The sequence below is a fragment of the Burkholderia sp. Ac-20365 genome, assembly GCF_017104715.1.
GTDB lineage: Bacteria > Pseudomonadota > Gammaproteobacteria > Burkholderiales > Burkholderiaceae > Paraburkholderia.
On record NZ_JAAGPI010000032.1, the window covers coordinates 1 to 57671 of the forward strand.

Consider the following 57671-nt stretch of genomic DNA (forward strand, 5'->3'; position numbering starts at 1 on the left):
TGCCCGGCACGAAGAAACCGCGCGAGTTCACCCGCGCCGATCTGGATCAGGCCATCGGGCAGCTCGTGCAGCCGCCAGCGGCACCTTCCACACCTGGCCAGCGGTCTGCACGCACTCACTGATCGCACTGACACGCCCTGCCCGTTCAGCCGGCCTCCTTCGACACCGTGTGTGAGTTAACCCCTGAAAGACAGCCCCCAACCCAAACGTCAGAAACACGACATCTGTAAATAGCCAGCGCTACGACATTTGAATCTGGCTTTGACATGGTTGTAGGTCCCAAATAGTAATGTCCGGTTTGAGCCAAGTTCAGATGTCCGCTTTACGGACCGTCGTAAGCTGATGTGACGAGCCATGACGCGTCAGTGCTCGCAGCCTGTCCGCTCCGTATCTACCGGATCGGTCGCCGACACCGCAATCCCGCCTGCGAACTCGATATGAAGCGCAACAAGCCAGCGTCTCGGGCAGTTCCGCCTGATCCAGACCGTGCGACCGACACGGATGTGCAAAATCTGGTTGACGAGGACGACGAGAATCGCAACCTTGAACAACGCCCTTGCACGTGGGGTCTGTCGATGTCTCACAGACTTAGCCTCATGAGATGTTCCTGTTTTGGGTCAATAGCATCGCCGGTCGACACCGCCAGTCCTATGAGACTGGCGGCATGTGATCAGGTCAAGTGCGCAAACGCGATCAACGTCGCTTCATCTTGATCACGCGAGAGATTTGCCCGAGCGTAAATCCGCTGTTCTTCACAAACTCTGCGTATTCGGCTGGGGCTGTCACCGAAGTTGCGGCCACGTAGTCACCCACATACCGGAATCGATCGGATGCCGTACGCAGGAAGATCGGCACAGGTTCCAGTTGTCGGGCAAGCGTGCGCCCCGCGGCCCGCGCCGATGCGCTGCCGTCGCACACAATGACGTCTGGCGCATGAGGATTCAGATCCTGTCGCAAGCGGGCCGCGACAACCTTCCCTCCCTTGACGGGAAGAAATGCCTGCTTACTCCCCCCCGTGACCCTGTGAATGTCTTCACGAGAATATTCTTTTCCGATTTCAAACATGGTTGACTCCGCGATATGGCGTCATGCAGCGGCGCTGCGACGCCAGGCGCGGCAATCGTAGCGAGCCGTTTCTAAAATTGGTGTATAGACGCTGGCGAAGTTGATAAATGCGCCGTGTCGAAGCGCGAATCTTTTTCTAAGAATGACCGAATCTTTACGCCTTGTTTATTCCCTTCGGTCTACGCTTGGTCCATCTCAACGACCCTGCCAAGGGTACAAAAACGAAGACATGGGCTACGCACAAGTTCTGACCATTCACGAAACCGTCCCGGACGCTCTCCCCCGCTATCGATCAAACGTCGTTCCTTTGCGCTCGCCGCGCGCGCAGGTTGAAGTCTTTCTCACAGGCACCAACTCCGACGTGTTACGCACCCATCTCGCCACGCTGCTTCATTCGTCGCTCGGCGTTTATGTGTCGCGCACAAACGTGTTGCGCGACAAGATATGCGTGCATCTCAACATTGCTCCCGACGATCTCGACTTCACACTCCACACGCTGATAACAACACTGCCTGAAGCGACGATCGGCACGCTCACGCGCGCGCATGTGCGCGAGGAGTGCTGACATGTATTCGGGAATCTGGCTTCCGCTTGTCACGCCATTCTGTTCGGGCGAAGTTGATGTGGAAGCGCTTCAGGCGTTAACGGAGCACTACGCGCGTTCGGGTATCGCGGGAATCGTCGCGTTGGGCACCACGGGCGAGGCCGCACTTCTGTCCGACATCGAGCGCGTCACCGTTTTGCAGGCGATCACGGATGTTGTCGATGGACGGTTGCCCGTGCTGGTCGGCGTCGGAGGTTTCAACACCCAGGCGTTCGTACATGAGATCCGGCGTTTCGAGCGTTGGGACGTCGCCGGCTTTCTCGTCTCGGCGCCCGCGTATGTGTGCCCAGACCAGCTTGGCATCGCGGGCCATTTCGAACGGGTCGCGCGAGAGACGGAGCGGTCAATCGTGCTCTACGACGTGCCGCATCGAACAGGCGTGCCGATCGAGCCTGACACCGTGCGCCGGCTCGCGGAAAGCGAGAATATCGTCGCCATCAAGGCATGCGTAAGCCGTCACTTTGACGCACTGTGTGAGATGCCCGTCAACGTGCTGTGCGGCACTGACACAGACTTCCTCGAGTGCCTCACGGCCGGCGGACATGGCGGCATTCTGGCAAGCGCGCATGTCTGTCCGGATCTGTTGATCACGATTCAATCGCTCATGCAGGCGGGCGACGTAGACACGGCACATCGAATCTTCGACCGTCTCAGGCCCCTGCTCCGATTACTGTTCGCGGCGCCCAATCCTTCCGCGATCAAGGCGATGCTGTCCATCGAGGGACGAATTTCGGATGAAGTGCGCATGCCGCTCACGCCGGCCTCTGTCGCGCTCGTCGAACAATTGGCGCAATCGCACGCTGTCCTCGATGAACTGCGCGCGGAGTTTGCATTGGCTGTGCAATAGCACCGCAAATAAAACGACCGCGGCTTCCGCTGCGTGTTTGAATTATCCTGCTGCGCCGTTGGCATACGGCGCATTAACGCAGAGCGCGTGTTGTTTTATAAATTCGTTATACGGCGAATGACACAATCTCGGCGTTAAGGAAAGCGAGGTTGTCCATGCTTCGGTTGCGATTCTTTCGATATAAAAGCACAGCAGAAACCGTAACAAAAGCAAACCAGCACAGCAGCGTCATTGCAGCGCGCCAGATCCTGCACCGCTGGTGCGTCGGACTGGCAGTTACCGCTGGCGTCGTCGGGTTATTGGCGATCAGCCTGGGCTTTGCGACGTTCGGCATCTCCATCTATATTGCCGCGATTTTGCCCTTCGCATTCTTTTCGTAGCAGGTCGTGACAAGCGATTGCGTCAGCGTCGCGCATCGACTTCTGCGATCACCCGCAGCTAACGAGAAAACCCGACATGATTAACCCATTAGCGTTCCTTAATTGAAGTTAGCTAAATTAGCTTTTCTCGTTTTGGTAATCGCTGCACACTGACGCCATTCAACTCGTCACGTCCCCGACCCGACAGCCGCAGTTCAACTGATCCAGTGGACGATTCCGTCGACCCGTCTTTGCACCTATGCAAGGTCAGGAGGCAGTCATGGCTATTCATACCGGGAAGCTCGCCAGTTTCTATAGCGCAATTCAGCATCGTCGTGAACCGGTCGTCTATGCGTCCACGATAGTTGCCAGCAACAGACTGGCGCTCTATGCAGCGCTTGCGGACAATCCGTCGACAGCAGATGAACTTGCACACGCAACCACAACAGAGTTGCACTGCGTGCGCGAGTGGCTGGTCGATCTCGCCGCGTCTGGCTATCTCCAGTACGACGCAGCGCGCCAGCGTTACTGGATGACCGAGCAGCAAGCATATGCGCTCGCCGATACGGCTGGCAATGCGTTCATCAAAGGCGCATTTGCAACCTGGCGCAAAGCGAAGCTATTCGGAAGATGACGCAAAACGATCGATGCGCTGTCGCGCGCTCATCCGTTTTCAAACCCTCAAGCCAGAGCTCTAACGAGAACCACGTACTGCTGCGTCAAACCGCTGCATCGTCAAACCATGAAATGCCCGGGCAGCGGGACTAAGCGTCTGTGCGCGCCTCCATAGCATGTTCAGCTGCCGGACCACTCGAATGTCGGCAACGGGCAATTCAATCAGACTGCCCGCTTCGAGTTCATCGCTCACGGACAGGCGCGACACCCACGACACCGCGCGTCCGATACGCAACACCCGCTTGATCGCCTCCGGGCTACCGACGACCAGCCCCGGCTCGAGCACTAGCCCGTGAGCCGCGTAAGCCTGTGCAACGACTTCGCGCGTACCCGAGCCCTCCTCCCGCATGACCAGTTCGACATCCGACAAAGCCGCCGCGCTGAGCTTGCGTTTTCGGGCAAGTGGATGATTCGGACCCGCGACGGCAATGATTTCGTCGTCGCCAAGCGACATAACGTCGAACGCATCGTCGTCGTACGGACCTTCGATCAACCCAAGCTGACAGTGCTGCCCGAGCACGGCGCTCTTGACCTGTTCGGTGTTGGAGATCACGAGTTCGATGGTCACGCCCGGATGCAGATCGCGATAGGCGTCCATCAAGGCGGGCATCAGATACGTGCCGATCGTGCGGCTCGATGCAATCACCAGATGCCCTCTTTTAAGACCCGCGAATTCGCCGACAGCAGCCTCCGCTGCGTCGGCCAGACGGAATATCTGGCCCGCGTATTCAGCCAGCAGACGGCCGGCTTCCGTCAGTTGCATGCCGCGCGGCAAACGGTCGAACAGCGCCACGCCGAGTCGCTCTTCGAGTTCGCGTATCTCCCGGGTCAGCGCGGGTTGGCTCACATGCAGCCGCTCGGCCGCTGCCGTCACGCTGCCTGTCTGCGCGACGGCATCGAACGCTGCCAGATGGGTGAAGTTCATGAGATAACAGGATGATATGGGAACTATCATAAATATGTATTTTTAGTATATATCGCGGCGGCCTAGAGTTCACTCATCGACCACCTCCACTGGAGATAGTGATGAGCCGAACAACAACCGCCCAGCGCTCCCACAAGGCCCATCACGAGGGCTTGCTGGAAAACATCCGCCAGCTCACACCGAACTGGTTCGCCGTCACGATGGGGACGGGTGCCGCGTATCTCGTGCTGAACGCACTGCCGGTTTCGTTTGCCGGAAAGGCGTTGCTTGCGCAATCGTTGTGGATCGGGGATGTCGGCCTCTACGCGATCTTCTTTCTGATGTTTGCCGGCAGATTTATCCTGTTTCGCGAGACGATCGGCCCGTTGGTGCGTCATCCGTTGCAGTCGATGTTCCTCGGCGCGTTGCCGATGGGTCTTGCACCGATCGTCAATGGCTTCGTCGCCTTTGCCGCGCCGCGCTTAGGTGAATCCGCGTATCAGATCGCATTGAACCTGTGGGTGTTCGACGCGGTGCTGTCGGTGGTGATTGCAGTCGGCGTGCCGTATGCGATGTTCACGCGTCAGGAACACAGTCTGGAGCGCCTCACGGCCGCCTTGCTGTTGCCCATCGTCGCGCCCGAAGTCGCTGCATCCAGCGCGGGTGTGCTGGCGCCTCATTTGCCGGCATCAGTCGCGCAACTGGTGGTCGGAGCGGGTTATGTGCTGTGGGCGATCTCCGTGCCGCTGGCATTCGCGATTCTGACCATCGTCCTGTTTCGGCTGATCATTCACAAATTGCCGCATCGCGAACTGGGCGTGACCAGCTGGCTCACGCTGGGTCCCATCGGTACGGGCGCGCTTGGCCTCGTCACGCTCGGCGATGCCGCCAGCAAGGCATTCGCTCATACTGCCTTGCACGACGTCGCGTCGCTCGCGAGCAGCTTCGGTATCTTCGGTGCGCTTCTTCTGTGGGGCGCGGGCCTGTGGTGGCTTGCCTGCGCCGTGCTCTTCATGTGGCGCTATCGCCTCGAAGGATTGCCGTTCAATCTCGGCTGGTGGGGTTTCACTTTCCCGATCGGCGTCTACACGCTCGCGACGTTTGCTCTTGGACGCGCGACGGGATTCGATTGCTTCATGCACATCGGTGTCGTGCTCGCCATTGCACTCGGCGCGCTGTGGATCTTCGTGAGCTGCCGTACCGCTAACGCGCTGCTACACAAGGAAGTGCGATTTCGTGCGCCGTGTCTTGCGCAGGCTCATGCGTGATTGGCCGCTCTGATTGCGCAAACGAACTTCCGGCATGCCAGACACCATTCAATCCATCAAGGGAATATTCCGGGCAACGACCTGTTTGCGTGATGGCACGCGCCTGCTCGCTCTCCCCTCCACTCCCACACAAAGGGAATATCGTGTTCAAGCCATTCAAAAAGCCGCTTCTCGCGTCGTTGATGTTCGCAACGCTCGCCGTCAATGCGTTCGCTCATGAAGTACCCGACCCAACCATTAAACACGACGCGCACGACGGTGTAGTTCGCCTGTATGGCGCAGGCGGACCCGACACCGCATTTATGAAAGTCGCCAAAGTATTCACGCAGGAAACGGGTATCAAAGTCGAAGTGACGGGCGGCCCTGAGCCCACGTGGACGAAACAAGCGCAAGCCGATGCCGACATCCTTTGGGGCACGTCAGAAGAAGACATGACTGCATTGCTGGAGACGTATACGACGTTCCACCGGAATGATGTCATGCCGATCTATATTCGCCCCGCTGTTATTGCAGTGAAGAAGGGAAATCCGAAGAACATCCATAGCTTCGACGATCTGCTCAAGGATGGCGTGCGCATCGTCGTCACGGAAGGTGCTGGCGTCGCGAATACATCGGGTACGGGTACATGGGAGGATGTAGCGGGCCGCACGGGCAGTCTCGAAGACGTCAGGCGTTTCAGGAAGAACATCGTAGGATTCGGCAAGGGCAGCGGCCCGAGCTTCAAGATGTTCGTCGAGAAGGACGCGGATGCGTGGATCACCTGGCCTGACTGGCCGATCACGCACCCCGACAAGGCGGACTACATCAACCTCCCGAAAGATCGAACGATCTGGCGCGACGTCAATGTGGCGCTCGCTCCCGATGCCGATCCCGAAGCGAAGCAGTTTCTTGATTTCCTGAATAGCGACCGCGGCGCCGCGATCATGAAGACTGAGGGATGGGTTCGCTAGCGGGTTCTGCGTATTGACGCGCTATCCGTAGCGTGACTCGTGGGCGGTCGCACTTGCGTTGGCTACGGGACTACGCGTCCCGAGCTGCCCGACACTCGAATCGCGTGCTTAATCATCCCCTAAGCCTACGACCACTAACATTGGCCTGCTACTTCGGTAGACCGACCACGCAGGTGGTTGCATTGCGGGCATCGAAGGTACTTCGATACTCCAGATCGTCCGCCACGACCGCCTTTTACGAGGCCCGGCCATCATGCCGGGCCCGCTTTTTATGTGCGACGGCAATCGACGTCACACTACTTTCGGCGCTACGCGATTACTGATAGAAGTTGAGCGTCAGCATCGCGGAGCGGCCCGGTGCCCACGTCGCGTAGATCGGATAGGCCGTCGAGTAGTACTCGCGATCGAAGATGTTGTTAACGTTCAATTGCAGGTCAATAGATTTGGTCACGTGATACGCGGCCACCGCGTCGAATCGCGCATAGCCCGGCGTCCATTTGCGTACCGTCGATGACACCGACGCGTACGTCTTGCTCGCAACCGTCGCGCCACCGCCAATAGAGAACTTCGGCGTCACGTTGTAGTAGGTCCACAGCGTGAAGTTGTGCTTGGGCACCATCACCATCGGCAGTCCCGATGCTGATGCGTTCGCTGCGCCGGCATCGACCGTGATCGCGTCGAGATACGAGTAGCCACCGAAAACGCTCCAGTTTCCCGTCAGATTGCCTGCGGCACCGACTTCGACACCGCGCACACGCTGATGGCCCGCGTTCACTGTACCGCCTAGCCCATCGCTCACGCGTGCGTTCGTTTTGTCCGTCTGGAACAACGCGGCATTCAGCGACAGGCGGTCCATCGCATCCCACTTCACACCAACTTCGATATTGCGGCTACGTTCGGGCGACAGATCCTGATTGGCTACAGTGATCTGATCCGTGCCGCCGCCGAGCCCCGAGTTCGCACCGGGCGGATTCGCCGACGTGCCGTACGACGTGTATAGACTCACCGAGCGAACCGGCTTGTAGACGAGACCGACCTGATAGCTGAACAGGTTCGAGTCGTTGGTGAGATCGGGCACACCCGCCTGAGTCGCGGTCACGTCGAAGCGATCGAAACGCACGCCTGCGTTGAAAAGCCACTGGTCGGTAATCTTCACGGTATCGAACAGATACGCCGATGCCACGTTGGTCTGCGTATGTGTCGCCGGCCCCGGAAAGCTCTTGTCGCCGTTCAGCAGGACATGCCCTGACCATGGATTATCCGGATTCCAGTTGTTGACCGGCGTGCAATTGAATGCGACCGAGCATGGACCACCCGAGCGGATGTTATTACCCGCACTGTCGGTGACGAGATAGCCCTCGTACAGGCTCTTTTCGTGGCTGAATTCGACACCGCCCGTCATCGTGTGCTGCATGCCGAGGAGCGTCGCCTTTCCGGTCAACTCGGTCTGGTTGGTAATACTGTTGGTCGCGTATTTGCCGCTCTTCGCCTGCAGGCTGAGGATATTCGACGTGGCGTTCAACAGTTGCGGATTGGTCGCGATGTAGTCGAGTGTCGAACGTCCGAACATCGTCGTGTTCTTCAGCTTGAGGTTATCGTTGAAGCGATGTTCGACGCGGATTTCGCCGGTATCGGTCTGCCCATAGCGGTAATCGCGCGTATTCAGACCATAGAACTGCCCGCGATTGCTGCTGATCGGTGTGCCGCCCGTAGAACGGAATGGCACGCTGAAGTCCGGCATGTCATAGGTGTTCAGGTGGTAGTAGCTCAACGTGACGGTCGTCGGGCTGTTCAGTCCAAACGCGACAGAAGGCGCCACGCCCCATCGTTTGCTGTAGACATCGGTGCGACCCGCCTGGTCCGCGTCATGTCCCATCACGTTCAGGCGCACGGCGGCGTTGTCGCCCAGCTTCCGGTTCGCGTCCAGTGTGATGCGCTTGTAGCTGTCCGTGCCGATGCCAACGCTGCCATTGATGAAGTCCTCGTACTTCGGCATCTTCGTTTCGATGTCGATGCTGCCGCCAACGGCGCCGCGCCCCGCGTAGACCGAGTCCGGGCCCTTGATCACCGTAATGCTTTCGACGTCGAACGTTTCGCGGTTCTGCACACCGGAGTCGCGAATGCCATCGACAAAGATCGAGTTGCGCGATTCGAAGCCACGAATAACAGGGCGATCCGCCGACGGGTTCGCGGCCGCGTCGCCGCCCAGGAACGTGATGCCGGGCACCGTCTTCAGTGCGTCGGCGAAAGTCGTCGCGTTGGTCTGCTTGATCAGTTCTTCCGGAATCACCGTGATCGAGCGCGGTGTGTCGAGTAACGGCGCAGTGAATTTGTACGAGGGCGCGGTCTTTGTCTGCATGTCGGACGGCGAACTCGCCTCTACCGTCACAACGGGAAGCGTCGGGCCGTCACTGGCGGTCGCTTTTTCCGCCGAACCCGTTTGTGCTAATGACGGTGAAGAGGCAATAAAGCTGGCGCAATAAACGGCACCGACGGACGCGAGCAGACGCGCCCGCGTCTTGAACAGAGCGGACATAGATGATTAACACGAGGTGGATGTGGCGCCAGACGCACAGGCGCAATTGACTGCACTGGATCGCAGCACAGACCCGTAAATGCGAACGAGTCGCGTTTACCAAGGCGAAGCGAAGTGTAATATTTCTTTAGTAATGTGTAAACATGTATTTACTTTTCTTACTGCGGGCTCACAGCGTACGGTGTTGCACCCACTGGCATGTCCGCCCCGCGTCGCCGGCCTGCCGCAGCTAAACCATTGCCCCACCTGCTCTTCGCGAATATTGATTCCGAGCGCGCGTGTCCCGTGTCATGCAATAATAGGAATAATTCTCATTTACCAGCTTTAATTTTCGCTTACCGCTTCAGGCGGAAGGTCGCACATGTCGGCAGACAATCTCTCCTTGCGTCTCGAAGTCGGGGACCTGTACGTTGCCCATCATGGCTGGCTGCACGCGTGGCTGCGTCGCAAGCTGGGTTGTGCGCATCGTGCCGCCGATCTCGCGCACGACACCTTCATGCGCCTCCTCGCGCGTGACGAACCGCTTGAATTGCTCGAACCGCGCGCCTTCCTGACCACAGTCGCACAACGCGTTCTCGCCAATCACTGGCGACATGAACAGATCGAACGCGCGTACCTCGAGGCCCTCGCACAAGTACCGGAATCGCTAGCGCCATCGCCCGAAGAACGGGCCGTGCTACTCGAGACGCTGTGTGAGATCGACGCGCTGCTCGATGGTCTGCCCGTGCCGGTCAAACGCGCATTCCTGATGTCGCAACTTGACGGAGCAACGCATTTGGAAATTGCGGAGGCACTGCATATATCCATCGCCACAGTGAAGCGTTATCTGCTCAAGGCGGCGGGTCAGTGCTTCTTCGCGATGCGGCTGGATTGATGCCGTGAATGTCAGCACGCCCCCCAGTATCGAACCCGATGTCGCGCGCCGCGTGGTCGAGTGGTGGCTCGACTTTCAGTCCGGTGCCGTAAGCGAGTCACAGCGACAGGCGTTCGAACAATGGCGCACGCAACATGTCGATCACGATCGCGCGTGGTCGCACATCCAGTCCGTCAGCCAACGCCTGCAGACGCTCGGCGGCGGTGCCGGCGCGGGTGCCGCTCGTGCCGCACTGACGCGGCCGCGCTCCCGGACGCGGCGCGCGGCTGTCAAGACGCTGGTACTTCTTTTCTTTGCAGGCAGCACCGCCTGGATAACGCGCGAGCAAATCGCGAGGCGCGGCTGGAAGGCCGATTTGCGCACGAGCACAGGCGAGCAGCGGGACGTTACGCTCACCGACGGAACCCGGCTCACGCTCAATACGGCAAGCGCCGTCAACATCCGCTTTTCCGACACAGAGCGCCGCATCGTGCTAGTGCGTGGCGAAATCATGGTCACGACGGGACATAACGATGGCCCCTCCCCGCGTCCCTTCATTGCGCAAACCGCACAGGGTGTGTCGATACCGCTCGGCACCCGTTTTTCGCTCCGGCAGGAAGATGTGACGACACGGCTCGACGTGTTCGAGGGCTCAGTCAAGGTCGAACCAGCGCGAGACACGAGTGCGTTCAAAGTGGTCCATGCCGGAGAGCGGATCCGTTTCACGGCAACTCAGACGATGGCCGTCGAGCCAGTAAGCAGCGATGCGGCCGCATGGGCGCAGGGCATGCTCGTCGCGAGCAACATGCGGCTCGCCGATTTCCTGTCGGAGCTGGAGCGCTATCGCGACGGCTATCTCCACTGCGATCCGTCGATCGCCGATATCCGCATCTCGGGAACGTACCCGCTCGCCGACACCGATCGTGTACTCATGGCGCTAGCCGGCTCGCTGCCAGTCAGACTGGACTACGTCACGCGCTATTGGGTCACGGTAAAACCAGCGCGTGCCTAGCGTTGCGCTCCGGTTCATTAAAAAAATTCGTCGGTATTGAGCTGTTTTCGATTCTCGCGGGACAAGGCAGATGAGAACACCAGATCATCTACTTCCTCGAGCTTCGTAAAACATGGGATCTTCTGCACGAATCCGCAGGCACGGCATCCGAAAACGCCACATCATCGGCGTTGCCGCCGCGACGATCATCGCGAACGTCGCGTCGAGCGACGCGCTGGCTGCCGACGCGGCACAAACAGTACAAGCTTCGCAGCGCAAGACATTCGATATTGCCGCCGGTCCACTCGAAAGCGCGCTGAACCAGTTTGGCCAGCAAGCGCGGATCATGCTGTCCTATCCGAGCGCACTCACTGCGAGCCGCCACAGCGCGGGGCTGCGTGGCGAATACGACACACAGCAAGGGCTCGTGCGCCTGTTGCACGGCACAGGTGTCTCGGCTATCGAACAGACGAGCGGCAGCTACACGCTTGTCGAAGATGCAAGCAACGTCGAACTTGACGATAAGGCAATGCTGCCCGTCGTCAAGGTCAGTTCGACGGGTATCACGGCGGGAAGTTATCGGCCGCCTCCTGAAGCGAACGTGACACGCTCCGATATCCCCGTCATCGACACTCCGCAAGCCATTAACATCGTTCCGGCACAAGTACTGCGCGATCAGCGTCCACGTAATCTGGACGATGCATTGGCAAACGTCAGCGGCATCGTGCAGGGCAACACGCTCGCAGGCACGCAGGATACGTTGCTCAAGCGGGGTTTCGGCGGCAACCGTGACGGGTCGATCATGCACAATGGCATGCCGCTCGTGCAGGGACGCGGGCTCAATGCCGCGGCCGACAGCGTTGAAGTGCTAAAAGGGCCATCGTCCCTGCTCTACGGCATCATGGACCCGGGCGGTGTCGTCAATGTGGTGAGCAAGCAACCGCTGCTTACGCCTTATCACGCGATCTCGCTGCTCGGCTCGACCTACGGCCACGGTCGCAATGGCGCAGGCGGCACACTCGATCTCACGGGACCGATAGGCGATTCAGGACTCGCATACCGTCTTGTCGTCGACCAGATGGATGAACAGTACTGGCGCAATTTCGGCGAGCATCGCGAAACGCTCGTCGCGCCATCATTCGCGTGGTATGGAAACGATACGCAGGTCGTTCTTTCCTACGAGTACAGAAAGTTTCTCTATCCATTCGATCGCGGCACCGCACTCGATCCAAAAACCAATGAGCCGCTGGCCATTCCCGCACGCGAACGTCTCGACGAGCCGTTCAATGAAATGGACGGCGAATCACATCTCGCGCAGTTGAGCGTCGATCATCAGTTCAACGCGAACTGGAAGGCGCATTTCGGCTACAGCTACAACCGCGAAACCTACGATGCCGGACAGTTGCGTGTGCAAGGCGTGAACAGCACGACGGGTGTGCTTTCACGCAGCAACGATGCGACACACGGCGCGCTCAGCACGGATAGCTACGCGATCGCCTATATCGACGGGCATTTCACGCTGGCCGGGCTGCGCAATGATTTGCAAATCGGTGTCGATGACGAATACCGCCGCATCTATCGCAAGGATCTTCTGCGACAGGCAACGAAGTACACGTTCAACTATCTGCACCCGGTGTATGGACTTGAGAGCCCATCGACAACAGTATCCGCAAGCGACAGCGACCAGACGGATACATTGCATGATGCGTCGGTCTTCTTTCAGGACAGCCTGCATCTGACGGACAAATGGATATTGGTCGGCGGTGCGCGCTTTCTGTCATATAACCAGGTCGCGGGAAAAGGACGCCCTTTTCAGATCAATACCGATCTGAACGGTACCAAATGGCTGCCGCGTGCCGGCGTTGTCTACAAATGGACTGAGAACTTCTCGCTGTACGGCAGCTATACCCAGTCGCTAAAGCCGACATCGACGATTGCGCCGCTCAGCACAGGTGTCGTGATCGACTCGAACGTGTTGCCCGAAGAGGCGACATCGTGGGAAGTGGGTGCGAAAGTCGCCATGCCGGCGGGACTGACCGGCACGCTCGCCCTTTTTAACATCGACAAATCCAATGTACTGGTTTCGCAGTACAACGACACGACCAAGCAAACCGATTGGCGCACCTCAGGCAAGGCGCGCTCGCGCGGTATCGAAGTGGATGTCGCCGGACAGATCGGACAGCGCTGGAGCGTGATCGCCAGCTACGCCTATATCGATGCGAAAACGACGGAAGATCCGCTGTATGCCGGCAAGCGCTTGTGGAACGTCGCGCAGCATACAGCGTCGCTCGCCGCCGTCTATGATTTCGGCGCGATCTTTGGTGGTGACCAGTTGCGTGTCGGTGCAGGCGCGCATTACGTCGGCGAACGGCCGGGCGATTCTGCGAACAGTTTCACGCTGCCCGCCTACACCGTCGCCGATGCATTCGCGACCTACAACACGAAATGGGGCGGGCAAAATCTTTCGTTCCAGTTGAACGTCAAGAACCTCTTCAACAAGACCTATTACCCGTCCAGTGCCAACCGCTACTTCGTAGCAGTTGGAGACGCGCGGCAGGTCTCGCTTCTCTCTACGCTTGAATTCTAAACCCACGTATAAAAGCATCGGATTTGCAAGGACGCCGTCATGAAACGTAGATTCAAGCAGGACCCAATGAGCGCCGATAGTCACTCGATCAATTCGACCAGACGCAAGACACTGCTTTCCGCGTTGGGTTTTGCCGCCGTGTCTGTTGCACCGACAATGACTCATGCCAGAGCAGGCGATGCTCGCAACAGGATCGTCATGGTGGTACAACTGAATGGCCCAGGCATCGCGGTAGACGAAAGTATCGCGGCGCATCTCAACGCACGCGGTTATCCGGTTCAACTGGTCGATCAGACCCATCGCCCCGAACTCGCGCGCGACGCCGGTCTGATCATCATTTCCTCTACCGTGTCATCCAAGGACGTGCTCCCCGGGTGGCGCTCCTTGCCCGTACCGCTTGTCACCTGGGAAAATGACCTCCTCGATGATCTCGCGATGAGCGGAAAGCGCCATGACGTCGACTTCGGAGAAACGGAGAAAGAACGTTACCTGTGGCTCGTGAATGCGCCCCATCCTGTTTCCGCAGGTCTGCCGGCCGGTATCGTCAACGCGTACGGAAAACAGGCGTCGATGAGTTGGGGCAAACCCGGACTGGGCGCATCCATTATCGCTACGGTATATGGTCAACCTGACAAGGCAGCTATCTTCGCGTATGAAGCAGGTGCAACCATGGATTACGAAACGCTCGCTCCAGCCAGGCGCGTAATGTTTTTCATGAGCAATGACTCCTTTCCCAACCTGTCGCAGTCAGGGAAGCGATTATTCGACGCAGCGATCGACTGGGCCATCGGCCGTTAAGGTGAGTAAAAACATTTGACATCTTTAGTGATGTTCGAACAAGCGATTGTTGTTCGCGTCTTTGATTCGCGCCCCTGATTGCGAGAAAGTCGCAGGCGCCATCCCGTAGTCCCGGGCAGACTGCTGCGTGTCCGATGCGTTATTCGCGTTGTAGTCGGGATACTGATTCTTCGACTGGTGCAGCGTGCCGTCCTTCTCGGCCTGCACCAACTGCGCCCTGACTTCGTCACGAGTCACGCTGTTCGAATCGATTTTGGCGTGTGCGATCATCGGCATGGCGAGTGCGCTGACGACCAGCGAAATGACGAGGGATGTTTTCATTGATCTCTCCTTGATGAGAAAAATTTCAGGTCAGCATCGCACTGCATGAAAAATTCCATATAGCGCTGCCGTAAGTCCAGATTACTTCTGGGCAACTTAAAGACTCCTTATCTGCCCGCACTTCTATCTGACTTGCACCGGCTTCTGACCTGTTGCATGAAGGGTCTCATTATTCCCATCACTCGCCGACGGGATTCTGGCCAAACGATTACCGTTTTGTTATCCAGGAAAGACCAGGCGCCTAAGCGTTCGATAAGCAACGCCCCCTCATAGTGCTGCCTGAAGTGCTGATCTGCACCACCTGCACAAAGTCCACGATCGTGGGGAAACAGGGGATAAAAATGTCACACCGCCTCATCGAGCCGATGCAAAACAAGGTGCCCGAGGTCACGGCCGCCTTCTGGGCCATCAAGATCCTGTCGACAACAGTGGGCGAAACGGGCGCCGACTATCTTGCCGTCAATGTCGGGCTGGGCGCCACGCTGACGATAGCAATCACGCTCTCCATGCTCGCGGCGGCACTCGCTACACAACTCACCAGGCGTACGTATGTTCCGTGGATCTATTGGCTAACCGTCGTGCTCGTCAGTGTGGTTGGCACACAGATCACAGACGTCCTCAGTGATGTACTTGGAGTCAGCCTTTATCTCAGTACCGCGGCATTCGCAGTACTTCTCTGTGTTGTCTTCGGGATCTGGTATTACAGAGAAAGAACCCTTTCTATTCACACAATCGTGACGCGTAATCGCGAGCTCTTCTATTGGAGTGCGATCCTCGTCACATTCGCGCTGGGCACGGCGGCTGGAGATCTTGCAACCGAAGCGATTGGACTCGGATTCAGCCTGGGCGTTGTTGTATTCGGACTCTTGCTTTCCGCGATGGGCGTTGCAGCTTACCTCGGTGCCAATCGCGTGCTGATCTTCTGGCTCGCCTATATTTTGACCCGACCTTTGGGCGCGTCACTTGGCGATCTGCTTTCGCAGGCAAAAGAATATGGGGGACTCGGAATGGGTGCAATCGTCACCAGCATCATCTTCCTCGCCGTCATTGTCATCCTTGTATTCGTGCATACGGTTGCGAGAGAGCGGCAAAACAAGATCAGCAATGCATAGGTGCACATGAAATACCGTCTCTACCCGACAGATCTCACCTTTTAACCAGAGGATCAACAATGAAACGGCTCATCGTCAGTTCGGCGCTCATGCTCGCAACAGCCTCCGCAATCGTCGCCGGTCAAATATCGGATCCGCACGTTCCGCTGTGGATTGCTACGCTCTCGCCCGTAGCAAATGCAAACGCGGCCACGGCACAGGTATCGAAGCTCGGCGATTTATCGAAGTTCCGCGTCATCGTTGTCGACACCACGAAACTTGTCGACGCCAACGACCTCGCGGGCGCAAAAAGCCGCATCAAGGACCTCGAGACTTCGTGGGACAACGCCGAGGCGGGACTGAAGCCACGCGCCGCGACGGACTGGCACAAACTGGACAAGTCGATCGACGACGCGCTCAATGCCCTTCGCGAAAGTTCGCCGAATCAGGCCAGATGCAAAAAATCACTCTCGGATCTGCTTGCGTTGATCGACCGGATGAGCGGAAAAGTGTAAAGGCGATGCACCTGCGGCGAACTGAGGATCTCCGCGCGGCAGGAAAGCCCTGTTTCGAATTGAATACAGGGCTGCATGGCATCGACAGGAAAACAATACAAAGAGAATACCGCCGACACCTATTCTTCGGACTCCATTCCCGACTGCAAGTAGTTCTGCAACCCAACCTTATCGATCAGCGCAAGATGGGTTTCGAGCCAATCGATCTGCGTCTCGGTATCGTCGAGAATCGACGTTAGTATCTCGCGCGACACAAAATCCCTGACCGACTCGCAGTACGTGATCGCCTCTTGGCACGTACTCTGCGAGGCCTGTTCGAGCTTCAGATCGCACTCGAGGATTTCCTTCGTGTCTTCGCCGATCAGCAACTTGTCCAGATCCTGCAGATTCGGCAGCCCTTCCAGAAAAAATATCCGTTCGATCAACGCGTCGGCATGTTTCATTTCGTCGATCGACTCGTCATATTCGTGCTTGCCCAACTGGTCCAGACCCCAGTGTTTGTACATTCTCGCGTGGACAAAGTACTGATTGATCGCCGTCAGTTCGTTCTTCAACTGGGCATTCAGATACTCGATCACCTTCTTGTCACCCTGCATGACAGACCTCCTTTCCGGTACGCGCGGCAATCGGCTTGCAGCAGGCTCCGCGCTCATCGAACCTGCTCTCGCGGAGTGCCAGCGAACTCCTATAGACGATAGACGATTGCCCGGAATGTCACGCTAATGAGAACGCGAATGAGTCTGAGCGGACCTCGCTAATGTAGATCCTTACCGGAAAACGATCACTCGCATTACTCATACAAGGAGATTGTCAGTTATACGTAATGCGATTGCGCTGCTCGCTGTAATTTAGATGCGAATCATTCGCATTTATATTGACGCTTCGTTATACAGATGCGTACTATTTGCACGGTGGAATGACGTAATGACCGACGCGGTTGCGTCCACTCCCATCTCACAACTGGTTGCCTCATCCAATCTGTAGCATAACTAAATGTTTACAATAAAAATCAGCGGACCGATTGAACTGGCACGCGCATTTTCCGTGCGCAAAGCGACCATCGCGACAGCATTCGCGTGCGCAGCGCTTGCGTCCGTTCACGCAAGCGCTGCTGCGAATCCCGATGCCACGCCAGAAGCACCGGAAGCCGACCTGAACATCCAGGCGCAACCCTCCAGTTTCTGGACGGGTTTCTGGACGCGCCAGAACATGCTCGGCGACATGGGTGGTTTGCGCCCCTGGCTCGGCAAATACGGCATTACGTTCCAGTTGACCGAAACCAGCGAATATCTCGCGAACCTGCGTGGCGGGTTGTCGCGCGGCGGCGCCTACGACGGCCTCACGACAGCCACCGTACAGGTGGACACGCAAAAGGCGTTCGGCCTGCCCGGCGGCCTGTTCAACGTCAGCGGCCTGCAGATTCACGGCCGCAACCTGAGCGCGGACCGGCTCGGCACGCTCAACACGGCAAGCGGCATCGAAGCCGAAGCGACGACGCGCCTGTGGGAACTGTGGTATCAGCAGTCGTTCCTGAACAAGCGCGTCGACGTGAAGATCGGGCAGCAGAGTATCGATCAGGAGTTCATCACGAGCACGTATGCAGCGACGTTCATCAACACGATGTTCGGCTGGCCTGCATTGCCCTCTTATGACATGCCCTCGGGTGGCCCGGCCTATCCGCTGTCTGCGCTCGGCGTGCGTATTCGCGGACAGATCACGCCTTCGCTGACCGCGCTGGCGGGCGTCTACTCCGGCGATCCACTCGGCAACAATCCCGACAACATCCACGGCACGAACTTCAATCTGCACAACGGCGCCTTGTGGATCGGCGAATTGCAATACTCGATCAACCAGCCAGCCGACGGCGAAATGGTCGGCGCCGACAGCAACAAGCTGCCGGGCACCTACAAGCTCGGTGTCTGGTACAACACTAATCGCTTCGACGACCAGCGTTTCGACAACACGGGATTGTCGCTCGCGAACCCGGCGTCAACCGGCATTCCGCAATCGCATCACGGCGACTACAGCATCTATGCCGTAGCCGACCAGATGATCTGGCGCCCTGACCCCGACGAAGCGCGCAGCATCGGCGTGTTTGCTCGCCTGATGGGCGCGCCTGGCGACCGCAATCTCGTGAGCTTCGCCGGCAACTTCGGCGTCGTGATGAAAGCGCCCTTCAAGAATCGCGACAACGACAGCGTCGGTCTGGCCGTGACCTACATCAAGGTTGGCAGCCATGTGCACGATCTCGACCTCGACAACCTCTCGTTCTCGGGCGGTCCGTACGGCGTCCGCACGAGCGAAACCACACTGGAAGCCACCTACATCTACCAGGCCACGCCGTGGTGGCAGATTCAGGGCGACGCACAGTACACGTTCAACGCGGGCGCAGGACAGAACCCGAACGACCCGACCCAGCCGCTGCGCAACACGTTCGTGATCGGCGTGCGGACCAACATCACGTTCTAGGCGACGACAGATTGCGCGACCTTCCCCGACATCAGCGAAGCATTCCGATCATGACGGCACATCAGGCTCCGTGCGCAGACACGGCAACATCCGGTACGAACCTGAAGCGCGTTGCGCGCATGTTCAGGCATCAGTGGCGGCGCCACCTTCGAACGCCAACGCTGCTCGCCGCCGGCATCGTGGCACTCATCACGACAGGCGCCGCGCAAGCGGAACCGCAGGGCTTCCTCGAGACGCTGCACCGTAACACGACACTCATCAACACCGTTCCCGACAACGGCGATCAGAATCCGTATGCGATCGTCGTTGCGCCCGTCTCGGCGGGTACCGTGAAGCAAGGCGACGTGCTCGTCGACAACTTCAACAACGCGGCCAATCTGCAAGGCACGGGCAGCACGATCGTCGACTATCACCCCGACACGAAGCAGATGACCCTCTTCGCGAAGATCCCCCGCGATCTGAAAGCGTGTCCCGGCGGTGTCGGGCTGTCGACAGCCATGACGATGCTCAAGTCCGGCTGGGTGATCGTCGGCAGCACGCCGAGCAACGACGGCACGACGGGCACCAAAGGCGCCGGTTGCCTCGTGGTGCTCGATTCGCAAGGCCAACTCGCGTCCGTGATCAGCAGCCCGAATATCAACGACCCGTGGGGCAATATGGCCGTCGTCGATAACGGCACGAGCGCGACGTTATTCATCAGCATGGCGGGCTTTGGCGTCGGCGGTGCGGACGGCAATCCGCCCGTCTTCAAGCAGGCCACCGTGCTGCAGCTCGATCTCGACATACCGCAAGGCAAGCCGCCCGTCGTGAAGAAAGAGACCGTGGTGGGCAGCGGCTTCGGCGCGCAGGCCGACAAGGGCGTGTTCCTCGTCGGGCCGACGGGGCTCGCGCTATCGGCGGATCAAAAGCTGTTGTATGTGTCCGATGCCATCGGCAACCGCATCAATGAAATCGACGAGCCGATGACGCGCGACACGAGTGCGGGTGTCGGCCGCCAGATTACGGCCGATGGCCTGCTGCATCGTCCCCTCGCAATGGTGACGGCGCCGAACGGCCACTTGCTGGTGACCAACGCGCTCAACGGCCAGGTCGTCGAGATCGTCCCTGAAACGGGCAAGCAGTTGTACGCCCGCTGGATCGATACCGACAAGGCACAGACACCGCCCGGCAACGGCGACCTGTTCGGCATCGCGTTGACGCCGGAAGGCGACGGCTTCTACTACGTCCAGGACGACGTGAACACGCTGGTGATCGCGAAATGACGGTTCATCGCAACGGGTCGCAGTAACGGTTCAAGCAACGGTTGAAGTAACAGGCAGGAACAGCATCATGGCAAACGATCAATCCCCACCGTCGCGCCCCGGCCGGCGCGGCTTCCTGAAAGCAGGCGGCGCTGCCGTCGCGGCGGGCGCAGGGCTCGCGACAATGGGCGCCGCGCAGGCCGCATTGACGCGCACGCACGCCGACGATGTGCAGCGCCAGAACGAGCCGTTCTATGCCGCGCATCAGGGCGGCATCGTCACGCCGCAGCAGAGTCACACCTATGTCGCCGCTTTCGATCTCAAGACCGACAAGCGCGAAGAGGTGATTGCGCTGTTGCGCGAATGGACGCAAGCCGCCGCACGCATGACGCAGGGCCAGCCCGCCGGCACGCTCGATACCGCCGACGACAAACCCGCCGCCGATTCCGCGGATATCCTCGGCCTCGGCGCGTCGTCGCTCACGATCACCTTCGGTTTCGGCCCGGGTCTCTTCACGACGCAAGACGGCAAAGACCGCTACGGCCTCGCCAGCAAGCGGCCCGCCGCGCTCGTCGATCTGCCCCGCTTCAACGGCGACCAGCTGGTGCCCGAGAAGACGGGCGGCGACCTCTTCATTCAGGCCTGCGCAAACGATGCGCAAGTCGCCTTCCATGCCGTGCGCCAACTGGCGCGCATGGGATACGGCGCGATCCAGATGCGCTGGGGCCAGGCGGGGTTTCTATCAGGACCGAAAGGTCAGACGCCGCGCAATCTGATGGGCTTCAAGGACGGCACGAATAACCCGTCGACGGGCAAGACGCCGCTGATGAACCAGTTCGTCTGGGCCAACGCCGCCGACGCGCCGTGGATGCAAGGCGGCACCTACACGGTCGTGCGCCGCATCCGCATCACGCTGGAGCATTGGGATCAGATGGAGCTCGGCTTTCAGGAGCAGGTGTTCGGTCGCCACAAATACACAGGTGCGCCGATCGGCAAGAAGAACGAGTTCGATGCCGTCGATCTCAATGCGCAGGACAAGGACGGCAACAACGTCATCCCCGATAACTCACATGTGCGCCTGTCGAATCAGGCGAACAACGCCGGCATGCAGATTCTGCGCCGCTCGTATTCGTACAACGACGGCACGAACTTCTATATCGAGCGCTGGCCGCCGTGGCGCCAGGAAACCGAATATGACGCCGGTCTCATCTTTATCGCGCATCAGTCGGATCCGCGCACCGGCTTCATTCCGATCAACGCGAAGCTTGCGAAGTTCGACATGATGAACCAGTTCACGACGCATATCGGCAGCGCGATTTTTGCCGTGCCGCCCGGCGCGCGGGAAGGTTCCTATATCGGCGCAGGACTGTTCGAAGCATAAACGCCGTTTGCCCGCACAGACCGGCTCGCATCCGGCGCAAGGCAAACGGCCATCCAACAACATCAAGAGGAAGAGGTTTCAGTCATGACCCGTTCATGGTTTGGGGCAATGCGCCACGCGGCGCAAATCACCGCACTGTCGCTGTCGATCGCGGCGACGGGCGCGCACGCCGCGTCGATCACCGTGTACAGCGCGCAGCACGAACAGGTGGTCAATCTGCTCGCGAAGGACTTCGAGAAGCAGACGGGCATCGCCGTGAAGATTCGCAACGGCGAAGGCCCTGCGCTCGCGGCGCAGCTCGTCGCGGAAGGTTCGGCATCGCCCGCCGATGTGTACTTCACGGAAAACTCACCCGAGCTGATGCTGCTCGAAGAAAAAGGCCTGCTCGGCAAGGTCGATACCGCGACGCTCGGTACGATCCCGGCGCGTTTCAATTCGCCGACGGGCCAATGGGTCGGTGTCACCGCGCGAGAAAGCGTGCTCGTCTACAACACCGCGAAAATCCAGCCCTCGCAACTGCCGCCTTCGATATTCGATCTGGCCAAACCCGAATGGAAAGGCAAGGTCGGCATCGCGCCGAGCGACGCGGACTTTCTGCCGCTCGTCAGCGCCGTGCTCGCATTGAAGGGCGAAGCGCAGACGCTGCAGTGGCTCAAAGGCCTCAAAACCAATGCGCAGATTTTCGACGACGATGAAGGCGTCGTGGCCGCGGTGAATCGCGGCGGCGTGGTGACGGGCGTGATCAACAATTACTACTGGGCGCGCCTGCATGCCGAACTCGGCGACAAGGCCACGCGCAGCGCGATTTATCACTACAGTAACGGCGACGTCGGCGGGCTCGTGAATGTGTCGGGCGCGGCGATCTTGAAGAACGCCCACAACACGGACGGCGCGCAGCAATTTCTCAAGTACCTCGTCAGCGAACGCGCACAGGCGCTGATGGCGAATAGCCACATCAGCTACGAATATCCGCTGCACGCGGGCGTCGCGCCTGATCCGCTGCTCAAGCCGCTTGCCGAACTGCAACCGCCGTCGCTCACGCTCGAACAGCTCGGCGACGACAGCCAGGCCGGCAAGCTGCTGCGCCAGGCGGGCTTGCTGTAAAGGAATGCACAGGTGAGCGATGTGACCGACATCGGCGAAGCTGTCGTTGCCGTTCAACCTTCGGTAGACACGGCGGCGCGCGGTCGAAAACGCGCGCCGCGCGGTTTGCTCGTGGGCGCCGCCGTGAGCGCATTGCTCGTGCTGCTGCCGCTCGCCTTCACGTTCTACCGCGCGACGACAGTCGGTTTCAGCGACGCCGTCGAACTCGTGTTCCGCCCACTCGTGGGAGAACTGCTGGTCAATACGCTGCTGATCACCGTGAGCGCGACGCTGGCCTCGGCTGTGGTCGGTACGGCTGCGGCGTGGTTCATCGAACGCACACATCTGCCGGGCCGGCGGCTGTGGGCCGTGCTCGCCGCGGCGCCGCTCGCGATGCCCGCGTTCGTCTCCAGCTACGCGTGGGTATCGATCAGCCTCGATCTGCAGGACTTCGCGGGCGCGTTGCTAGTCATCACATCAGCGTATTTTCCGCTCGTCTATCTGCCTGTGGCGGCCGCGTTGCGCGGCATGGACCCCGCGCTGGAGGAAAGCGCACGCGCGCTTGGCTGCGGACGCTGGTCGAGCTTCGTGCGCGTCGTGTTGCCACAACTGCGCCCCGCTCTGCTCGGCGGCATGCTCCTGGTCGCCTTGGGCGTGCTGTCCGAGTTCGGCGCATTCCAGATGCTGCGCTTTCGCACCTTCACAACCGAGATCTACGCCGAATACCGCACGAGTTTCGATAACAGCGGCGCCTCGCTGCTCGCGTGCCTGCTGATTTTGCTCTGCCTCGTGTGCCTCGCGTTCGAGTTTCGCGTGCGTGGACGCGCCCGCTATGAGCGCGTCGATCGCGGCGCGCGGCGGCCCGCGTTACGCTATCAGCTGGGCCATTGGCGCTGGGTCGTGCTCGCGTCGTTTGCCGCGTTGAGTATCGTCACGCTCGGCGTGCCGCTTGGCATGATCGGCTTCTGGCTCACACAGGAAGGGGCGGCCGCCGTGACGCCCGCTGAAGTGTCACCGGAACTGCTCTTCAATGCGACGATGTCGTCGGTCGGATTCGGTCTTGCTGCCGCGATCGTCACGACGCTGCTCGTTTTGCCGCTCGCGTACCTGCTCGCCCGCTATCCGACCCGGCTTGCGACGTTTTACGAACGCACCGTGTTTCTCGCGCAAGGCGTGCCGGGTCTCGTGGTCGCGCTGGCGATCGTCTCGCTCGCGGTGCGTGCGTTACAGCCGCTTTATCAGGGGATGACGCTGCTGATCGTCGCCTATGCAATCCTGTTTATGCCGCTCGCGCTCGTCAGCGTGCGTGCCGCGTTGATGCAGTCACAACCGCGTCTCGAAGATACCGCGCGCGCACTCGGACTCAACGCCATGCAGACCTTCGTGCGAGTGCTGCTGCCGCTGGTCGCGCCCGGACTCGGCGCCGCGGCAACGATGGTCTTCATCTCCGTCGTGACCGAACTGAACGCGACGCTGCTGCTCTCGCCCATCGATACCCACACGCTCGCCACGCAAGTCTGGTCCGACACATCGACGCTCGCATTCGCAGCGGCTGCGCCGTATGCCGCGCTGCTCACGGGCATTTCGTTGTGCGCGTCGGGCTTGCTGTTCGTGCTGTCAGGACGCTCGGCGCTGCCCGGCGATCGCACCTGAAGTCTTTCCGGTTGATCCTTAGAATGAGCGAACTTCATATCAGCGGGCTGCGCAAGTCGTTCGACGGCCACACGGTTCTGCACGAGATCGATCTCGCAGTCGAGAGCGGGACCTTGCTCGCGCTGCTCGGGCCATCCGGCAGCGGCAAGACGACGTTGCTGCGCGTGTTGTGCGGCTTCGAGCGCGCCGATGGCGGCACGATCGAAATCCACGGCAGGCGCGTCGCGGGCGAGAATCTTCATCTGCCAACCGAACAACGGAAGATCGGTTACGTGCCGCAGGAAGGCGCGCTGTTTCCGCACCTGTCGGTGGCGGACAATATCGTGTTCGGCCTGCCGCGCAGTCAGCGGCACGCGCGCCATCGCGTCGGCGAAATGCTGGAACTGGTGGGCTTGCCTACGGCATTTTCGCAGCGAGCGCCGCAGCAGTTGTCGGGCGGTCAGCAGCAACGCGTCGCACTCGCGCGAGCACTCGCGCCCTCGCCTTCGCTCGTGTTGCTCGATGAGCCTTTCTCTTCCCTCGATGCCGCACTTCGAACGGAAACCCGCGAAGCGGTCGCGAAGGCGCTCGCTGAAACAGGTGCAACCGCCGTGCTCGTCACGCACGACCAGGCCGAAGCGTTGTCGCTCGGCCATGAGGTTGCAGTGTTGTGGAACGGACAGCTGATTCAGACCGCGCCGCCGCGGACGCTTTATCGCCAGCCCGCGACGCGCGAACTTGCGACCTTCGTCGGCGATGCGGTGCTGTTGCCCGGCGTTGCGAACCACGGCATCGCGACGTGCGCGCTCGGCGCGCTAAAGCTCATCGCGCCGGTCGCCGACGGCCGTGTCGACATCATGGTGCGCCCCGAACAGGTGCGCCCGCTCGCGGCGAACGAAGCGTTGCCTGCGGACGGCACCGCCGTCGAAGCGCTCGTCACCGATCTGCGCTTTAACGGGCCCGATGCGCACGTCACCCTTCAAACGCGCGGCCCATCGCCTGTACCGGTTCGTGCGAGCGTGCCGGGACATCGTGCGCCCGCCGTTGGGGACATTCTCAGGCTCACCGTGGACGGAAACGTCCTCGCTTACCCACTGAACTAGAGGCAACGTCGACCTTGCCGACGTATGGCGATAGGGATGCGTGCCATTGGCAGCAGTCCATCGACGGCATCAGAACGACGGACGCACCACGGACAGCGAGTAACGCCCCATGTTCACCCCGGTAATCTGGTGCGGCAGCAGACCAATGCGCCTGGCATTGTCGACGGAAGCCTGTGTCTGGTCGGTCGCGTCGGCGTATCTGTAAGTCGTTTTCTGCTGCGCCAGTTGCGCCCGGATGTCGTCATTGACCGTTTGCGGCGACGACTGTGCGAACGACGACACGGCCGGGATTGCAAGCGACACGGCAACAATCAACTGAATCATTTTCATCATCTTTCTCCGGTAGATGTTCCGCGTGCAATCTTTCGCGGCTGGAATGGAGAAAGTGTAGACGGGCATCGGCCGGCCGGTGAGGCCCAGCCGGACAATTCATTGTTGCCGGTTTCCGCACCTGCGGCGCGAATGAGGTGCGAGATCAGCGCCGAAGCGCGCCCTGCCGGCGCGCGCTGCGCGCAGTCGGAGCGTGACGTCGCTTACTGCCCCGTCACCTGCTTCCTGACAAACGCGACATAACCGTTCTGTGCCTTCAGTATCTTTTCCGCGCACTCGTCATAGTCGGAACCCTTCGCGTTGTCCGCTCCGTACATCCCGCGACACTGCGCAAACAGTGTAAGCGTCGCGCCACCCGGTCGCGCGACGCGCGTCGCCGACAACGACACCTTGCCCGAACTGTAAGGCACGTCAGCTTCGATCGACACGGCATCGGCGCGCGTGAGGGACGTGTCCGAATGCTGCTCGACGTAGCGCTTCGTCGCCACCCAGGCGGCGTCGCACTGCGCACCGTCGCAATTGACAGCCGCATTGCGCTGCGCAGCGGCAAGGCTGGTTTCGTTATGGGCGAACTCCTGCGCCTGGCGCGCCTCCTTTTCGGCGGACGAGCAACCCGCAAGCACGAGCGCGGCAAGCGCGATGACATGGATTTTTTTCACGAGCTGGGCTTCCTTTGCGACATTCGAGCGCGATTATAGCGGGGCGACAGGACCGCCCGCAGATCCTCGCGATCGTCGAAGCATCCTGCACCCGTGGCTCACGTCGAGAGCATGGCAGCAACGGCTGTTCGCCGGTTCATCGCGCCGCGCCCTTCTCCATGCAGGCGCTGTCGCGCAAACCGGCCATCCGTCGCCTGGCGATCTGCGTCATCGCGACAGGGTGTCCCACAGGAAGCGGTATTCGAGCGCCTGCGATTGCGCTGCGTCGAGCCCATCCACGCTGCCATGGCCGCCGTCCGTTTTCTCGAGAAGCCATACATGCCGATGCCCTTGCGCCTGCATCCGCGCCACCATCTTTCGCGCATGCCCCGGATGCACGCGGTCGTCGCTCGTCGATGTCGCGAACAGCACGGGTGGATAGGTGCTATCAGCGGCAACGCGGTGATACGGCGACCAGGCCGCAAGCGCCAGCGCATGATCGGGATCGTCCGGATCGCCGTATTCGTCGATCCACGAAGCCCCGGCATGCAACAGGTGATAGCGCTGCATGTCGAGCAGCGGCACCTGGCACACGACGGCGCCGAACAACTCCGGGCGCTGCACCATGCACGCAGCCACCAGCAGTCCGCCGTTACTGCCGCCCTGGATGCCGAGTTGTTCGGGCGTGGTGATGCCGTCAGCGATCAGCTTCCCCGCCACGGCAATGAAATCGTCGAATGCGCGTTGCCGGTGCTCCCGTTGCGCGGACGTGTGCCAGTCCGTGCCGAACTCTCCGCCGCCGCGAATATGGGCGATCACCGCCACGCCACCGCGCTCGAGCCAGCCGACGCCCAGCCCTGCGTCATAACCCGGCACGAGCGGCACCGCGAAACCGCCATAACCTGTCAGCAGGCAGGGGCATGGCGTCGGCGCGTCGCCTTCGAGCACCGCGCGCGGCCCGATCAACGTGTAGGCCACCTGCGTGCCGTCGCGCGATTGCGCGTGCTCGCGCCGAACAGCCAGCGACGCGGCATCGAACTGCGCTGGCCAGCGCGCCAGCAGCGAGCATTGCGTCAGGTCTTCGACAGCCAGATCGGCCAGCAGGTATTCGGGCGGCCGCAGACAGTGGTCGACATGGACATACACTTCGTCGTTAATGTCGGCCGCGATGGGCGTCAGGCCGACCTGCGACGTATCCCGCACGGGATACACGCGGGGATGCCACGACCATTCGTCGTCGGCCAACTGGCGCGGCTGCCATACGATGGTGCGACTTTCCACGTCGTCAAGCCACGATACGATCAGATAGTCGCGCGTCGCCGTCCATCCGCACGCCGACGTCATCGGGGTGGGTGCGAACAGTGTGATCAGATCGCGGCTGCCGGCCAGAAACGCCTGTTCGCGGACAGCCAGCAAACTGCCGTTCGCGTGTGTGGCGCCATCGCAGTCCCAGTCGAGCCGCGGCTGAAGCAGCAGCCATCCTTTCCAAACGCCGACCGCCACGTGCGCGGGCACGTCGAAGCGCGTCCAGCCGCCATCGCCCGATACATGGTAGGTATGTGAATCGAAGAAATCGACGGCCCGGCTCATGATATGCCGTCGCTCGACGGGATCGTAGCAACCGTCGACGCTGATATCGTCGAATTCTCCCTGAAACACGACTGGCGCTTCGGCTAGCGACGTACCACGCGTCCAGCGCCTGACCTCGCGCGGATAGCCCGACCGCGTGAGCGTGTCGCCGCCGCCGTCCCAGCCCACATAGACGGTATCGCGATCGATCCATTCGATCGAATGCTTGCCGCCTGCTTCGATGACAAACCCGTCGTCGACAAAACGGCGCTGTTCGATATCGAATTCGCGCACGACGATGGAGTCGCCGCCTTCCGGCGACAGCAGGATCAGTGCGCGATCGCCGTCGGGATAGAGGATGGCCAGGTCGGCGAGTATCCATGGCGTGCCTTCGGCGTCGCCCAGCGCATCGAAGTCCAGAATGCGTTGCCAGTCAGGCGAGCCCTCGCGCCAGCTTTTCCACGACGTGCGGCGCCACAGCCCTTTTGGATGGTTCGCGTCGGTCCATACGTCGTACGCCCAATCCTTGCAACGCGCGGGAATGACGGGCCGCTCGGCCGGCAGAAAAGCGTGCTCCAGCTTGACGACGAGATCGTCGTACAGCGGACCATCCCGCCACTCGGCATACGTGCGCCTGTTCTGCTCATCGACCCATGTGCGAGCAGCAGGGCTATCCAGGTCTTCCAGAAACAGAAACGGATCGGATTCAGGCCAGACGGATGTGCGAGTCATAGGGGATCCAGAGAACAAAAGTTACGTGACGGATAGACGAGGCGTACGCGTGTCAGGCTTCTCATTCTGGACGATGATAATGATCAGGATCGCGTATTAAATCTGTGATATGGGACAAAGTTGCGGACGAAATTATTCCACTCGACGCGGCAAGTAAATGCAAAAACGCGCGCCCCGCCGAAGCGGAGACGCGCGTTGAACACCTTCGGCAGACACAACACGCGCCCTTCCGGGCACGCGTTGCGAGACGTCCGAAAGCGGTCCGGAAGCGGCCTGGAAGCGGCTTAGAAGCGGTGACGGATACCGACCGTGCCGACCACTTGCGAATCCGACGACGAAGCGCTCACGCCGACGATGTGCGCCGTGATGTTCGAACCGCCCGTGCTGCCGACGTGCTGATACGCGGCTTCAGCATAGACATCGGTACGCTTGGACAGCGCGTAGTCCGTTTGCAGCGTGACTTGATGGTACTTCGGATCGACGCCTTCCAGGCTTGCATCGGTGTACGTGTAGGCACCCGACACCGACAGGGCCGGCGACAGTGCATAACGGCCGTTCAGTTCGAAGTTCGTGAAGTGCGCGCCCTGGCCGCCCACCGGGAGACCGCTCGTCGTGCCCGATGCCGTTGCGCCGATCGACGTCACGTTCGCCAGTTGCGTCTGCGTGAACACGAAGCCGACGTTAGCCGGACCGAACGCGTAGCTCACGCCCGCGCCGTACGTGCGTTGACGCGAAGCCGTGAACGTCGCGTCGTTGCTGACCGCGCCGCTCGAGTTGGCCGTGCCCGAATTGTTCAGTTGCAGGTACGCTGCAGCAACCTTCAGGCCGCCGAACGTATACGACGCGCCGACGCTATACGCGCGGTTGTCCGAGAAACCGCCCGCTTCATTCGAGAAGCCGTACATCGCGCCGAGCTTGAGGCCCGCGTAATCGACGCTCTGGTACTTGACCGAGTTGCTGACGCGGAACGAGTTGTTCAGGTTGTCGTTGTCGTACGGGTGCGAAGCGAGCGTGCCGCCGTATTGCGTGCCGTTCAGCGACAGCGGTCCCAGGTTGTCGACGAGATTGTCGTACTGGCGGCCGAGCGTGACCGAGCCGTACTGGTTGCTGGCGAGGCCGACGAACGCCTGGCGGCCGAACAGACGGGTGTTCTGGCCCATGTTGCCGTTCGACAGGTTAAAGCCGCTTTCCAGGGTGAAGATTGCCTTCAGGCCGTTACCCAGATCTTCCGAGCCGCGCAGGCCCCAGCGGTTGCCGTTGAGGATGCCGCTAGCCTGCTGGAAGTTGCTGTGGCCGCCGGAGTTGCTGGAATACGTGAGGCCGGTATCGAGCAGGCCGTAGAGCGTAACCGAGTTCTGGGCGTGTGCGACGCCAGCCGTGCCGATCAATGCGAGCGAGAGGGTCGAGAGTACGAGCTTTTTCATCTTTTCTCCATTATCCGATAACGAATGCTATCGTGGCGCGGAGAATATCTGATTGATCCGGCTCTGCGAGTTTATCGTTGTGTTTTAACCACCGTTTAAAAGCTTTCTCAATCTTCCCCGTAACGTCATTCGTAATTGCGGAAAATCTGGACGCCATATGAAATAGGGCGTATCCCTCTCGCGGATACGCCCCAAGTGCCTAATTCTAGCTGTTCCCGGAATACAGGCCGACGGATTTTATGGAATCGAAGTTGAACTGGCAAGTGCATCTCCACATATATTCCTTTCGGATTCTTATAATGGTAAGGTGACGCAATAAAATAGGCCCTATTTAATTTATATTAAATCAATCAATAAACAATTGATAAAGCGACCTATTGTCTTTTAACGGAATCCAGGCAATACGCCCGCGTGTTTTTTTCCCGCCAGCAACGCTTTTGCGCGCCAGCAGGCATCTGAAAGCAGGCGCTGTTACTATCGGTCGCGCCGCGCCAGCCCCCGTGCGCCCTGCACGCACGCTGCGATTCTTCCAATAACCTCACCACCGCTCCATCAGAAAGAGACATCCCGTGCATCTCACCGCAGCCCTGACTCCCTGGTCCGCTCACGACACACGCCTCGTCCTCGCGTGCGCGCTCGGCCTCGTGCTGATCATCGTCTTCATCAGCGCGCTCAAGCTTGCCCCGTTCCTGTCGATCCTGATCGGCACGTTCGCCGCGGGCTTCACCGCGCAACTGCCGCTCGAAACCGTCGCCAGTTCTTTCAGCAAGGGCGCGGGCGCGCTGCTCGGCGACGTCGGCATCATCATCGCGCTCGGTGCGATGCTCGGTGCGCTGATGGCCGATTCGGGCGCAGCCGACCGGCTCGTATCGACCATTCTCGAGCACTCGACGCCGCGCCGCCTGCCCTGGCTGATGGCGCTCGTCGCGATCATCATCGGCCTGCCGCTCTTTTTCGAAGTGGGCCTCGTGATGATGGTGCCCATCATCTTCGTGATGGCGCGCCGCTCACAGCAGCCGATATTGCGCATCGCGATTCCCGCGCTTGCCGGCATGACGACGCTGCACGCGCTGCTGCCGCCGCATCCGGGCCCGCTGATCGCCGTGAGCGCGCTGCATGCCGATCTCGGCATCACGCTTGGCCTTGGGTTGATCGTCGCGATTCCGGCGGTGATTCTCGCGGGGCCGCTGTATGGCATGGCGCTGTCCAGGCGCATGCATATCGACGAGCCCGAAGAAATGGGCAAGCTCTTTCGCGCCGAGTCGACGCAGACTGAGTTGCCCGGTTTTGTCGTGTCGCTGGTGACGATCCTGATGCCCGTCGTGCTGATGCTCGGCCGCACGGTGGCCAAGCTCGCGCTCACCAAAGACACGCTGGCGTACGACACACTCGACTTTCTCGGCGAGCCGATCATCGCGCTCGGCCTGACGGTGATCTTCGCGATCGTCGCGCTTGGCTGGTCGCGCGGTATGTCGCGGGACCGCGTCGGCGGGATTCTGCGCAAGAGCCTGCCGCCGATCGCGGCGCTCCTCCTGACCATCGGCGCGGGCGGCGGTCTCAAGCAGACGCTCGTCGCTGCGGGCATCAGCGCGACGATCGGCAAGATCGCCGTCGGCTCGCATATGCCGTTGCTGTTGCTCGCGTGGCTGATCGCCGTCGCGCTGCGTCAGGCGACGGGTTCGGCAACGGTTGCGACCACAACGACGGCAGGTATTGTCGCGCCTGTGGTGGCCGGCCTGTCGGCGACGCACAACTCGCTGATGGCGCTCGCGATCGGCGCGGGCTCGGTGTTCTTCTGCCACGTCAACGACGCGGGCTTCTGGATGGTGCGCGAATACTTCGGGCTGAAGCTGAAGCAGACCGTGTTCGTCTGGTCGATCCTGCAGACGATCGTGTCGGTGGTTGGGCTGGCGGGGACGCTGGTGTTGTGGGGGCTATTGGGCTGACAGCGCTTCAACGTTCGCTGCGCAAACCCAGAACCTGCAGATAAGTGTCCAGCGAACGCTGAATGGCTTGCGCGACGAGTTGCGTGATCGCGGTGTAGTCGCCCGTTACGCAGGCCTCGTCGAGCGCGTCGTAGTAGGCGAGCCGATCTTCCTTGCGGATGATCGCGGGCGGATAGCCCGCCTTCATCAACTCGAAATTCAGCAGCAGGCGTCCTGTGCGACCGTTCCCGTCCACGAAGGGATGAATCTTGACGAAGCGCGTGTGCAGTTCGGCTGCGCGGGTGATCGGATGCAGCGCGTCCGCCTGAGTGTGCCACTCGACGAGGGACGCCATGTCGGCGGCCAAATGGAGAAAATCGGGCGGCGTCGTGCTGGCGCCTGCAATCACCACGTTCTCCTGGCGATATCGTCCTGCTTCGCCGTCGTCGATGCCTTTGAGGACGAGCGCATGGATGTTGCGGATTTGCCATTCGGACAAGGGCTCCTGCTTCGCAACAAGCTCCTCGACATAAAGAATCGCATCGCGATGGTTGGTCGCCTCGAAATGCTCGCGAAGCGACTTGCCTCCTACCGTTATCCCCTCCAGTACGACTTTGGTTTCGCGAAGTGTGAGCGTGTTGCCCTCGATCGCATTTGAGTGATACGTCCACTCCAGCGCGAGCTTCTCGCGCAGCGTCGCAAGCGTATGCCTGGGCAACGGGCGTGCCGCATCGAGCTTTGACTTGTCGTTATCGATCGCCTCGAAGGGCGCGGGAGGGTGCGTTGTCATCGGCGTGCTGAGCGCGAAAGGATGTCTGTTCGGTGATGCGCGTGTGAGAAATCATAGCATTGCCCCTGCTCACGACACCTCAAGCAGTCGTACTGTCAATCCACAATCTCCGGCGCCTCGATCGCCCGCATCAGCAGTTCGACAAATGTCTGCATCGCCTGCGGCAGCGTGCGCCCGGCCATCGTCTGAACCTGCAGCGTGCGCTGATGCAACTCGGCGTTCGAGATCGGAATCGCCGCCAGCCCGTCCACCTCGAGCCGGCTGCGCACGGTCAGATAGCCCGTCAGCGTGACGGCATCGGTGAGGCGCACGAAGCTCTGCAACGCCGCATGGTAGTTGCTGACGAAGAGCGGCTCGAAGATCAGTCCTTCCAGACTGCACGCGATATCGAACAGTTGCCGGATCGTCACGCCCTGGTTGTCCATCGCGATCGGCCACGCGGTGAGGTCTTTCAGCGACACCGACTCGCGCGCAGCAAGCGGATGCCCGCGCCGCACCAGTGCGTAAATCGGCGCGCGCTGCGAGTAATGCACGTTGATCTCCTTCTCGGGCGCGATGCTGAAGCACACGGCGATATCGGCGGTCCCTTCCCGCACGCGCTGCGTCGCCACGGAAGGCGCGGACACGTCGAGCTGAAAATGCGTCGACGGATAGGTCTTCAGGAAATGCGCGAACACCTGCGGCAGAAAATGCGGCGCGACACCTTCTGAACTCGCGACGCGTATGGTCGCGCGCCCTTCCTCGCTCAAGCCGCGAATCTCGCCGACCACGCGTTCGGTTTCGAGCACGCTGCGCCGCGCGTGTTCGGCCAGCAGCCGGCCTGCATCGCTGAGCACCATGCCGCGCGGACGCCGTTCGAATAACGGCGTGCCCAGTTCCTCCTCGAGCTTGCCGATCTGCCGGCTCAATGCCGACACGGCGACATAAAGCCGTTCCGACGCCTTGCTCAGCGACCCGCTGCGGGCCACTTCCAGAAAGTAACGCAGTGCTGTGTTGTCCATTGAGCGCCTCGCCGCTTTGCCGTTTCGGCAACGATTCGTGGCAAATATTGTAATTGTGCAGAAATATCGGCGACCGCAGCATCGGCTCGACTACTACCCCCACAAAGCCAAGGAGATACGTCGTTGACTCGTGAAATCGCCATCCAATCCGCGGCCAGCCAGTACGATTCAGGCCGTTTTCTCGATGATCTGCGCCGCCGCGTCGCGTATCGCACGGAGAGCCAGGAGTCCGACAGCGGCGCGCGCCTGCGCGGCTACCTCGACGACGAACTGACGCCGCTGCTCACGCAATGGGGCTTCACCTGCCGCGTGGTCGATAACCCGGCACAAGGCGCCGGTCCATTTCTGATCGCGCATCGCCACGAAGACGACGCCCTACCGACCGTGCTCAGCTATGGCCACGGCGACGTCGTGCGCGGCTACGATGCGCAGTGGCGCAACGGCCTCTCGCCGTGGGACGTCACCGTCGAAGGCGAACGCTGGTATGGCCGCGGCACCGCCGACAACAAAGGCCAGCACAGCATCAACCTCGCCGCGCTCAAAGCCGTGCTCGACGCACGCGGCGGCAAGCTCGGCTTCAACCTGAAGCTGCTGTTCGAAACGGGAGAAGAAGTCGGCTCGCCCGGCCTGCACGCGCTGTGCACGCAACTGCGCGACGAACTCGCCGCCGACGTGCTGATCGCCTCCGACGGCCCGCGTCTGTCCGCGCATCGTCCGACGCTCTTTCTCGGCTCGCGTGGCCTCGTCAACTTCAAGCTCGAACTGACGCTGCGCGACGGCGGCCACCATTCGGGTAACTGGGGCGGGCTGCTGCGCAATCCGGGCGTGGTGCTCGCGAGCGCGATTGCATCGATGGTCGATGCGAACGGCCAGATTCTCGTCGAAGGTCTGCGCCCGCCGCCCATTCCCGATTCCGTGCGCCGCGCGCTTGCCGATATCCGCGTAGGCGGCAATCCGGGCGAGCCGACTGTCGATACCGACTACGGCGAACCGGGCCTGACGCCGACAGAACGCGTGTTCGGCTGGAACAACCTCGAAGTGCTCGCGTTCCGCACGGGCAACCCCGACAAACCCGTCAACGCGATTCCGCCGTCGGCGGTCGCGTACATGCAGATCCGCTTCGTGGTCGGCACCGAGTGGCAGAAGCTGGAGTCGATCGTCCGCGCGCATCTCGACAAACACGGCTTCGGTATGGTCGAACTGGACGTCGAACGCGGTGCGCCCGCGACGCGCGTCGATCCCGACAACGCGTGGGTGCAATGGGCGCTGCGCTCGCTGCGCGAAACCACGGGCGACGAACCCGTGCTGCTGCCGAACCTCGGCGGCACGCTGCCCAACGACGTCTTCGCCGACGTGCTCGGCATGCCGACGCTGTGGGTGCCGCACTCGTACCCCGGCTGCTCGCAGCACGCGCCGAACGAGCATCTGCTCGGTCCCGTCGTACGCGACGGGCTGCGCATCATGGCAGGTCTTTTCTGGGATCTCGGCGCGCAGCAAGCCGACGCCCTCAACCCCGCACCGCATGTTTCGACAACCCTTGCCTGAGGACGTCGCAATGAACGTGGATTCCGTCACCGCCCATCACCCTGCTCACCCGGCTCACCCGCCTCACGATACAACGCAGACATCGTCGCACCCAGCGTCGGGCGCAAGCGTGTCGCGCCTGATCATCGCGACATCGATCGGCAATGCGCTCGAGTTCTACGATCTGATCGCATACGGTTACTTCGCGACCACGCTGTCCAAGCTCTTCTTCCCGACCAACAACGCCACCATCTCGCTGCTGCTCACGCTCGGCACCTTCGCGCTGTCGTATCTCGCGCGGCCGATCGGTGCGCTCGTGCTCGGCTCGTATAGCGACCGCAAGGGGCGCAAGGCGTCGCTGACGCTATCCATTGCGATGATGACGATTGGCACGGGCATGGTCGCGCTGATGCCGACGTATGCAACCATCGGCTTGCTCGCGCCGATCGGCATTTTCGTGTCGCGGCTTTTGCAGGGCTTTTCGGCGGGCGGCGAGTTCGGCAGCTCGACGGCATTTCTGATCGAGCACGCGCCGCATCGCAGCGGCTTCATGTCGAGCTGGCAGTTCTCCAGCCAGGGCGCCAGCACGCTGCTCGCGTCGGCGTTCGGCGCGGTACTGACGGGCATGCTGACGCAGCCGCAACTGGAAGGCTGGGGTTGGCGTATTCCGTTTCTGTTCGGCATGCTGATCGGGCCGGTCGGTTTGTATATCCGCCAGCGCATCGACGAAACGCCCGAATTCGAGCGCATCGAAAAGGCCGAATCGCCCATCCGCGAACTGCTTGCGACGCAGAAATCGCGCGTGCTCGTGTCGATCGGCGCGCTGGTGCTGACGACCACGGCCAACTACATGATTCTCTACATGCCGACATATGCAGCGCGGCAACTCGGGCTGGCGCCGTCGTCGGGCTTCATCGCGACGCTGATGGCCGGGTTGATCGTCACGGTGCTTACGCCGCTCGTCGGCCACTGGTCGGACAAGGTGGGCCGCACGCGCATCATGCTGGGTGCGGGCGCACTGTTCTTCGTAACGGTGTATCCCGCCTTCATGTTCATGAACGCGCACCCGTCGTTGCCGACGCTGCTCGCCGCCGTCATCTGGGTCGCGCTGCTGAAGGCCACCTACTTCGCGCCGATTCCCGCGCTGATGGCCGAACTGTTCCCGACCCGCACGCGCACCACGGGCATGGCATTCGGCTACAACATCGGCACAACGATATTCGGCGGCTTCACGCCGCTCGCCGTCGCGTCGCTGATCGCGGCAACGGGTAACAATCTCGCACCGGGTCTTTATCTGATGATGGCCGCTGTCGTCAGCCTGCTGACGCTGGTCTATGCACGCGCACGGCTGAATGCGCACTGAACCGAACGATTGAAGGAACCGTCACGTATGCAACACGATTTGCCGCAGGAAATCAGGGACGCCATCCAGTTTTCGATCGACCACGAATCGCCGTGGGACCGCAACGCCGATGGCAAATTCGGCGTGCACGTGAACGATCCGCCGCCGTGGAACCGGCTGCTCGGGCCGATTCACGACCGTGGTCCCGTATCGGGCGCGGTCGCGGTCGACGGCCGGCTGCTCTCGACATGGGGCGAGCCGGATCGCGCCGATCTCACGTTCAGCATCGCGAAGACCTATCTCGCGTTGCTCGCGGGCGTCGCGCACGACCGCGGCCTGCTGCCCGATCCCGACGAGCCGGTACGCGTACGCGTGCCCGGCATCGGTTTCGACGATGATCACAACGCGCCCATCACATGGACGCACCTGCTGCAGCAGACGAGCGAATGGCAAGGCAAGTGTTTCGGACTGTCCGACCAGGCCGACCACTATCGCGCGGTGACGTTCGGCGATCCGCCCAATGGCAAGAAAGGCGATCCGCGCCCGTTGCAGCAAGCCGGCACGTACTGGGAATACAACGACGTGCGCATCAACCAGCTATCGCTCGCGTTGCTGCATCTGTTCGGCAAGCCGTTACCCGAGGTATTTCGCGAGGCGATCATGCGGCCTGTCGGCGCAAGCGAAAACTGGCAATGGGTCGGTTATGACGACGCGTGGCTCGAACTCGGAGGCCGGCGCGTGCAATCGGTGCCGGGCGGCTCGCACTGGGGCGGCGGCATGTCGGTAAGCGCGAACGATCAACTGAAAGTCGCGCAGATGCTGCTTGACGGTGGCGTCGCCAAGGGACACCGCGTGCTATCGGCTGAATGGATCACGCGGATGCAAACGCCTTGTGCGCTGGCCTCGTACTACGGTTATCTGGTGTGGCTCAACACGGGGCGCCGTGTCTTTCCGAGCGTGCCGGAGACGAGTTACTTCGGCGTCGGCGCGGGCAGTTCGTTCATGTGGATCGAGCCGCAGCGCCGGATCGCATTGATCGTGCGCTGGCTCGATTCGCAGTTCGCGGACGCGTTCTTCGGCAAGATGCTGAACGCGATCGATACCGTGTGCTCGCGCTAACGCCTCGACACGACGCAGCAATCAGTCCTGCGCCGGGACGTTGAACGGCTTGCCCGGCGTATGGACCCAGCTTGCAAGGACTTTCGCGCCGGATGGGCCCGCCGTCGTGACGTGCACGACATAGGCCGGCAACGCGAATGATTCGCCCGCGTGATACACGTGCGGCGCCTTGCCCTCGATCTCCACAGTGACCTCGCCTTCCAGCACGTAGCAGAGTTCCGGCCCCGTTGCCTTGTGACGCGGCTTCGACGCGCGCGGTGGAAATTCGGCGATGCCCATGCCCAGTTCGCGATCGGTCTGCACGACGGGCGCCCGTTGCAGCACGAGCGTCTCCTTTGCTTCTGATGTCGTGTCGGCGGCTTGTGCATTTAACGCAAAAACACCTGACACAAGCGCCGCGGCGATGAATCGACACCGCTTCATCGCTGCTCCAGCGACGTCAAGATTTTATGCGCGGCGGCAACCCGGTCCAGAATCGGGAAGTTGCGATTGCCGAGTATCACGATGCCCATGCGCTTTTGCGGCACGAACGCCACATACGACCCGAAGCCGTTGGTCGAACCCGTCTTGTTGATCCACACGTCGTCTCTCGGCGCTACGGGCGGCGTGATGGCGGTAACGGGATTGGCGTCGAGTGCCATCGAGGGCGCGTTGCCTTCCATCAACGCGGTCAATGCCACTGGATAGGGATATTGTTCCCAGATCAGATCCTGCGTCATCGGGCCTGCCTTGAAGTAGCCGGTATGCGTGTCGACGATTGCCCGTTGCAGTTGCGGGTCGAGCTTGACCTGCTTCATGTTGGCATCGATAAAACGCAGCATGTCGGGGGCTGTCGATTTGACGCCGTACGCCTGCGCAGCCAGCACGCCGCCCGCCATGCGGATCGGTTTGCCGTCCTTCGTATAGCCTTGCGCGTAATCGGCTGCGCGCCCGGCGGGTACATCGATGAAGCTGTTCTTCAAGCCGAGCGCCGGAAATAGCCGCCGCTCGATCAGCACGGTGAAGTCCTGCCCCATGCTCTTCGCGGCGATCGCACCCAGCGTGCCGATTCCGGGATTCGCGTAGGTCCGGTAGGTGCCGGCCGCGTAGGCCGGGCGCCACGCCTTGAAATAGCGCATCAGTTGCGCGTCGTTGTGAATCTCGTCGGGAACCTGCAACGGCAGGCCACCTGGCGTATGCGTGCCTAGATTGAGCAGGCTGACCTTGCCGAACGGCGTGCCGCGCAGCGTCGGCAGATACTTGTCGACGTCATCGCTCAACGACAACTGCCCGTCGACTTGCGCCCATTGCGCCAACGTCGCCGTGAAAGTCTTGCTCACCGAGCCGAGTTCGAACAGCGTGGCATCGGTGACAGGCTTACCCGTTTCCGTCGATGCAACGCCGTAGTTGAACACCTGCGCCCGCCCATCGACTATCACACCGACGGCCATACCGGGAATCTTGTCCTTCGACATCATCGGCTCGATGACGGCATCGACGGTCTGTTTGATGCGCTCGTGCGACACGTCGGCCGCGCGACTCACCGCGGATACGCCAAGCGCGCACAACATCGCCACGACACGCATGCTGCCCATTACACCTTTCATGTTCTGATTTCCTTGCGTTCAGACTTGAGCCAAGAGCGCGCCGACCTGTGCGATCGCTGCGTCCCGTTGCGTCGATTCGACCTGTGTCGCGCCCGTCAGATACACCACAGCCAGGATGGGTGCGCGCCCATCCGGCCAGATGATCGCGACATCGTTCGAGGTACCGCGCTCGCCCGTGCCCGTCTTGTCACCGACGCGCCAGTCCTTCGGCAAGCCGGCGCGCAGGCGTGCATCGCCCGTCTTGTTGGCGATGAGCCACGCGGTTAACTGCTCGCGCGAAGCAGCCGTCAAGCGGTCACCGAGCAGCAGCGTATGCATGTCGGTGAGCATGGCTGCCGGCGTCGATGTATCGCGCGGATCGCCTGCGAGCGCTTCGTTGAGCGTCGGTTCGGTGCGGTCGAGCCGCGTCACCTTGTCGCCGATACTGCGCGCGAACGCCGTCAGCGCTGCCTGTCCGCCGATGCTCTCCAGCAGCAGATTCGCCGCCGTATTGTCGCTGCGCGTGATGGCCGCTTCGCACAGTTCGGCGACCGTCATCCCGTCGCCGCCCGCGCGCGGACCGCTGACGGGCGAATTCGCCACCACGACGTCCTTCGAAAACACGATTTTTCGCCCAAGCTCTTCTTTGCCTTGATCCTTGCGCGCCAGCACGGCCGACGCGAGCAGCAGCTTGAACGTGCTGCACATCGGAAAGCGCTCGTGCAGGCGCCAGCCTTGCAGCCTCGTGCCGGAAGTATCGAGTATGGCGACGCCCAGGCGGCCACCCGTCTGCGCTTCGATCTTCGCAAGCTGCCGCTCAAAAGCGCTTGTAGAAGGCACTCCGCGCGGTGCCGATGCCGCGCCCGCGCCGAACGCCTGAACGGCAACACCCGCTAACCCGCCGCCTATCAATGTGAATGTGAACTGTCGCCTCGTGACCATTGCTCCTCCTGAAGAGCCGCCACTATCGCGTTTCCGCCCTCGCCTGACAAACGATGATAAATTGCTCTTAGCCCCAGAAATTCTTATGTCTCGATCATGCGACCGTATCTCCCGCTGAACGCGCTGCGCGCGTTCGAATCGTCGGCCCGGCATCTGAGCTTCACGCGCGCCGCGCTGGAACTGAACGTCACGCAGGCGGCCGTCAGCCAGCAGGTGCGCATGCTCGAAGAACGGCTGGGCGCGACGCTCTTCAAGCGCCTGCCGCGCGGTCTCGCGATCACGGATGAAGGTCTCGCACTGCGACCCGTACTCAGCGACGCGTTCGACCGCATCGAAGCCGTGCTGAGGCAATTCGAAGGCGGGCATTTTCATGAAGTGCTGACGGTCGGCGCCGTCGGGACGTTCGCGGTCGGCTGGTTGATGCCGCGTCTGAAGGCCTTTCACGACGCGCATCCGTTCGTCGAGTTGCGCCTCTTGACCAACAACAATCTCGTCGATCTCGCCGCCGAAGGTCTCGACTTCGCGATCCGTTTCGGCGACGGCACGTGGCCCGGTTCGCGCGCGCAAAAGCTGTTCGATGCGCCGCTCTCGGTGCTCTGCACACCCGATATCGCGCAGCGTCTTCACACACCCGCCGATCTCGCCGGAGAAAAGCTGTTGCGCTCGTATCGCGCGGACGACTGGGCAAACTGGTTCGCAGCCGCAGGCCTCGCGCCGCGTCCCGTGCGTGGGCCCGTGTTCGATTCATCGCGATTGATGGTGGAAGCCGCGATGCAAGGCGCGGGCGTCGCGCTCGCACCTGCTTCGATGTTCGAACGCGATCTGTCGATGGGACGCCTCGCGCGCCCGTTCGATATCGACGTGCAAGCGGGCAGCTACTGGCTCACCTGGCAAAAGGCGAAACCGGCCACGCCCGCGATGCGCGCGTTCAGTCAGTGGATCGTGAAAGAAGCGGATGAAGGCGCAGCGAACGCCGCTGCGCCGGATGAACTTACTTCGCGAGAAACGCGAGCACCATCTGGTTGAACTTGCCGGCGTGCTCCCACTGCGCCCAGTGACCGCAGCGGCCAAACACGTGCAGATCGGCATCGGGCATGCCCCACACCAGCCGAAGGCCGACATCCATCGGCACGAAACGGTCGTCGCGGCCCCAGATCACCAGCGCAGTCGACTTGATCTCGTTCAGCCGATGCCCGTAGTCGGGAAACTGCTTCGGGTTCGCGGCAAGACTCTTGACGAAGTTCTCCAGGTGATCGCGCCGCGCGAGGATGTTCGCGAGACGCGTCTGCATCAACTCTTCCGTCATCATGCTCGCGTCATACACGAACACGTTGAGCATCTTCTTCAGATTCTCCAGCGTCGGTTCACGATACAGGCCTTGCAGCAGCTTGATGCCTTCCGTCGGCATCGGCACGAACTGGCTCGGGCCGCCTGTGCCGCCGCCCATCAGCACGAGCTTGCCGACCGCTTGCGGATACGACAGCGCGAACGCCACCGCGCTATGTCCGCCCATCGAGTTGCCGACGATATGCACGCGCTGCACGCCGATCGTATCGAGCACGGCCTTCAGCACGCGTGCATTGAGATCCGATCGAGAGCCCGTGCAAACGATCGAATCGCTCTTGCCCCAACCCGGGCAGTCGAGCAGGATCACGCGATACCCCGCGTCGACGAACGCATCCACGTTGCGGTTGAAGTTCGCCCAGCCGGTCGCGCCCGGTCCCGAGCCGTGCAGCATCACGACGGTTTCGTGACCGTCGCCCGCGTCGTTGTAGTGCAGGCGGAGTTCCGTCTCGCCTTCCATCACGCTCACGAACTTGCTCGTGTCTGCTTCGCTTCGTGCTTGCATCGTTGTCATTTGAGGTTCCTTCAATTCAGATTGATTCGGTACTCACAGCGGGAGACGCAACGAGCGTCTCCCGCGGGAATTTCGCGACCACCACCAGCGCGCCGATCGCTGCAATCGCGACCAGCGGAATGCTCGCGGCGACGAGCATCGACGGACCTTGTCCGAGTGCGAACAGTTGCCCCGCCACCAGCGGACCGACGATCGAGCCGACCCGTCCGACGGCAACCGCCGCGCCGACACCCGTGCCACGCACCCGCGTCGGATACGCGCTGCCCGCCAGCGCATACAGCACCGACTGCCCGCCGACGAGGAACAGCCCCGCAAGCAGCCCGCCACATGCCATCGACAAACTGCCCGTCGCGCCCGCCAGCGCTGCCAGCGCCGCGACGATGCCGATATACATGCCCGTCACCGTCGGCTTCTTGCCGATGCGATCCATCAGGCTCGCGATCACAATGGCGCCGATGCCGCCGCCGATGTTGAACATCATCTGCACGACGCTTGCCTGCACCCGTGTCAGGCCGCGTGCGAGCACCATCGACGGCAGCCAGTTGATCAGGAAGTACAGCACGATCAGCGTGCCGAGATAGCTGACCCACAGCGCGAGCGTCGTACCGGCGCGGCCTTCTTTCCACAGCGCCTGCGCAACACTCGCCGACGCATCGCGCTGCGCGCCGAGCGCGATGAAGTGCGTCGACTCCTTCATGAAGATCGCGAGCAGCGGCAAGGTCAGCAACGGCCCGATGCCGCCGACGTAAAAGATATGCCGCCAGCCTTCATCGCCTGGACTGACGATGCCGATCACCGCCGCGAGTGCAGCGCCGAACGGCATGCCGCAGTACATCGCGCCCACAGCCGTGCTGCGCTGGTCGGGATGTGCCGCTTCCGCGCACAGCGCGATCAGGTTCGGCATCGCCGCGCCAAGGCCGAGGCCGGTCAGAAAGCGCGCTGCGAGCAAGCTGTTCAGATCCCACACCTGCGTCGTCGCGATCGAAAACACGCCGAACAATGCGACGGATAACATCAGCACGCGCTTGCGCCCGATGCGGTCAGCCAGCCTTCCACCGATAGCCGCACCCGGCAGCAGACCAAGCGCGCCGATGCTGAACGCCCAGCCAAGCTGCGCAACCGCGAGGTGAAATTCGCGCGCCATGCGCGGCGCGGCGACACCTGTCGATTGCAGGTCGAGCCCTTCGAGCAGCGCGACCACGAGGCACAGGCCGATCGTGAGCGCGCCGCCTGTGCGGGTGGGCAGATTCGTTGACGCTTTCATGTAAGTCTCCAATGTGAATTGAGCGGCGCTCTTGCTGGCGCTTCGCTTCGGGTCGGTGCAGCTTTACGGTTGTGCTTCGAGTGCGCGCTTTTTCAGATCGAGCGCGACGTCGACGATCATGTCTTCCTGGCCGCCGACCATGCGGCGTTTGCCAAGCTCGACCAGAATGTCGACGGCTTTGATGCCGTACTTTTTCGCGGCGATTTCCGAGTGACGCAGGAAGCTCGAATAGACACCCGCATAACCGAGCGCGAGCGTTTCACGATCCACGCGCACCGGCCGGTCCTGCAACGGACGCACGATATCGTCGGCGGCGTCGAGCAGCGTGTAGAGATCGGTGCCGTGGTTCCAGCCCAGACGCTCGGCCGCGGCGACGAACACTTCGAGCGGCGCATTGCCTGCGCCCGCGCCCATGCCCGCGAGACTCGCGTCGATGCGGTCGCAACCTTCTTCCACCGCGACGATCGAATTCGCCACGCCGAGGCTCAGGTTGTGGTGCGCGTGCATGCCCGTTTGCGTCGACGGATCGAGCGCGCCTTTCAGTGCCTTGAAGCGCGCGCGTATGTCGTTCATGTTCATCGCGCCGCCGGAGTCCACCACGTACACGCAGGTCGCGCCGTAGCGTTCCATCTTCTTCGCTTCGATGGCGAGGTTTTCCGGCGTGGTCATATGGCTCATCATCAGGAAGCCGACCGTGTCCATGCCGAGTTCGCGCGCGTATTCGATGTGCTGTTTCGAGATATCCGCTTCCGTGCAATGCGTGGCGACGCGCACGACGCGCGCGCCCGCATCGTAAGCAGCCTTCAGGTCGTGGATCGTGCCGATGCCCGGCAGCAGCAGCGTCGCGATCTTTGCGTGCTTCACGACGTCGGCGACGGCTTCGATCCATTCGAGGTCGCTATGCGCGCCGAAGCCGTAGTTGAAGCTCGATCCCTGCAACCCGTCGCCGTGTGCGACTTCGATGCTGTCCACTTTCGCGCGGTCGAGTGCGCGCGCAATCGCCTGCACGTCGTCGATCGAATACTGATGACGGATCGCATGCATGCCGTCGCGCAGCGTCACGTCGGAGATATAGAGTTTCTTGCTCATGTCGGTGTACTCCTTAGGCTTCTGCGTTGACGAGCGTCGCGGCCATGCGCTCGGCTGTCGCCAGTGCGGCGGACGTCATGATGTCGAGATTGCCCGCGTAAGCCGGCAGGTAGTGCGCTGCGCCTTCCACTTCGATGAAAATGGACGTCTTCAGGCCGCTGAAACGGCCGAGGCCTGGAATGGCGAGCGGTGCATCGGCCGGAATGTCGTCGAACTGCACTTTCTGTTTCAGCCGGTAGCCGGGCACATAAGCGTGCACGGCAGCCGCCATCTGTTCGATCGACGCTTCGATCTGCGCGCGATCCGCTGCTTCCGACAATACATAGACGGTGTCGCGCATCATCAGCGGCGGTTCGGCGGGATTCAACACGATGATCGCCTTGCCCTTCGCTGCGCCGCCCACGGCTTCGATGGCTTTCGACGTCGTCTCGGTGAACTCGTCGATGTTCGCTCGCGTGCCCGGCCCCGCCGACTTGCTGCTGATCGACGCGACGATCTCCGCGTAATGCACCTTGGCGACACGTGATACGGCAGCGACCATCGGAATCGTCGCCTGACCGCCGCAGGTGACCATGTTCACGTTCGGCGCATCGATATGCGCATCGAGATTGACGACGGGAACGCAATACGGACCGATCGCGGCCGGCGTCAGATCGATCACGCGAATGCCGGGCTTGAGCTTGCGCAGCAACGCATCGTTCTTCACATGCGCGCCTGCCGAGGTCGCATCGAACACGAAGTCGATTTCATCGAATACGGGCAGGCGCGTGAGCCCTTCGACCCCTTCATGCGTGGTGGCCACGCCAAGCCGTGCAGCGCGCGCGAGACCGTCGGATGCCGGATCGATGCCGACCATTGCCGCCATCTCCAGATGCGCGCTGTGACGCATGATCTTGATCATCAGATCCGTGCCGATGTTGCCCGAGCCGATGATCGCGGCTTTTCGCTTCGCCGCCGTGCGGTCCGTTGAATTGTCTGTTGCCATCTGTGTGTCTCCAATATGGATGAATCAGGCGCTGAACGCGGCGCGCACGCTGCCGAGTCCTTCGATCTGTACCGTGTAGGTGCCCGGCTGCTTGACCGCAACCATCGGGCCGAGCGCGCCTGTCAGCACGATGTCGCCGGCACGCAGCGGCGTGCCGAGTTGCACCATGCGGTCCGCGAGCCACGCCGCCGCGTTCAATGGATTGCCCAGGCATGCCGAACCGTTGCCGCGCGACAGCACCTCGCCGTCCTGCGCGAGCGTCATCGCGCAGGCGCTCAAATCGACGTCGCGCAGTAGCACGGGTCGGCTGCCGAGCACGAAGCGCGCGCTCGATGCGTTGTCCGCGACCGTGTCGGTGAAGCGGATGTCCCAGTTCTGCACCCGGCTGTCGACGACTTCGATGGCGGCAAGCGCGTACGCGGTCGCGCCGATCAAATCCGCGTACGTGTGTTTCTCCGCCGTCAGATCGCGTTCGAGCACGAGCGCGATCTCGGCTTCGACTTTGGGTTGAATGAGCGTGGAAAGCGGAATCGGCTGGTTGTCGCCATATGCCATCGATGCGAACAGCGTGCCGAAATCCGGCTGATCGACGCCAAGCTGCGTTTGCACCGCAAGCGACGTCAGGCCGATTTTTCTGCCCACGATGCGTTCGCCCCGTTCGCAACGCAGATCGACGTTGACCTGCTGGATCGCGTAGGCAAGTGCTGCATCGTGTGCGGGAATCTCATCGCGCACGGGCTTCACCGGTTGGCGTGAGGCTTCCGCTTCGCGCAGACGCGTTGCGATCGATTGAATGGTTTGCTGATCCGGCATGGCTGAGTCTCTCTGTTAGGCAATGGCGAGCGTGGTCGCGATCTGGACATGCCGCGCCGCGTGTTGATGGTCGAGCGAGCGCGCATGCATCGCGCCGAAACCTGCGATCCATTCGGGAATCGCGCGGTAGTAGTCGATCGAAGCTTCATACGGTCCGCATGCCGCGAGCGCGCCGAACGCGGCAACCCACGAACGGATTTCATGCGCCGACTTGCCGCCTTCCCGCGTGATCGCGTCGTTGGTGAGGCCGTCGGCGGCAGTGACTTCGCCGCTTTCGAGCAGATCGAGAAACGCGCGGTCCCAAACGGGATTGAGCGGATGCAAACGGCTGTCGCCCGCAGTGAACGCTTTGGCCGCAGCGACCGTGCGCGCCTGTCTCGCGTCGCGCGATGGCGGCGACGGATTGCGGCCCGCGATCAGACGTTCAGCCACCACGGCATCCGCGCCTTCGATCTCAGGCACAGGCGGCTCATGCGAGATGCCGCCGGAGCCGATCAGCAACACGCGCCGTTCCATCCGCGCGACGAAGCGGCCAATCGCATCGCCGAGCAGACGCGCGCGACGGCACGAGGCCATCGGCGGCGCCACCGAGTTGATAAAGATCGGCACTACCGGATAACGATCTATGCCGCCCGTCAGCACGTCGAGCGCCTGCGCGCAGCCGTGATCGACCTGCATCCGGTACGACACGGCGACATCGATATCGCTTTCCAGCGCGGCATCCGCGAGCGCAAGCGCCACTTCCTGCGCGACGGGCAACTCACCCGCGGGACTGTCGAAGTCGCCGATCGCGGTCGCGTGCACGCCGATGCAGAACTGCGGCATCACGTCGTAGAAGAAGCCGTTGTAGTGATCCGGTGCGAACGCGATCACCAGTTCGGGATCGAACGCTGTAACGCGCTCGCGTGCCGCGCGTTGCACGCGCTCCACCTCTGCGACGATTTCCGGCGCGGGATCGAAGAAGCCGTGCAACGGCGTGTGCGACATGCATTCAAGATGGATCTTCGACATGTCACGCTCCCGCGGCGACGGTTTCGCGCACAGGCGTGGTTTCTTCGACCAGCGCACGTGCGTCGCTGTCGCGCTTTGCAACCGCCATCGACAGAGACAGCTTGTCGGCGAGCCGCACGACATGTTCGGACAGACGCTGCGGAGCACACATGCCCGCGACGAAACGGTCGGGCCGCAACAGCACGACGGATTCCGGCAGGCGCGCAAACCAGTCCTTCAGACGCCCGTCGATATCGCCGACAGCGATCACGCCTTCGGGCACGTCGTCATGAAACTGGAGTTGCGGATCGGGCTTCGCGATCACGAAGCAGCCGCCGAGCGAGGTCCAGATGCGGCGTGCTTCCGGCGTCAGGCCGAAGGTAGGATCCGCGCCCCAGCCGACGATCGCAAAGCGGTTGCCGATCGCGTCGTCGAACCGCACGATGCTGCCGTCTTCGAGTCGCACCATCGGCTGGATGAACATGCGCCCTACAGGCGTCGCCGCAGACGGATCGCGCCCATGCACCACGCGGCCGATCAACGACTCGCGCTTTTCGCTCATCAGGCCGAGCAGGCGGCCCGGCGCGGTGTGCCCGGCTTTGGCGAGCACGCGCGCCAGCAATCCGTCGCGGCGAGCGCGGCCATTCGACAGCACGACGCCTTCTTCATAGCGCGGCATCGGCTTGAAACGCATCTCGACGAAATAGAGCTTCACGGAAGGCAGCACGTTGAAAGTGCGTACGAACGTGTCGCGCACCGCCATGCCGATGCGGCTGGTCGGCGCGAAGATGTCGCCTGCCACTTCGGACAGATGGATCATCGAGCGTGCATGTGCGCGCCGCTCCGCCGTGTAACTGTCCAGTAGTGTGTCGCGCGCCTGGCCCTTGACGACCATCGCCAGCTTCCACCCGAGATTGCTCGCGTCGCGAATGCCGCTGTTGTAGCCCTGCCCCTGCCACACGGGCATGATGTGCGCGGCGTCGCCGGCAAGGAGCACGCGGCTCACCCGGAACGTGCTCGCCAGACGCGCGTTGTGCGTGTACACGCGCTTGCGGATGTAGTCGACCTTGTCCGGATCGGCGACGACATTGCGCATCAGCGCGGCCATGTTCTCCGGCTTCGACAGCTCTTCTTCCGTTTCGCCCGGCATCACCATGAACTCGAAGCGGCGAATGCCGTGCGGCAACGCAGCGGATACATACGGACGCTTCGCATCGCAATGCAGGTAGATATGCGGCGAACCAATGGGATCGTTGCGCACGTCGATCACGATCCATTGATTCGGTTTCGTGCGCCCTTCGAACGGCACGTCGAGCGTGCGCCGCACGACGCTGTTGCCGCCGTCGGCGCCGACCATCCACGCCGAACGGATGATCTTTTTCTCGCCGCTTGCGCTGGTGACTTCGATCGTCACGCCGTCGCCGTCCTGCGTGAAGCGCTCGACCGTATGGCCAAGCAGCGTCTGTACGTGATCGAAGCGCTTCAGGCCGGCATACAGGATCTGGTCCGCGAGCGGCTGGATAAACGCGTTGCGGCGCGGCCAGCCGAACTCGTCGGTGCGCGGCTCGATCGATGCGAAGCATTTGCCTTTCAGCGTGAAGCGCATCCAGTGATTGGGCGTCGTGTGCGGCAGCAGTTCTTTCGTCAGACCGACCGACTGGAACACGCGTAGCGCTTCGTCGTCGAGGCCGATGGCGCGCGGATAGTCGATGATCTGTTCAAGCTTCTCGACGATCAAGACGCGCACGCCCTGCAAGCCGAGCATATTGGCGATCATCAGGCCGACTGGGCCTGCGCCGATGATGGCAACGTCGGTGTCGATGGTGCCGGTGTGAGCGTGGCCGTGGCCGGCCGCGTTGTCGAAGGCGGGACTCATGCTGTCTCCTTGATTTGCATTCGGGCGGGCCGCGTTGTCTGCGTCGTCCGTTCAGGTTTTGATGGCAGTCTATGGGCCGCCCACTACCCGCTCAACAAAATCTCCAAAATGTGCATAGAATGCACATAGTTGAATTAAAAGGAGTTTTTCTAGGTGACGACGTACACGAACGTGCGCGGACTGGCGCGCGGGCTACAGGTGCTGAAGGCGCTGAACGCGATGGAAGACGGCCGCGCGACGAGCCAGCAGATCGCGGATCTCACCGGGCTGCATCGCACGACGGTGCGTCGACTGCTGGAGACGTTGATGGAGGAAGGCTTCGTGCGGCGGAGCAATTCCGACGACAGCTTCCGGCTGACGCTCGCCGTGCGTGCGTTGAGCGAAGGCTTTACGGATACCGAACGAATCGCGACTGTCGCGCCGCCGATCATGGGGCAACTGCTGCAGCGCGTCGCGTGGCCGTCGGACCTCACCACGCCCGATGGCGACGCGATGATCATCCGCGAAACGACGCATCGCTTCAGTCCGCTGTCGTTTCATCGCGCGATGGTGGGACGGCGGCTGCCGATCCTTCTGACAGCAGCAGGACGCGCGTACTTCGCGATGTGCCCCGATGAAGAGCGCGAGGATATTCTCGAGTTGTTGCGCTCGGGTTCAGGCGGCGAGGAACAGCAGGCGCTGGCGAAGAACGACGCGCTGGTGCGGCGTCTGGTCCAGCGCGTGCGCGATGATGGCTTTGGGTCCAATCACGGTGACTGGACCGCGCAGGCGAAGATCGGCGCGGTCGCGGTGGCGATCGTGTCGCGCGAGCGCGTGCTGGCGAGTCTGAATATCGTGTTTCTGTCGCGCGCCGTCAGTCTCGCGGACGCGACACGGCGCTATGTGCCCGAATTGCAGAAAGCGGCGGCGGAAATGGTCGCGGCACTCGATGCCGCGACACAGGCGCCCCGTACGGGCGATACAGCCTGACGATCACATCTCCGTCAGATGCGCAGCCGCCGAGGTTTTGCTCGGCTGCCCGCCGAGCTTGATATGCGGCACCATCATCACCGACAAGACCGCGCCCACGCAGATCACGAAGATCGACAGGAAGGTCAGATGCAGCGAGTGATGCAACGCTGCGCGCACCATGTCGTTGCTCGCCAGTGCGGCATGCGCCGAGCCGGGTGTGACATCGAGCAGTGAACGCAGCTGGTCGGAGGTGATGGTCGTGCCTTTGTAGTGGCTCAGACCGAAGTTGAGCACCGCACCGAAAATCGCAGCACCGAGCGTGCTGCCCAGATTGCGCGAAAACAGATTCGATGCCGTCGCCGAGCCGCGTTCGAGCGGCTGCACGATCTCCTGGATCAGGATCAGCGAACTCACGCTCACGATGCCCATGCCCAGCCCCATCACCAGCGAGCCGACGCCCGCCGTCACGGGCGAACCGTCCGGCTGCAGCAGCGCAAACGCAATCGCGCCGAGCGGCAAAAAGAAACTGCCGCCGATCATCGTGCGACGCAGCCCGAGGCGATGGAACGACCTCGCGGTGAATGTTGCGCCCGAAGGCCAGCCGAGCATCACCATCGTCAGCGCGAGACCCGCGACCACGGGCGATTGATGCAGCACGCCCTGCACGTACATCGGCAGGAAGGTGGTGAGACCCATCAGCGCCATGCCCGACAGCACGGTCGCCGCATTGCACGCGGCAATGGGACGATGGCTCCACAGCGAGAATGAAATCATCGGCTCCGGCACGCGCCGTTCGTGCCACACGAACAATGCGCTGCTGATCACGCACAGCGCAATTTCGAACAACGCGCGGCCGTCGTTCTCCGAGCCGGCGTCGGTAAGCGACATCATCAGCGCGCCGATTGCAATTGTGAAGAGCACAGCGCCCAGGATGTCGATCGACGGCCGCTGATGGCGCTTCTCTTCATGCAGATACGAGATGAAGCCGAACGCGGCCAGAATGCCGATCGGCACGTTGATCCAGAAAATCCACGACCACGACAGGTCGCGGATCAGCAAACCGCCCGCCATCGGGCCGATCACGGCGGAAATCGCCCAGACGCTCGCCAGATAGCCCTGAATCTTGCCGCGCTCGCGCGCCGGATACAGGTCGCCGACGATGGTCAGCGTGACAGGCTGGATCGCGCCCGCACCCACGCCCTGAATCAGGCGGAACACGATCATCGCGGGCATCGACCACGCGAAGCCGGCACCGATCGAGCCGATCAGGAAGATCGCGATGCCCACCAGCACGGTCGGCTTGCGGCCGTACAGATCGGCGAGCTTGCCGAACACGACGGTCATCGCCGTCTGCGCGAGCAGGAACGACGAAAAGACCCAGCTGTAGAGACGCAGGCCACCGAGTTGCGTGACGATCTGCGGCATGGCCGTCGATACGATGGTGGCCTCGATCGCCACCATCGCCATCGATGCCATCACGGCAGCAATGACGAGATGACGCTTCGTCTGTGGAGGATTCGACATGGGGGGCTGGTTGGATGTGCGGCGCGGGAACGTCGAAAGCGCCCTGAAATGCAGCGTTTCAGGCAAGCCGTTCGAAGCGCGTAAAGAAATGTATGCTACCGCTTAATTGGCCCGCTTGCACTTGGATTGTGCGGACATCGATGCTGCACCTGCGTCAATCGCACGCCGTGGCAAGGCGTCTTGCCAGCGCCTGCGCGCCCGCCATGTCGAGCCGCAGCGACGCGTACGCACTGCGTTTCACGTCGTCGGGCAAGGTCCAGTCCCACTTCTCGTTGTCGAGATTGCCGATGGTGCGCAACGCGTCCGTGGTCTGCGCGGGCGTCAACGCGGCGATACGCTGCAGCGCGTCCTTCAGCGAGCCCGCGACGCGCACGCTCACCGTCGGCCCCTGATTCCACGCGTCGAGCCCTTCCGCGCGCAGCAGTACGACGAGCGCATCGTTGATCCAGTCGCCGGACCAGGTGGCGAGCACCGTGCCGCCGCCGTGCGTGAAAACGGCGCGCGTCGCCAGTTCGTTCGACGCGAAAAAGCGGCGCGCCTCTTCGAGCATCTCGCGGCCGGTCGAGTCGAGAAACACGACGGGCGCGCCGTCCTTGAGCACGTTGAACATCTCGCGCCGCACTTCGTCGTGCACGAGCGAACCGCCGCCGTCGAACACGGGTGGCACGCCGCCTGAGTCGGGCGTCACGTACACCGTCTTCTTGACCGCATCGACGTCCTGCACGCGCCAGCGCTGGCCGCCGAACACCAGCCCCTGCCCCGGCGCCAGTGGCCGCGACACGGGCACCGAGCCGAGTACCCGCGCACCCGCCACGATGCGGAATTCGTCGTCGCTCGAAAACGACGCATAGAACTCGTAGTGATTGACGAGGCGCTCGCCCGCCACGCCATGCAGCAGCAGACCGCCCGCTTCCTGCACCAGCAGGTCTTTCGCGCCGAGGCTGCGCAGGATCGCAGCAAAAGTCGGCTTGTCGATCGCGCCGAACGGGCCTTGCGTGACGAGCGTGTCCCATAGCTCGCCCGCCTGCGCGCCGCCGCGTTCGGCGATGATCGACAGAATCTGCTGCACGAGCGTCGACGGATGCATGCCGCGCGCACGCGGCGGCTCGAACCAGCCGCGCAGCAGCAGATTTACCATCGCGACCGATTGGACGAGGGTTTCGCGCAGCCGGTCCGACACATCGGAGCCGCTGTGCAATTCCGCTTCCACGCCGTAGCAGCGCAAAATCGCCGCTTCGCCCTTGCGTCGGCCGGAACGCCCGAGCCGCTGCCGCAGGCTTGCCACCGAAGGCGGCGCGCCCACCTGCACGACGCTTTTCACGGCGCCGATGTCGATACCGAGTTCCAGCGTCGACGTGCAGACGGCGCTCGCGGGACGGTCGCCCGCTTTCAGCGCCTGTTCGGTCTGCTCGCGCAGCTCTTTCGACAGACTGCCGTGATGCGGCCAGAACTCGTTCGGATAGCCATCGCGTTCGCACGCACGGCGCAACAGGTCGGCGTAGAGCTCGACCTGCCTGCGGCTGTTCGGAAAGATCAGATTGTTCGAGCCGCGCAGCACCTTGTACATATGATTCGCGACTTCGACGGTGCTGGCGGGCACGACGTCTTCGAGGCCGGGATTCTCGATGCCCGGCTCGAACTGGATGCGCGGCGGCTTCTCGACGTAACCCTTGATCAGGATCTTCAGTTCCTGGCCCGTGTTGCCCGATTCGACGATCTGCACGTTCTGCGCCGCGCGCGGCCGCAGAAATTCCGCCGCGAGACGCATGTCGCCGAGCGTTGCCGACAACCCGACGCGGGGCACGGTGCGCCCACACACATGATCGATACGCTGCATCAGCGACTGCAACTGCATGCCGCGCTCGGAGCCGATGAACGCATGCAACTCGTCGACGACGACATAGCGCAAGGCCGCGAACGTCGACGGCAACGACGCGCCGCGCGTGACGAACATCGCTTCGAGCGATTCGGGCGTAATCAGCAGCACGCCCGTCGGCTTCCTGATAAACCGTTGCTTGCGTCCCGACGACACATCGCCATGCCAGCCGGTAACGGGAATCTCGAGCGCCTCGCACAGATTGTCGAGGCGCGACCACTGATCGTTGATCAGCGCCTTCAGCGGACTGACGTACAGCACCGAGCCGCTGCACGGATCGTCGCGCAGCAGGTTCGAGAGAATCGGCAGAAAAGCGGCCTCAGTTTTACCCGCAGCCGTCGCCGCCGCGATGATCACGTCGCGGTCGGCGTCGATCAGCGCGGGGACGGCGCGTTCCTGCGCGTCGCGCAACTCCGTCCAGCCCTCGCGCCAGATCCAGCGGCGGATCCGCTCGTCGAGCAGATCGAAGCTGCGCGACCCGGACGAGCCCTCAGTTGAGCCGGAAGCTTGCGAGCTCATCGTCGCTGTCGGGCGCGGCGTCGTTGACGATATCGGCTGCGCCGCCCGTGTCGCGCTCGATCTCCATGCTGCCGATCAGTTCGCGCCAGTCCGTCGACGGGTTCTGCTCGAGCACGGCGAGAAAGTTGATGAAGGCGGTGATCGTCGTGCGCGGCGTACGGAAGTACGCTTCGCCAAGCCGCGTCGCGCAGTGCGCCATGAACGCGGGAATCGCTTCTTCGGGCACGAGCGCCTTGCTCGCGTCGCCGAATGCGTAAAGCACGCGCAGCTTGTCGAGCAGCACGTAGAAGTCTTCCGGCGTGAGCGCCGCGAGCCGGATCACGGGGCCGCTGTAATCGACGAGGCCGTCGGTGGCGAACGCGTTTTCCGCGAGCCGCGATTGGAGCGCCGCGTAGCTGTAAAGACCGCGGCGCGTGTCGAGCAGAAACTCGGGCGTGCCGCCGAGCACGAAACCGAGCCCTTCCGCCGAGCCCTGCAGCGAGTCGTTCAGGATCCGCAGAATCTGTTCGTAGTTCGCGTTGCGCGCCTGCACGTTCGCGAGCTTGTACAGGTTCACCATTTCATCGAGACACACCATCAGCCCGCTATAACCCGCGAGCCTCACGAAACGGCCGAGCAGCTTCAGCTGGTCGTACATGTTCGCGTCGTCGACGATGGTGCGCACGCCGAGCGCCTGGCGCGCGTCGGTGCGTGTCGTGAATTCGCCGCGCAGCCAGCGCACGGCGTCGCTCTTGAGCTTCTCGTTGCCTTCCTCGAAGCCCCGGCAATATGCGGCGATCACATCGGCGAAATCGTAGCCGTTGACCATTTCGGTCAGCGCCGAGAGCTGCGCGCGGATCACTTCGTCGCTGCTGCGGCCCGTTGCCTTCGCTTCCGTCTTCGCCTGGCCGATAAACTTCTCGACCACGCCTGCCAGCGCGCCGCCTTCGGGCTTCGTGCGCGTCGCCATGTTCTTCACGAGTTCCGCGTACAGCGAGCGTGCCTGGCCGCCCGACGCATGCAGACGCCGGTCAGGATTCAGATCCGCGTGCACGGTGACGAGCTTTTTCTCGAGCGCGATCGCGCGCACGAGGTTCAGGAAAAACGTCTTGCCCGCGCCATATTCGCCGACGACGATGCGAAACGCCGAGCCGCCGTCGGCGACGCGCTCGATATCCTTCAGCAGCGCTTCGAGTTCGCGCGCGCGGCCGACCTGGATCAGATGTTGCCCGATGCGCGGCACCACGCCGGCGCGCAGGGATTGCAGGACCGCGTCGCGGTCCCTGGGGCGAATCGTTGTCATGCAGCCAACCTTTGTGCGACTTCCTGATTGATTTCGACGGGATCGTCTCCGTCCGTGAGCGGCTCGTCCCAACGGTCGAGCGACGCCTCGTTCACCTGTTCGATCGCGCCGTCCAGCATCAGTTCGAGATGCGAGGCGGCGTCGGCCAGCTCGGCGCGCGTCCATGTTGCGCGCGTGACCAGCAGGCGCAGGAAGGACGAGTGCGCGTCGTCGAGGCCGAGCAGCGGCCCGGTTGCTTCAGCGGTTTGAGACGACGATGGCTCGGTTTCGTCCATTTTGTGCGTTTCGGCCACAGGTTCTTCCGCGAGCATGTCCTGTTCCTCGACGGTACGCGCCTGCACGGCTTCGTTTTCGATATGCGGCTCTTTCACCGCGCCATGCGTTTCCTCGACGAACACATCGGCGAGCATCGACGACACGCGCGCCGTCTCTTCTTTCAGCGCGGCAATACGCGTCGCGTCGAGCACGAACTCGTGCTTCGGCGCGACAGCCCTTTGTTCGCCAGGCTCGCCCGCGTGTTTTTTCGCCGCGCGCTTCGCGCCTGCCGACGCTACCGGCGCGCCGCTCGCGTGCTGATGCAGATCCGTATAAAGACGCTGCGGATCGATGCCGAGCATCCGGTACACCTTTTCCAGCAAACGCACTTCGTCACGCGACACGACGCCGTCGGCACTGGCCGTGTGGACGAGAAACGACGCGATCGTCGCCTTCACGTCGGGCATCAGCGGCTCGAGCTTTTTCTTCAGGCCGGCGCTCGCCGTCGGCTGCGCGAGCTGCGCCAGATTGCGCGCCTTCAGGCGCGCGCGCTGCGCATCGGACAGATGCGGCCACTGGTCGATCTGCCATTCGATCACGGCCGTTTCGCGCTGCGTCGCGTCGCCATCCGCGCGGGCAACCGTCGCGGCCAGATCGACGATGATCGTCGCGACCTCGTAGGCTTCGTCGATGGCAAGCGCATTGGCGCTTGGCGCGGCCGCGAACAGCGCGACGGCGTCCGTCGGCTTCGGCGTACGCGCGCCGAGGCGCACATCGGGCTCGAGCGCAATCCCGGCTTCCGCAAGCGCCGTCGTGAATATGACCGCCTTGTCGCGCGTCATCTTGCCGCCCGATTTGAAGCGCTCGAGCAGCGCGCCAAACGTGCTGACCGCCGTCTCGCGCGCGATTTCGGCGGCGAGCGAGTCGATGGCGTCGTGCGTCGCCTGCGGCCAGAGCGCGGGCGGCAGCGTCAGCGTCGCTTCGAGCGTGCCCTGCGCTTCCGGATAGCGGCCCAGATAGCGGCTGTAAGCATCGAGCGCGGCGGCGCTTTCGTGCATCAGCAGTTGCAGCTTGTTGCGCGTGCCGTTGACAGCCGCGATATCGGGCAGCCCGACGAGAAAACCCGGCACCGGCATGCTCTTCAGCGCGCGGAACGACGGCTGCGGCGATGCGTCGAGCTTCGTGCGGTTGGCGGGCAGCATCATGCCGTCGCCGAAACGGTCGCGATACTGCCGCATGAACACGCGGTCGAATTCTTCCGGGCAGCGCGCGACGGCCGTGCGCCGCACCATCATCGGATCGAGCTTCACCCACGCGAGCGCCCAGTCGGCCGGCAGCGGATGCTGGTCGAGCGCCGCCTGGCCGAACGCGACGCGCACGTTCAACGGCACCTGATAGCCGGTCGCGAGCCCGTCGGGCGCGCTCTGCAGATACATCCGCGTATGGCGCGACGCCATCAGCGACAGTGCGTCGATCAGACCACGCACGTGCTTTTGCCAGCCGTAATTCGCGTCGAGATTAATCAGGCGCCGCAACTCTTTCGCGATCGCGTTGAACTCGTCGACGCTCACCTTGCCCGCCGCGCCGTCGACCAGCACGCGCCGCTCGAGCCCGTAGAGATAGAAAAACAGGTAACCGGTGTTGATGTCCGACTTTTTGCGATCGGACGCGAGCCAGTCCAGATATGTGCGGCGCTGCTCCGGCGTGAACCCGCCATAGCTGAGCGCAACAGCGCCCAGGCCAGCCGCCGGGTCCGCGCCATCGCGGGCGATGTCGAAACGCGCGTCGAGCACGCACGCTTCGATCGAATCGGCGTGCGAGCGCAGCACATCGCCCGTGTAGAAGAAGCCTCCCGAGATCGATTCACCGTGGAAATCGACGGTTTCGCCCGCTGCGACCCAGCGTGCGGACGAGCGCGCAGCAGGCCGCGCGCCGCCGGGCGCGGAGCCGATGCGGTAAGCGTCGGCGGTAGCACCCGCCATGTTCATCGATACCAACGGCTCGTCATCGTATGAGCCGGGAGAACTTGTCATGAAATTGCCTGGCTCCTTAAGAGCCTTGTGAGATCCGGATGAAAACTGCAATGCGAAACGCGCCGGCGCTACGCTGCACGCAACGTAGCCTGCGATGCAAACTTGAGGGAAACCAACGATGGCCAGCCCGATAGGCCAGGCCCCAATGGGCCAGAACGACCGGACAGCGGGCGTTTGCGCGC

At 62.0% G+C, this 57671-nt stretch carries 48 protein-coding genes and 1 pseudogene; 24 read left to right on the forward strand and 25 right to left on the reverse strand.

Annotated features, from left to right (window positions below; genetic code table 11):
• Nucleotides 1-693 precede the first annotated feature (693 nt).
• On the reverse strand, nt 694-1065 hold the full coding sequence (locus tag G3O01_RS34705) for a hypothetical protein (protein ID WP_205811519.1): 372 nt from the start codon (nt 1063-1065) through the stop codon (nt 694-696).
• Nucleotides 1066-1294: 229 nt separating this feature from the next.
• On the opposite strand from G3O01_RS34705, the gene G3O01_RS34710 reads away from it, so the two are divergent.
• The 4 genes from G3O01_RS34710 (at nt 1295) to G3O01_RS34725 (ending at nt 3509) form a co-directional block, all read left to right on the forward strand.
• Nucleotides 1295-1630: a hypothetical protein gene (locus tag G3O01_RS34710; protein WP_205811520.1), complete on the forward strand. Its 336-nt coding sequence runs from the start codon at nt 1295-1297 to the stop codon at nt 1628-1630.
• A gap of 1 nt (nt 1631) precedes the next feature.
• The gene (gene dapA / locus G3O01_RS34715; protein ID WP_205811521.1) at nt 1632-2516 is read left to right on the forward strand and encodes a 4-hydroxy-tetrahydrodipicolinate synthase; all 885 of its coding nucleotides are present in this window, start codon (nt 1632-1634) and stop codon (nt 2514-2516) included.
• A 155-nt stretch (nt 2517-2671) separates the two neighbouring features.
• Nucleotides 2672-2896 carry a hypothetical protein gene (locus G3O01_RS34720; protein WP_205811598.1) on the forward strand — a complete coding sequence of 75 codons (225 nt, stop codon included), beginning with the start codon at nt 2672-2674 and terminating at the stop codon, nt 2894-2896.
• A gap of 259 nt (nt 2897-3155) precedes the next feature.
• Nucleotides 3156-3509, forward strand: coding sequence for a hypothetical protein (locus G3O01_RS34725; protein ID WP_205811522.1), 354 nt, complete (start codon nt 3156-3158; stop codon nt 3507-3509).
• Nucleotides 3510-3569: 60 nt separating this feature from the next.
• Here the strand turns inward: G3O01_RS34725 and G3O01_RS34730 are convergent, their stop codons facing one another.
• Nucleotides 3570-4475 carry a LysR family transcriptional regulator gene (locus G3O01_RS34730; protein WP_205811523.1) on the reverse strand — a complete coding sequence of 302 codons (906 nt, stop codon included), beginning with the start codon at nt 4473-4475 and terminating at the stop codon, nt 3570-3572.
• A gap of 101 nt (nt 4476-4576) precedes the next feature.
• On the opposite strand from G3O01_RS34730, the gene G3O01_RS34735 reads away from it, so the two are divergent.
• Together G3O01_RS34735 and G3O01_RS34740 are read left to right on the forward strand one after the other, a co-directional pair.
• Nucleotides 4577-5722: a TDT family transporter gene (locus G3O01_RS34735; RefSeq protein ID WP_205811524.1), complete on the forward strand. Its 1146-nt coding sequence runs from the start codon at nt 4577-4579 to the stop codon at nt 5720-5722.
• Between the two features lie 143 nt (nt 5723-5865).
• Nucleotides 5866-6672: an extracellular solute-binding protein gene (locus G3O01_RS34740; RefSeq protein WP_346779242.1), complete on the forward strand. Its 807-nt coding sequence runs from the start codon at nt 5866-5868 to the stop codon at nt 6670-6672.
• A 316-nt stretch (nt 6673-6988) separates the two neighbouring features.
• Here G3O01_RS34740 and G3O01_RS34745 read toward each other — a convergent pair whose 3' ends face one another.
• The gene (locus G3O01_RS34745) at nt 6989-9208 is read right to left on the reverse strand and encodes a TonB-dependent siderophore receptor (protein ID WP_205811525.1); all 2220 of its coding nucleotides are present in this window, start codon (nt 9206-9208) and stop codon (nt 6989-6991) included.
• A 361-nt stretch (nt 9209-9569) separates the two neighbouring features.
• Here G3O01_RS34745 and G3O01_RS34750 point away from each other — a divergent pair, with 361 nt between their 5' ends.
• The 4 genes from G3O01_RS34750 to G3O01_RS34765 all read left to right on the forward strand — a co-directional run bounded on the left by G3O01_RS34750 (nt 9570) and on the right by G3O01_RS34765 (nt 14437).
• A complete protein-coding gene (locus tag G3O01_RS34750; protein ID WP_205811526.1) occupies nt 9570-10082 on the forward strand; it encodes a sigma-70 family RNA polymerase sigma factor in 513 nt (170 codons plus the stop codon).
• A gap of 4 nt (nt 10083-10086) precedes the next feature.
• Nucleotides 10087-11073 (forward strand): FecR domain-containing protein, encoded by a 987-nt coding sequence (locus G3O01_RS45800; protein WP_205811527.1) that lies wholly within the window; start codon nt 10087-10089, stop codon nt 11071-11073.
• Nucleotides 11074-11185: 112 nt separating this feature from the next.
• On the forward strand, nt 11186-13639 hold the full coding sequence (locus G3O01_RS34760; RefSeq protein WP_241024525.1) for a TonB-dependent receptor: 2454 nt from the start codon (nt 11186-11188) through the stop codon (nt 13637-13639).
• 39 nt (nt 13640-13678) lie between these two features.
• Entirely contained in the window at nt 13679-14437 is a 759-nt protein-coding gene (locus G3O01_RS34765; RefSeq protein WP_241024527.1) for a hypothetical protein, read from the forward strand.
• 24 nt (nt 14438-14461) lie between these two features.
• Here the strand turns inward: G3O01_RS34765 and G3O01_RS34770 are convergent, their stop codons facing one another.
• Nucleotides 14462-14758 carry a DUF4148 domain-containing protein gene (locus G3O01_RS34770; RefSeq protein ID WP_205811528.1) on the reverse strand — a complete coding sequence of 99 codons (297 nt, stop codon included), beginning with the start codon at nt 14756-14758 and terminating at the stop codon, nt 14462-14464.
• Between the two features lie 365 nt (nt 14759-15123).
• Here G3O01_RS34770 and G3O01_RS34775 point away from each other — a divergent pair, with 365 nt between their 5' ends.
• Entirely contained in the window at nt 15124-15870 is a 747-nt protein-coding gene (locus G3O01_RS34775; RefSeq protein ID WP_205811602.1) for a hypothetical protein, read from the forward strand.
• 59 nt (nt 15871-15929) lie between these two features.
• Nucleotides 15930-16364 (forward strand): hypothetical protein, encoded by a 435-nt coding sequence (locus G3O01_RS34780; RefSeq protein ID WP_205811529.1) that lies wholly within the window; start codon nt 15930-15932, stop codon nt 16362-16364.
• Nucleotides 16365-16483: 119 nt separating this feature from the next.
• Here G3O01_RS34780 and bfr read toward each other — a convergent pair whose 3' ends face one another.
• On the reverse strand, nt 16484-16960 hold the full coding sequence (bfr, locus tag G3O01_RS34785) for a bacterioferritin (RefSeq protein ID WP_205811530.1): 477 nt from the start codon (nt 16958-16960) through the stop codon (nt 16484-16486).
• A gap of 397 nt (nt 16961-17357) precedes the next feature.
• Here bfr and G3O01_RS34790 point away from each other — a divergent pair, with 397 nt between their 5' ends.
• The 6 genes from G3O01_RS34790 to G3O01_RS34815 all read left to right on the forward strand — a co-directional run bounded on the left by G3O01_RS34790 (nt 17358) and on the right by G3O01_RS34815 (nt 25273).
• Nucleotides 17358-18833, forward strand: coding sequence for a carbohydrate porin (locus tag G3O01_RS34790; RefSeq protein WP_205811531.1), 1476 nt, complete (start codon nt 17358-17360; stop codon nt 18831-18833).
• Between the two features lie 50 nt (nt 18834-18883).
• Entirely contained in the window at nt 18884-20095 is a 1212-nt protein-coding gene (locus G3O01_RS34795) for a hypothetical protein (protein WP_241024529.1), read from the forward strand.
• Nucleotides 20096-20162: 67 nt separating this feature from the next.
• A complete protein-coding gene (gene efeB, locus G3O01_RS34800) occupies nt 20163-21455 on the forward strand; it encodes an iron uptake transporter deferrochelatase/peroxidase subunit (protein ID WP_205811532.1) in 1293 nt (430 codons plus the stop codon).
• Between the two features lie 108 nt (nt 21456-21563).
• Nucleotides 21564-22559: an iron ABC transporter substrate-binding protein gene (locus G3O01_RS34805; RefSeq protein WP_241024538.1), complete on the forward strand. Its 996-nt coding sequence runs from the start codon at nt 21564-21566 to the stop codon at nt 22557-22559.
• Nucleotides 22560-22589: 30 nt separating this feature from the next.
• Nucleotides 22590-24191 carry an iron ABC transporter permease gene (locus G3O01_RS34810; protein ID WP_205811604.1) on the forward strand — a complete coding sequence of 534 codons (1602 nt, stop codon included), beginning with the start codon at nt 22590-22592 and terminating at the stop codon, nt 24189-24191.
• A gap of 23 nt (nt 24192-24214) precedes the next feature.
• Complete coding sequence (locus G3O01_RS34815) at nt 24215-25273, forward strand: ABC transporter ATP-binding protein (protein WP_205811534.1); 1059 nt, start codon at nt 24215-24217, stop codon at nt 25271-25273.
• Nucleotides 25274-25342: 69 nt separating this feature from the next.
• Here the strand turns inward: G3O01_RS34815 and G3O01_RS34820 are convergent, their stop codons facing one another.
• From G3O01_RS34820 to G3O01_RS34835, 4 genes are all read right to left on the reverse strand, one after another.
• Nucleotides 25343-25606, reverse strand: a complete 264-nt coding sequence (locus G3O01_RS34820) for a hypothetical protein (RefSeq protein ID WP_241024531.1) — start codon at nt 25604-25606, stop codon at nt 25343-25345.
• Between the two features lie 200 nt (nt 25607-25806).
• Nucleotides 25807-26262 (reverse strand): lipoprotein, encoded by a 456-nt coding sequence (locus G3O01_RS34825; protein ID WP_205811535.1) that lies wholly within the window; start codon nt 26260-26262, stop codon nt 25807-25809.
• A 207-nt stretch (nt 26263-26469) separates the two neighbouring features.
• Nucleotides 26470-28542: a prolyl oligopeptidase family serine peptidase gene (locus G3O01_RS34830; RefSeq protein WP_205811536.1), complete on the reverse strand. Its 2073-nt coding sequence runs from the start codon at nt 28540-28542 to the stop codon at nt 26470-26472.
• 284 nt (nt 28543-28826) lie between these two features.
• Entirely contained in the window at nt 28827-29966 is a 1140-nt protein-coding gene (locus G3O01_RS34835) for a porin (protein WP_205811537.1), read from the reverse strand.
• Between the two features lie 569 nt (nt 29967-30535).
• Between G3O01_RS34835 and G3O01_RS34840 the strand changes: the two genes are divergently transcribed.
• On the forward strand, nt 30536-31912 hold the full coding sequence (locus G3O01_RS34840; protein WP_205811538.1) for a gluconate:H+ symporter: 1377 nt from the start codon (nt 30536-30538) through the stop codon (nt 31910-31912).
• A 7-nt stretch (nt 31913-31919) separates the two neighbouring features.
• On the opposite strand, the gene G3O01_RS34845 is transcribed toward G3O01_RS34840, so the two are convergent.
• Entirely contained in the window at nt 31920-32681 is a 762-nt protein-coding gene (locus tag G3O01_RS34845; RefSeq protein WP_205811539.1) for a Fic family protein, read from the reverse strand.
• Nucleotides 32682-32776: 95 nt separating this feature from the next.
• Complete coding sequence (locus G3O01_RS34850; protein ID WP_205811540.1) at nt 32777-33682, reverse strand: LysR family transcriptional regulator; 906 nt, start codon at nt 33680-33682, stop codon at nt 32777-32779.
• 123 nt (nt 33683-33805) lie between these two features.
• On the opposite strand from G3O01_RS34850, the gene G3O01_RS34855 reads away from it, so the two are divergent.
• Genes G3O01_RS34855 through G3O01_RS34865 form a run of 3 tightly spaced genes read left to right on the forward strand, consistent with a single transcriptional unit; the run spans nt 33806 to nt 37667 of the window.
• Nucleotides 33806-35227, forward strand: coding sequence for a M20 family metallopeptidase (locus tag G3O01_RS34855; RefSeq protein ID WP_205811541.1), 1422 nt, complete (start codon nt 33806-33808; stop codon nt 35225-35227).
• A gap of 10 nt (nt 35228-35237) precedes the next feature.
• On the forward strand, nt 35238-36569 hold the full coding sequence (locus tag G3O01_RS34860; RefSeq protein WP_205811542.1) for an MFS transporter: 1332 nt from the start codon (nt 35238-35240) through the stop codon (nt 36567-36569).
• A gap of 27 nt (nt 36570-36596) precedes the next feature.
• Nucleotides 36597-37667: a serine hydrolase gene (locus G3O01_RS34865; protein ID WP_205811543.1), complete on the forward strand. Its 1071-nt coding sequence runs from the start codon at nt 36597-36599 to the stop codon at nt 37665-37667.
• Between the two features lie 21 nt (nt 37668-37688).
• Here G3O01_RS34865 and G3O01_RS34870 read toward each other — a convergent pair whose 3' ends face one another.
• The 3 genes from G3O01_RS34870 to bla are packed head-to-tail and all read right to left on the reverse strand — an operon-like array spanning nt 37689 to nt 40174.
• Nucleotides 37689-38090, reverse strand: a complete 402-nt coding sequence (locus G3O01_RS34870; RefSeq protein WP_205811544.1) for a cupin domain-containing protein — start codon at nt 38088-38090, stop codon at nt 37689-37691.
• Nucleotides 38087-39217, reverse strand: coding sequence for a class C beta-lactamase (ampC, locus tag G3O01_RS34875; protein ID WP_346779243.1), 1131 nt, complete (start codon nt 39215-39217; stop codon nt 38087-38089). Before ampC ends, G3O01_RS34870 begins: the two co-directional genes overlap by 4 nt.
• A 54-nt stretch (nt 39218-39271) precedes the next feature.
• Nucleotides 39272-40174, reverse strand: coding sequence for a class A beta-lactamase (bla, locus tag G3O01_RS34880; RefSeq protein WP_205811546.1), 903 nt, complete (start codon nt 40172-40174; stop codon nt 39272-39274).
• Between the two features lie 96 nt (nt 40175-40270).
• Between bla and G3O01_RS34885 the strand changes: the two genes are divergently transcribed.
• Nucleotides 40271-41200, forward strand: coding sequence for a LysR family transcriptional regulator (locus tag G3O01_RS34885; RefSeq protein WP_241024532.1), 930 nt, complete (start codon nt 40271-40273; stop codon nt 41198-41200).
• Here the strand turns inward: G3O01_RS34885 and G3O01_RS34890 are convergent.
• From G3O01_RS34890 to G3O01_RS34920, 7 genes are all read right to left on the reverse strand, one after another.
• Entirely contained in the window at nt 41166-42032 is an 867-nt protein-coding gene (locus G3O01_RS34890; protein ID WP_205811547.1) for an alpha/beta fold hydrolase, read from the reverse strand. The genes G3O01_RS34885 and G3O01_RS34890 overlap by 35 nt on opposite strands.
• 16 nt (nt 42033-42048) lie before the next feature.
• Nucleotides 42049-43296: a 3-(3-hydroxy-phenyl)propionate transporter MhpT gene (gene mhpT, locus G3O01_RS34895; protein WP_205811548.1), complete on the reverse strand. Its 1248-nt coding sequence runs from the start codon at nt 43294-43296 to the stop codon at nt 42049-42051.
• A 63-nt stretch (nt 43297-43359) separates the two neighbouring features.
• Entirely contained in the window at nt 43360-44385 is a 1026-nt protein-coding gene (gene dmpG / locus G3O01_RS34900) for a 4-hydroxy-2-oxovalerate aldolase (RefSeq protein ID WP_205811549.1), read from the reverse strand.
• A gap of 13 nt (nt 44386-44398) precedes the next feature.
• Nucleotides 44399-45370: an acetaldehyde dehydrogenase (acetylating) gene (locus tag G3O01_RS34905; RefSeq protein ID WP_205811550.1), complete on the reverse strand. Its 972-nt coding sequence runs from the start codon at nt 45368-45370 to the stop codon at nt 44399-44401.
• Nucleotides 45371-45394: 24 nt separating this feature from the next.
• Nucleotides 45395-46183, reverse strand: coding sequence for a 2-keto-4-pentenoate hydratase (mhpD, locus tag G3O01_RS34910; RefSeq protein ID WP_205811551.1), 789 nt, complete (start codon nt 46181-46183; stop codon nt 45395-45397).
• Nucleotides 46184-46198: 15 nt separating this feature from the next.
• Nucleotides 46199-47194, reverse strand: coding sequence for a 3-carboxyethylcatechol 2,3-dioxygenase (locus tag G3O01_RS34915; RefSeq protein WP_205811552.1), 996 nt, complete (start codon nt 47192-47194; stop codon nt 46199-46201).
• Nucleotide 47195: 1 nt separating this feature from the next.
• A complete protein-coding gene (locus G3O01_RS34920; protein ID WP_205811553.1) occupies nt 47196-49049 on the reverse strand; it encodes a bifunctional 3-(3-hydroxy-phenyl)propionate/3-hydroxycinnamic acid hydroxylase in 1854 nt (617 codons plus the stop codon).
• A gap of 153 nt (nt 49050-49202) precedes the next feature.
• Here G3O01_RS34920 and G3O01_RS34925 point away from each other — a divergent pair.
• Nucleotides 49203-50018 (forward strand): annotated as a pseudogene (locus tag G3O01_RS34925) (DNA-binding transcriptional regulator); the annotation flags it as partial.
• Nucleotides 50019-50021: 3 nt separating this feature from the next.
• Here G3O01_RS34925 and G3O01_RS34930 read toward each other — a convergent pair.
• From G3O01_RS34930 to G3O01_RS34945, 4 genes are all read right to left on the reverse strand, one after another.
• The gene (locus tag G3O01_RS34930) at nt 50022-51524 is read right to left on the reverse strand and encodes an MDR family MFS transporter (RefSeq protein WP_205811555.1); all 1503 of its coding nucleotides are present in this window, start codon (nt 51522-51524) and stop codon (nt 50022-50024) included.
• 154 nt (nt 51525-51678) lie between these two features.
• Nucleotides 51679-53919, reverse strand: a complete 2241-nt coding sequence (locus G3O01_RS34935) for a DEAD/DEAH box helicase (RefSeq protein WP_205811556.1) — start codon at nt 53917-53919, stop codon at nt 51679-51681.
• Nucleotides 53891-55201 carry an ATP-binding protein gene (locus tag G3O01_RS34940; RefSeq protein WP_205811557.1) on the reverse strand — a complete coding sequence of 437 codons (1311 nt, stop codon included), beginning with the start codon at nt 55199-55201 and terminating at the stop codon, nt 53891-53893. The genes G3O01_RS34935 and G3O01_RS34940 overlap by 29 nt, the downstream gene beginning before the upstream one ends.
• Nucleotides 55198-57489, reverse strand: a complete 2292-nt coding sequence (locus tag G3O01_RS34945; protein WP_205811558.1) for a TerB N-terminal domain-containing protein — start codon at nt 57487-57489, stop codon at nt 55198-55200. The genes G3O01_RS34940 and G3O01_RS34945 overlap by 4 nt, the downstream gene beginning before the upstream one ends.
• Between the last annotated feature and the right edge of the window lie 182 nt (nt 57490-57671).

Bases quoted from the DNA above. Each gene is read 5' to 3' on its own strand.
- G3O01_RS34710 (WP_205811520.1), top strand. From the start codon at position 1,295: ATGGGCTACGCACAAGTTCTGACCATTCACGAAACCGTCCCGGACGCT.
- G3O01_RS34775 (WP_205811602.1), top strand. From the start codon at position 15,124: ATGCAAAACAAGGTGCCCGAGGTCACGGCCGCCTTCTGGGCCATCAAG.
- G3O01_RS34915 (WP_205811552.1), bottom strand. From the start codon at position 47,194: ATGTCGAAGATCCATCTTGAATGCATGTCGCACACGCCGTTGCACGGC.
- bfr (WP_205811530.1), bottom strand. From the start codon at position 16,960: ATGCAGGGTGACAAGAAGGTGATCGAGTATCTGAATGCCCAGTTGAAG.
- G3O01_RS34720 (WP_205811598.1), top strand. From the start codon at position 2,672: ATGCTTCGGTTGCGATTCTTTCGATATAAAAGCACAGCAGAAACCGTA.
- G3O01_RS34835 (WP_205811537.1), bottom strand. From the start codon at position 29,966: ATGAAAAAGCTCGTACTCTCGACCCTCTCGCTCGCATTGATCGGCACG.
- G3O01_RS34815 (WP_205811534.1), top strand. From the start codon at position 24,215: ATGAGCGAACTTCATATCAGCGGGCTGCGCAAGTCGTTCGACGGCCAC.
- G3O01_RS34830 (WP_205811536.1), bottom strand. From the start codon at position 28,542: ATGACTCGCACATCCGTCTGGCCTGAATCCGATCCGTTTCTGTTTCTG.
- G3O01_RS34870 (WP_205811544.1), bottom strand. From the start codon at position 38,090: ATGAAGCGGTGTCGATTCATCGCCGCGGCGCTTGTGTCAGGTGTTTTT.
- dmpG (WP_205811549.1), bottom strand. From the start codon at position 44,385: ATGAGCAAGAAACTCTATATCTCCGACGTGACGCTGCGCGACGGCATG.
- G3O01_RS34850 (WP_205811540.1), bottom strand. From the start codon at position 33,682: ATGGACAACACAGCACTGCGTTACTTTCTGGAAGTGGCCCGCAGCGGG.
- G3O01_RS34790 (WP_205811531.1), top strand. From the start codon at position 17,358: ATGTTTACAATAAAAATCAGCGGACCGATTGAACTGGCACGCGCATTT.
- G3O01_RS34795 (WP_241024529.1), top strand. From the start codon at position 18,884: ATGACGGCACATCAGGCTCCGTGCGCAGACACGGCAACATCCGGTACG.
- mhpD (WP_205811551.1), bottom strand. From the start codon at position 46,183: ATGCCGGATCAGCAAACCATTCAATCGATCGCAACGCGTCTGCGCGAA.
- G3O01_RS34885 (WP_241024532.1), top strand. From the start codon at position 40,271: ATGCGACCGTATCTCCCGCTGAACGCGCTGCGCGCGTTCGAATCGTCG.
- G3O01_RS34930 (WP_205811555.1), bottom strand. From the start codon at position 51,524: ATGTCGAATCCTCCACAGACGAAGCGTCATCTCGTCATTGCTGCCGTG.
- dapA (WP_205811521.1), top strand. From the start codon at position 1,632: ATGTATTCGGGAATCTGGCTTCCGCTTGTCACGCCATTCTGTTCGGGC.
- G3O01_RS34865 (WP_205811543.1), top strand. From the start codon at position 36,597: ATGCAACACGATTTGCCGCAGGAAATCAGGGACGCCATCCAGTTTTCG.
- G3O01_RS34905 (WP_205811550.1), bottom strand. From the start codon at position 45,370: ATGGCAACAGACAATTCAACGGACCGCACGGCGGCGAAGCGAAAAGCC.
- ampC (WP_346779243.1), bottom strand. From the start codon at position 39,217: ATGTTGTGCGCGCTTGGCGTATCCGCGGTGAGTCGCGCGGCCGACGTG.
- G3O01_RS34765 (WP_241024527.1), top strand. From the start codon at position 13,679: ATGAAACGTAGATTCAAGCAGGACCCAATGAGCGCCGATAGTCACTCG.
- G3O01_RS34860 (WP_205811542.1), top strand. From the start codon at position 35,238: ATGAACGTGGATTCCGTCACCGCCCATCACCCTGCTCACCCGGCTCAC.
- G3O01_RS34820 (WP_241024531.1), bottom strand. From the start codon at position 25,606: ATGATGAAAATGATTCAGTTGATTGTTGCCGTGTCGCTTGCAATCCCG.
- G3O01_RS34745 (WP_205811525.1), bottom strand. From the start codon at position 9,208: ATGTCCGCTCTGTTCAAGACGCGGGCGCGTCTGCTCGCGTCCGTCGGT.
- G3O01_RS34945 (WP_205811558.1), bottom strand. From the start codon at position 57,489: ATGACAAGTTCTCCCGGCTCATACGATGACGAGCCGTTGGTATCGATG.
- G3O01_RS34780 (WP_205811529.1), top strand. From the start codon at position 15,930: ATGAAACGGCTCATCGTCAGTTCGGCGCTCATGCTCGCAACAGCCTCC.
- G3O01_RS34750 (WP_205811526.1), top strand. From the start codon at position 9,570: ATGTCGGCAGACAATCTCTCCTTGCGTCTCGAAGTCGGGGACCTGTAC.
- G3O01_RS34935 (WP_205811556.1), bottom strand. From the start codon at position 53,919: ATGAGCTCGCAAGCTTCCGGCTCAACTGAGGGCTCGTCCGGGTCGCGC.
- G3O01_RS34940 (WP_205811557.1), bottom strand. From the start codon at position 55,201: ATGACAACGATTCGCCCCAGGGACCGCGACGCGGTCCTGCAATCCCTG.
- G3O01_RS34770 (WP_205811528.1), bottom strand. From the start codon at position 14,758: ATGAAAACATCCCTCGTCATTTCGCTGGTCGTCAGCGCACTCGCCATG.
- G3O01_RS34730 (WP_205811523.1), bottom strand. From the start codon at position 4,475: ATGAACTTCACCCATCTGGCAGCGTTCGATGCCGTCGCGCAGACAGGC.
- mhpT (WP_205811548.1), bottom strand. From the start codon at position 43,296: ATGAAAGCGTCAACGAATCTGCCCACCCGCACAGGCGGCGCGCTCACG.
- G3O01_RS34920 (WP_205811553.1), bottom strand. From the start codon at position 49,049: ATGAGTCCCGCCTTCGACAACGCGGCCGGCCACGGCCACGCTCACACC.
- bla (WP_205811546.1), bottom strand. From the start codon at position 40,174: ATGGTCACGAGGCGACAGTTCACATTCACATTGATAGGCGGCGGGTTA.
- G3O01_RS34705 (WP_205811519.1), bottom strand. From the start codon at position 1,065: ATGTTTGAAATCGGAAAAGAATATTCTCGTGAAGACATTCACAGGGTC.
- G3O01_RS34760 (WP_241024525.1), top strand. From the start codon at position 11,186: ATGGGATCTTCTGCACGAATCCGCAGGCACGGCATCCGAAAACGCCAC.
- G3O01_RS34735 (WP_205811524.1), top strand. From the start codon at position 4,577: ATGAGCCGAACAACAACCGCCCAGCGCTCCCACAAGGCCCATCACGAG.
- G3O01_RS34805 (WP_241024538.1), top strand. From the start codon at position 21,564: ATGCGCCACGCGGCGCAAATCACCGCACTGTCGCTGTCGATCGCGGCG.
- G3O01_RS34890 (WP_205811547.1), bottom strand. From the start codon at position 42,032: ATGACAACGATGCAAGCACGAAGCGAAGCAGACACGAGCAAGTTCGTG.
- G3O01_RS34845 (WP_205811539.1), bottom strand. From the start codon at position 32,681: ATGACAACGCACCCTCCCGCGCCCTTCGAGGCGATCGATAACGACAAG.
- G3O01_RS34725 (WP_205811522.1), top strand. From the start codon at position 3,156: ATGGCTATTCATACCGGGAAGCTCGCCAGTTTCTATAGCGCAATTCAG.
- efeB (WP_205811532.1), top strand. From the start codon at position 20,163: ATGGCAAACGATCAATCCCCACCGTCGCGCCCCGGCCGGCGCGGCTTC.